This window comes from Viscerimonas tarda, from assembly GCF_054601255.1.
The window spans coordinates 1-57671 of sequence record NZ_BAAHWV010000011.1 but is presented as its reverse complement, the minus strand read 5'-3'; the positions used below and the strand labels follow the sequence as shown (position 1 = coordinate 57671).

At 44.6% G+C, this 57671-nt stretch carries 49 protein-coding genes, 1 tRNA gene and 1 other RNA gene; 31 read left to right on the top strand and 20 right to left on the bottom strand.

Annotated features, from left to right (window positions below; all coding sequences use genetic code 11):
• The first annotated feature begins 442 nt into the window (after window positions 1-442).
• The 5 genes from ACYPWY_RS06605 to ACYPWY_RS06585 all read left to right on the top strand — a co-directional run bounded on the left by ACYPWY_RS06605 (window position 443) and on the right by ACYPWY_RS06585 (window position 6301).
• Window positions 443-2023, top strand: coding sequence for a peptide chain release factor 3 (locus ACYPWY_RS06605; protein ID WP_459684646.1), 1581 nt, complete (start codon window positions 443-445; stop codon window positions 2021-2023).
• 34 nt (window positions 2024-2057) lie between these two features.
• Window positions 2058-3122, top strand: coding sequence for a glycosyltransferase family 10 domain-containing protein (locus ACYPWY_RS06600; protein ID WP_459684645.1), 1065 nt, complete (start codon window positions 2058-2060; stop codon window positions 3120-3122).
• Window positions 3119-3952: a lipopolysaccharide kinase InaA family protein gene (locus ACYPWY_RS06595; protein ID WP_459684644.1), complete on the top strand. Its 834-nt coding sequence runs from the start codon at window positions 3119-3121 to the stop codon at window positions 3950-3952. The genes ACYPWY_RS06600 and ACYPWY_RS06595 overlap by 4 nt, the downstream gene beginning before the upstream one ends.
• Before the next feature lie 24 nt (window positions 3953-3976).
• Window positions 3977-5041 (top strand): glycosyltransferase family 9 protein, encoded by a 1065-nt coding sequence (locus tag ACYPWY_RS06590; RefSeq protein ID WP_459684643.1) that lies wholly within the window; start codon window positions 3977-3979, stop codon window positions 5039-5041.
• Window positions 5042-5122: 81 nt separating this feature from the next.
• On the top strand, window positions 5123-6301 hold the full coding sequence (locus ACYPWY_RS06585) for an MFS transporter (protein WP_459684642.1): 1179 nt from the start codon (window positions 5123-5125) through the stop codon (window positions 6299-6301).
• Between the two features lie 153 nt (window positions 6302-6454).
• On the opposite strand, the gene ACYPWY_RS06580 is transcribed toward ACYPWY_RS06585, so the two are convergent.
• Entirely contained in the window at window positions 6455-7135 is a 681-nt protein-coding gene (locus ACYPWY_RS06580; protein ID WP_459684641.1) for a hypothetical protein, read from the bottom strand.
• A gap of 93 nt (window positions 7136-7228) precedes the next feature.
• On the opposite strand from ACYPWY_RS06580, the gene ACYPWY_RS06575 reads away from it, so the two are divergent.
• From ACYPWY_RS06575 to ACYPWY_RS06540, 8 genes are all read left to right on the top strand, one after another.
• Window positions 7229-7450, top strand: a complete 222-nt coding sequence (locus ACYPWY_RS06575; RefSeq protein ID WP_459684640.1) for a hypothetical protein — start codon at window positions 7229-7231, stop codon at window positions 7448-7450.
• 127 nt (window positions 7451-7577) lie between these two features.
• On the top strand, window positions 7578-7799 hold the full coding sequence (locus ACYPWY_RS06570) for a hypothetical protein (RefSeq protein WP_459684639.1): 222 nt from the start codon (window positions 7578-7580) through the stop codon (window positions 7797-7799).
• On the top strand, window positions 7792-8052 hold the full coding sequence (locus ACYPWY_RS06565; protein ID WP_459684638.1) for a type II toxin-antitoxin system RelE family toxin: 261 nt from the start codon (window positions 7792-7794) through the stop codon (window positions 8050-8052). Before ACYPWY_RS06570 ends, ACYPWY_RS06565 begins: the two co-directional genes overlap by 8 nt.
• A gap of 104 nt (window positions 8053-8156) precedes the next feature.
• Complete coding sequence (locus ACYPWY_RS06560) at window positions 8157-8396, top strand: hypothetical protein (RefSeq protein WP_459684637.1); 240 nt, start codon at window positions 8157-8159, stop codon at window positions 8394-8396.
• Between the two features lie 124 nt (window positions 8397-8520).
• A complete protein-coding gene (locus tag ACYPWY_RS06555; RefSeq protein WP_459684636.1) occupies window positions 8521-8697 on the top strand; it encodes a hypothetical protein in 177 nt (58 codons plus the stop codon).
• Window positions 8698-8857: 160 nt separating this feature from the next.
• Window positions 8858-9097: a hypothetical protein gene (locus ACYPWY_RS06550; protein ID WP_459684635.1), complete on the top strand. Its 240-nt coding sequence runs from the start codon at window positions 8858-8860 to the stop codon at window positions 9095-9097.
• A 36-nt stretch (window positions 9098-9133) separates the two neighbouring features.
• The gene (locus tag ACYPWY_RS06545) at window positions 9134-9340 is read left to right on the top strand and encodes a hypothetical protein (protein WP_459684634.1); all 207 of its coding nucleotides are present in this window, start codon (window positions 9134-9136) and stop codon (window positions 9338-9340) included.
• Complete coding sequence (locus tag ACYPWY_RS06540) at window positions 9337-9618, top strand: type II toxin-antitoxin system RelE family toxin (protein ID WP_459684633.1); 282 nt, start codon at window positions 9337-9339, stop codon at window positions 9616-9618. Before ACYPWY_RS06545 ends, ACYPWY_RS06540 begins: the two co-directional genes overlap by 4 nt.
• A 132-nt stretch (window positions 9619-9750) precedes the next feature.
• On the opposite strand, the gene ACYPWY_RS06535 is transcribed toward ACYPWY_RS06540, so the two are convergent.
• Window positions 9751-10524, bottom strand: a complete 774-nt coding sequence (locus ACYPWY_RS06535) for a hypothetical protein (protein ID WP_459684632.1) — start codon at window positions 10522-10524, stop codon at window positions 9751-9753.
• A gap of 96 nt (window positions 10525-10620) precedes the next feature.
• Window positions 10621-11018, bottom strand: a transfer-messenger RNA (tmRNA) gene (gene ssrA, locus ACYPWY_RS06530).
• Window positions 11019-11685: 667 nt separating this feature from the next.
• On the opposite strand from ssrA, the gene ACYPWY_RS06525 reads away from it, so the two are divergent.
• Window positions 11686-12057 carry a hypothetical protein gene (locus ACYPWY_RS06525; protein ID WP_459684631.1) on the top strand — a complete coding sequence of 124 codons (372 nt, stop codon included), beginning with the start codon at window positions 11686-11688 and terminating at the stop codon, window positions 12055-12057.
• 111 nt (window positions 12058-12168) lie between these two features.
• A complete protein-coding gene (locus ACYPWY_RS06520) occupies window positions 12169-13266 on the top strand; it encodes an ATP-binding protein (protein ID WP_459684630.1) in 1098 nt (365 codons plus the stop codon).
• 167 nt (window positions 13267-13433) lie between these two features.
• Here ACYPWY_RS06520 and ACYPWY_RS06515 read toward each other — a convergent pair whose 3' ends face one another.
• Both ACYPWY_RS06515 and ACYPWY_RS06510 read right to left on the bottom strand, forming a co-directional pair.
• Complete coding sequence (locus tag ACYPWY_RS06515) at window positions 13434-13775, bottom strand: RteC domain-containing protein (protein ID WP_459684695.1); 342 nt, start codon at window positions 13773-13775, stop codon at window positions 13434-13436.
• 208 nt (window positions 13776-13983) lie between these two features.
• Window positions 13984-17574 carry a beta strand repeat-containing protein gene (locus ACYPWY_RS06510; protein ID WP_459684629.1) on the bottom strand — a complete coding sequence of 1197 codons (3591 nt, stop codon included), beginning with the start codon at window positions 17572-17574 and terminating at the stop codon, window positions 13984-13986.
• 500 nt (window positions 17575-18074) lie between these two features.
• On the opposite strand from ACYPWY_RS06510, the gene ACYPWY_RS06505 reads away from it, so the two are divergent.
• The 5 genes from ACYPWY_RS06505 to uxuA all read left to right on the top strand — a co-directional run bounded on the left by ACYPWY_RS06505 (window position 18075) and on the right by uxuA (window position 22367).
• The gene (locus ACYPWY_RS06505; RefSeq protein ID WP_459684628.1) at window positions 18075-19202 is read left to right on the top strand and encodes a PDDEXK nuclease domain-containing protein; all 1128 of its coding nucleotides are present in this window, start codon (window positions 18075-18077) and stop codon (window positions 19200-19202) included.
• Window positions 19203-19221: 19 nt separating this feature from the next.
• The gene (locus tag ACYPWY_RS06500; protein ID WP_459684627.1) at window positions 19222-20076 is read left to right on the top strand and encodes a hypothetical protein; all 855 of its coding nucleotides are present in this window, start codon (window positions 19222-19224) and stop codon (window positions 20074-20076) included.
• 135 nt (window positions 20077-20211) lie between these two features.
• Window positions 20212-20285: transfer RNA gene (locus ACYPWY_RS06495), tRNA-Arg, on the top strand.
• A 100-nt stretch (window positions 20286-20385) separates the two neighbouring features.
• Window positions 20386-21201, top strand: a complete 816-nt coding sequence (locus ACYPWY_RS06490; RefSeq protein WP_459684626.1) for an SDR family oxidoreductase — start codon at window positions 20386-20388, stop codon at window positions 21199-21201.
• A 2-nt stretch (window positions 21202-21203) separates the two neighbouring features.
• Window positions 21204-22367, top strand: a complete 1164-nt coding sequence (gene uxuA / locus ACYPWY_RS06485) for a mannonate dehydratase (RefSeq protein WP_459684625.1) — start codon at window positions 21204-21206, stop codon at window positions 22365-22367.
• A gap of 52 nt (window positions 22368-22419) precedes the next feature.
• Here the strand turns inward: uxuA and ACYPWY_RS06480 are convergent, their stop codons facing one another.
• The 4 genes from ACYPWY_RS06480 to ACYPWY_RS06465 form a co-directional block, all read right to left on the bottom strand.
• Window positions 22420-23208: a DUF4249 domain-containing protein gene (locus ACYPWY_RS06480; RefSeq protein WP_459684624.1), complete on the bottom strand. Its 789-nt coding sequence runs from the start codon at window positions 23206-23208 to the stop codon at window positions 22420-22422.
• Between the two features lie 33 nt (window positions 23209-23241).
• Window positions 23242-25590, bottom strand: coding sequence for a TonB-dependent receptor (locus ACYPWY_RS06475; RefSeq protein WP_459684623.1), 2349 nt, complete (start codon window positions 25588-25590; stop codon window positions 23242-23244).
• Between the two features lie 437 nt (window positions 25591-26027).
• Window positions 26028-26942, bottom strand: coding sequence for a cation diffusion facilitator family transporter (locus tag ACYPWY_RS06470; RefSeq protein WP_459684694.1), 915 nt, complete (start codon window positions 26940-26942; stop codon window positions 26028-26030).
• 209 nt (window positions 26943-27151) lie between these two features.
• On the bottom strand, window positions 27152-29707 hold the full coding sequence (locus ACYPWY_RS06465) for a T9SS type A sorting domain-containing protein (protein WP_459684622.1): 2556 nt from the start codon (window positions 29705-29707) through the stop codon (window positions 27152-27154).
• Between the two features lie 103 nt (window positions 29708-29810).
• On the opposite strand from ACYPWY_RS06465, the gene ACYPWY_RS06460 reads away from it, so the two are divergent.
• The gene (locus ACYPWY_RS06460) at window positions 29811-30596 is read left to right on the top strand and encodes a tetratricopeptide repeat protein (protein ID WP_459684621.1); all 786 of its coding nucleotides are present in this window, start codon (window positions 29811-29813) and stop codon (window positions 30594-30596) included.
• A gap of 11 nt (window positions 30597-30607) precedes the next feature.
• Here the strand turns inward: ACYPWY_RS06460 and ACYPWY_RS06455 are convergent, their stop codons facing one another.
• The 5 genes from ACYPWY_RS06455 to ACYPWY_RS06435 all read right to left on the bottom strand — a co-directional run bounded on the left by ACYPWY_RS06455 (window position 30608) and on the right by ACYPWY_RS06435 (window position 34321).
• A complete protein-coding gene (locus tag ACYPWY_RS06455) occupies window positions 30608-31003 on the bottom strand; it encodes a hypothetical protein (protein WP_459684620.1) in 396 nt (131 codons plus the stop codon).
• Window positions 31000-31428: a structural protein P5 gene (locus ACYPWY_RS06450; RefSeq protein ID WP_459684619.1), complete on the bottom strand. Its 429-nt coding sequence runs from the start codon at window positions 31426-31428 to the stop codon at window positions 31000-31002. Before ACYPWY_RS06450 ends, ACYPWY_RS06455 begins: the two co-directional genes overlap by 4 nt.
• Window positions 31412-31687: a hypothetical protein gene (locus ACYPWY_RS06445; RefSeq protein WP_459684618.1), complete on the bottom strand. Its 276-nt coding sequence runs from the start codon at window positions 31685-31687 to the stop codon at window positions 31412-31414. The genes ACYPWY_RS06450 and ACYPWY_RS06445 overlap by 17 nt, the downstream gene beginning before the upstream one ends.
• A gap of 98 nt (window positions 31688-31785) precedes the next feature.
• Window positions 31786-32901: a hypothetical protein gene (locus ACYPWY_RS06440; protein WP_459684617.1), complete on the bottom strand. Its 1116-nt coding sequence runs from the start codon at window positions 32899-32901 to the stop codon at window positions 31786-31788.
• A 280-nt stretch (window positions 32902-33181) separates the two neighbouring features.
• Complete coding sequence (locus ACYPWY_RS06435) at window positions 33182-34321, bottom strand: ATP-binding protein (RefSeq protein ID WP_459684616.1); 1140 nt, start codon at window positions 34319-34321, stop codon at window positions 33182-33184.
• 163 nt (window positions 34322-34484) lie between these two features.
• On the opposite strand from ACYPWY_RS06435, the gene ACYPWY_RS06430 reads away from it, so the two are divergent.
• The 3 genes from ACYPWY_RS06430 (at window position 34485) to lon (ending at window position 41833) form a co-directional block, all read left to right on the top strand.
• Complete coding sequence (locus ACYPWY_RS06430) at window positions 34485-36098, top strand: hypothetical protein (protein ID WP_459684615.1); 1614 nt, start codon at window positions 34485-34487, stop codon at window positions 36096-36098.
• A gap of 42 nt (window positions 36099-36140) precedes the next feature.
• A complete protein-coding gene (locus ACYPWY_RS06425; RefSeq protein WP_459684614.1) occupies window positions 36141-38999 on the top strand; it encodes a hypothetical protein in 2859 nt (952 codons plus the stop codon).
• A gap of 392 nt (window positions 39000-39391) precedes the next feature.
• Window positions 39392-41833, top strand: a complete 2442-nt coding sequence (gene lon / locus ACYPWY_RS06420) for an endopeptidase La (protein ID WP_459684613.1) — start codon at window positions 39392-39394, stop codon at window positions 41831-41833.
• Window positions 41834-42109: 276 nt separating this feature from the next.
• Here the strand turns inward: lon and ACYPWY_RS06415 are convergent, their stop codons facing one another.
• The 5 genes from ACYPWY_RS06415 to ACYPWY_RS06395 all read right to left on the bottom strand — a co-directional run bounded on the left by ACYPWY_RS06415 (window position 42110) and on the right by ACYPWY_RS06395 (window position 46740).
• Window positions 42110-43555 (bottom strand): ammonium transporter, encoded by a 1446-nt coding sequence (locus ACYPWY_RS06415; RefSeq protein WP_459684612.1) that lies wholly within the window; start codon window positions 43553-43555, stop codon window positions 42110-42112.
• 54 nt (window positions 43556-43609) lie between these two features.
• Window positions 43610-43969, bottom strand: coding sequence for a P-II family nitrogen regulator (locus tag ACYPWY_RS06410; RefSeq protein ID WP_459684611.1), 360 nt, complete (start codon window positions 43967-43969; stop codon window positions 43610-43612).
• 192 nt (window positions 43970-44161) lie between these two features.
• Window positions 44162-45616 carry an ammonium transporter gene (locus ACYPWY_RS06405; RefSeq protein ID WP_459684610.1) on the bottom strand — a complete coding sequence of 485 codons (1455 nt, stop codon included), beginning with the start codon at window positions 45614-45616 and terminating at the stop codon, window positions 44162-44164.
• A 29-nt stretch (window positions 45617-45645) separates the two neighbouring features.
• A complete protein-coding gene (locus ACYPWY_RS06400) occupies window positions 45646-45999 on the bottom strand; it encodes a P-II family nitrogen regulator (protein ID WP_459684609.1) in 354 nt (117 codons plus the stop codon).
• Window positions 46000-46017: 18 nt separating this feature from the next.
• Window positions 46018-46740, bottom strand: coding sequence for a TorF family putative porin (locus ACYPWY_RS06395; RefSeq protein WP_459684608.1), 723 nt, complete (start codon window positions 46738-46740; stop codon window positions 46018-46020).
• Between the two features lie 466 nt (window positions 46741-47206).
• Here ACYPWY_RS06395 and spt point away from each other — a divergent pair, with 466 nt between their 5' ends.
• From spt to hemH, 7 genes are all read left to right on the top strand, one after another.
• Window positions 47207-48406, top strand: coding sequence for a serine palmitoyltransferase (spt, locus tag ACYPWY_RS06390; protein ID WP_459684607.1), 1200 nt, complete (start codon window positions 47207-47209; stop codon window positions 48404-48406).
• A gap of 272 nt (window positions 48407-48678) precedes the next feature.
• Complete coding sequence (locus tag ACYPWY_RS06385; RefSeq protein WP_459684606.1) at window positions 48679-49998, top strand: T9SS type B sorting domain-containing protein; 1320 nt, start codon at window positions 48679-48681, stop codon at window positions 49996-49998.
• Between the two features lie 70 nt (window positions 49999-50068).
• On the top strand, window positions 50069-52066 hold the full coding sequence (gene ligA, locus ACYPWY_RS06380; protein WP_459684605.1) for an NAD-dependent DNA ligase LigA: 1998 nt from the start codon (window positions 50069-50071) through the stop codon (window positions 52064-52066).
• Window positions 52067-52084: 18 nt separating this feature from the next.
• Window positions 52085-52168 (top strand): AccI family restriction endonuclease, encoded by an 84-nt coding sequence (locus tag ACYPWY_RS06375; RefSeq protein WP_459684693.1) that lies wholly within the window; start codon window positions 52085-52087, stop codon window positions 52166-52168.
• The gene (locus tag ACYPWY_RS06370) at window positions 52168-53769 is read left to right on the top strand and encodes an HsdM family class I SAM-dependent methyltransferase (protein WP_459684604.1); all 1602 of its coding nucleotides are present in this window, start codon (window positions 52168-52170) and stop codon (window positions 53767-53769) included. Before ACYPWY_RS06375 ends, ACYPWY_RS06370 begins: the two co-directional genes overlap by 1 nt.
• A gap of 150 nt (window positions 53770-53919) precedes the next feature.
• Window positions 53920-54894 carry a type I phosphomannose isomerase catalytic subunit gene (locus ACYPWY_RS06365; protein ID WP_459684603.1) on the top strand — a complete coding sequence of 325 codons (975 nt, stop codon included), beginning with the start codon at window positions 53920-53922 and terminating at the stop codon, window positions 54892-54894.
• A 17-nt stretch (window positions 54895-54911) separates the two neighbouring features.
• Window positions 54912-55880, top strand: a complete 969-nt coding sequence (gene hemH / locus ACYPWY_RS06360; protein ID WP_459684602.1) for a ferrochelatase — start codon at window positions 54912-54914, stop codon at window positions 55878-55880.
• A gap of 164 nt (window positions 55881-56044) precedes the next feature.
• On the opposite strand, the gene ACYPWY_RS06355 is transcribed toward hemH, so the two are convergent.
• Window positions 56045-57430 (bottom strand): hypothetical protein, encoded by a 1386-nt coding sequence (locus ACYPWY_RS06355; protein ID WP_459684601.1) that lies wholly within the window; start codon window positions 57428-57430, stop codon window positions 56045-56047.
• Window positions 57431-57671 lie beyond the last annotated feature (241 nt).

Here is a 57671-nt window from a genome sequence, read left to right as displayed (position 1 = left end):
TTTTTATAGGGCAAACCTTGAAAAATTTTACTGCTTATGCCTTTCGGTAAAGTTGCTGATATGAGCAGGAGATTCCTCCCTTTGGTCGGAATGACTGTCTCCTTTTGAGGAGAGGGGATGAGGAAGTGGCGGCTTCGCCGCCACTTCCTCATCCCTTAAACCACCAATAGCGAGTCATTCCGACCAAAGGGAGGAATCTCATCCGTAATAGCGCTTCTAAATTTTTTCAGGTTTGCCCTGATATGTTGCCCCTTACAGGGCGCAAAATTGTATTTGTATTTTTTTCCCAACGCACTGCGTTGGGCTGGGATATTAAAGGCTTTCAGCCTTAACCTATTCGGATTTTTTTCGTACCTTTGTCCTGCTACTTTTCAACTTAAAACTTTCAACTTTTAGTTTTTCATTTTATAATGTAGTATCTTTGCAGCTCAAAATTTCAGAGATGAGCGAATTGGATAAGGAAATACAGAAGAGACGTACATTTGCTATTATAAGCCATCCCGATGCGGGAAAAACAACCCTCACCGAAAAGCTGCTTCTTTTTGGGGGCGCTATTCACGTGGCGGGCGCGGTGAAATCGAACAAAATAAAGAAAACCGCCACATCCGACTGGATGGAGATTGAAAAGCAGCGGGGTATCTCGGTGGCTACTTCGGTGATGGGTTTCGAGTACAATAACTACAAGATAAATATCCTCGATACGCCCGGCCATCAGGATTTTGCAGAAGATACTTTCCGCACGCTGACCGCAGTCGATAGCGTTATCATCGTTATCGACTCGGCAAAAGGGGTGGAAACACAGACTCGTAAACTGATGGAAGTCTGCCGTATGCGCAAAACGCCGGTGATGGTGTTTGTCAATAAAATGGACAGGGATGGGCGCGACCCATTCGATTTGCTGGACGAACTGGAGGAGGAACTGAAAATAGGCGTGCGCCCCTTGAGCTGGCCGATTGATAGCGGTTACAGTTTCAAAGGCGTTTACAATATTTATGAAGAAAAGCTCGATTTATATACCCCAAGCAAGCAAACCGTAACCGAATCGGTCGGGTTTAAAGACATCAACAAGCCCGAATTGGAGAACTACATCGGCGACAAGCTGGCCTCCAAATTGCGGGAAGACATTGGCCTTATCAATGGCGTATATTCAGAACTGGATACCAATTTGTACCTCAAGGGCGAAATAGCGCCGGTATTTTTTGGTTCGGCATTGAATAATTTTGGCGTGAAGGAATTGCTCGACTGTTTTGTGAAAATAGCTCCTTCACCCCGTCCGGTTCAGGCAGAGGAACGAATCGTGAATCCGCAGGAAGAAACATTTTCGGGCTTTATTTTTAAGATACACGCCAATATGGATCCGAATCACCGTTCGTGTATCGCTTTTGTGAAGATATGTTCGGGAAAATTTGAACGAAATATCAATTATAAGCATGTCCGCCTCAGCCGGATGATGAAGTTCTCGGCTCCAACCGCATTCATGGCGCAGAAAAAAGAGACCGTGGACGAGGCTTTCGCCGGCGATATAGTTGGCTTGCCCGATACCGGTAATTTCAAAATCGGCGATACGCTTACATCGGGCGAAGACCTGCACTTCAAAGGCCTGCCTAGCTTCTCGCCGGAGATGTTCAAATACATCGAAAACTCCGACCCGATGAAAACCAAGCAGTTGCAGAAAGGCATCGACCAATTGATGGACGAAGGAGTGGCACAGCTATTCACCAACCAGTTCAACGGGCGAAAGATAATCGGCACCGTTGGGCAATTGCAGTTCGAGGTTATACAGTACCGTTTGCTGCACGAGTACGGCGCCCAGTGTAAATGGGAGCCTGTCAGCTTGTACAAGGCCTGCTGGATAGAAAGCGATAACCTGCAAGAACTCGAGAATTTCAAGAAGCGGAAAGCGCAATACATGGCGCGCGACAAAGACGGAAGGGATGTTTTTCTGGCCGATTCCAATTATGTATTGATGATGGCTCAGAAAGACTTTAAAGATATAAAATTTCATTTCACATCCGAATTTTAAATCAAGGAAAAACCGGAATCTATTTTAAACGCTTATGGCAAAGGAACCTTACAAAGTAAAATTTACGCCCTATCGCAAGAATCTGGGCGAAATTATGTTACGCCAAACCCCTGGCGGCAAGGGTTTCTCGTCTGACGGGCGGTATCGCTTTTATACAGGCGAAGAAATAGACGAACCCGACTTCTGGGTGATACACGGAAAAGGACTGAGACAGGCCGAAAGCTGTAAAGTAGCGCCGCAAAACACCTTGATGCTCACCACCGAACCGCGTTCGGTACTGAACTATCCGCAAAAATATGTTCGTCAGTTTGGTTTGGTTTGTTCGTGTCAGCAGCAACTAAAGCACCCCAATGTGGTTCTTGCCCCTCCCGTATTGCCCTGGTTTGTCGGTTTTTCGGAGGCAGCAGACGGTACTTGCAGTTACTCGCTCGATTACGACAACTTGCATCAATCGCCTGCACCACAAAAAACCAAGCTTATATCCGTTATCACCAGCAATAAAGCCTTTACGCAAGGGCATCTCGACCGTATTCGGTTTGTTGAAAAACTGAAGATGCACTACGGTGATAAAATAGATGTGTTTGGACGGGGTTACCGCAATTTCGACGACAAATGGGATGTGCTTGCCCCTTACAAATACCACATAGCGATAGAAAATTCATCACAGCCCTATTATTGGACGGAAAAAATTTCGGATTGCTTTCTCGCCGAAACTTTTCCTTTTTATTATGGCTGCACCAATTTATCCGATTACTTTCCGGCAGAAGCCTGTCAGGAAATTGATATTTTTAACTTCGAGCATACGGTAGAAATTATCGACCGCCTGCTTGCCACCAATGCGTATGATAACAGGAAAGCCATTTTGAGCGATTGTAAACAGTTGACGCTTGGCGAATACAACATGTTTGATTATATAGCAACTTTGTGCGACAGGCTGGATGCCTCGCTGCCCAAAGAAAATGTAACGCTGCATCCCTGTCGCACCATGCAGGACTGGCATAATTTTTACAACTATACCTTTGCCCGCAACCTGTTTAAATGGAAACAGAAAATAAAAACGGCATTCGGCAGTCCCTCTCCATTAACCCGGCAGGTATGAAAACGGTAAAAACAACTATCAGCCCCGAATATGCAAGCAATGTGGCCGTGGTGGATTTTGTAAAAAATCTGTCCAAGGCATTTGCCGGTAGAGGAACTGTGCTTTATGCCAAACGAAATGTGATTAAACGCTTTGTTGTGGATGAAACGGATGAAGTATTGAGGGGCGTGGTGGTAAAACGCTTTAAATATCCGAATTTTATTCAGCGTGTTGCCTATAGTTTTTTTCGTAGCAACAAGGCAAAGCGCGCTTTCGGTAATGCCATGGAATTACGCAACAGAGGAATAGATACTCCCCGCGAGATTGCCTGCATTGAGCAGTGGGTGAACGGGCTTTTCGGCTTCGGTTATTACTTGTCGGCAAGTGATGATGCACCGCCTATCCGCGAAAAACTGATTGAACCGGAAGAGTTTGACCGGACAATGGCGGAAGACTTCGCCGCTTTTGCCGCCCAATTGCACGAAAAAGGCATCCTGCATCACGACCTGAATTCAACTAATGTGCTATATCACTTCGATGGCGAGCATTACCGCTTTTTGGTGATTGACATCAACCGGATGGATTTTTTTCCGGCCGGTGTGCAGCCCTCGCCACACGAATGCTTTGACAACCTGACCCGCTTTACGGGACGAATGGACCTGTTTGAGTACGTGTTGCGCTGCTATGCGGCAAAACGGGGATGGGATATAGAAAAAACAACACAGGAAGCTATCGCCGTAAAAAATAAACACGACGAGCAATGGCGCCGCCGCAAGGCATTCCTGCGAAAACTGAAAGCCCCTCCAACCTCCCCGTGGGGGAGGCTTAAAAGTCCCCCTACGGGGGATTAGGGGGCTGTAATTCTTTAAAAGCTTATGAAAATCCAGAAAATTTTGGTTATACGATTCAGGCGTGTGGGAGATGCCGTTTTGTCGGTAACGATTTGCTCGTCGCTGCGCAAGACCTTTCCCGGCGCGCAGATACATTATGTGCTGAATGACAACATCGCTCCCTTGTTCGAGCATCATCCCGATATTGACAAGCTGATTACGTTCAGCGAACACGATATGAGCAGCGCCCTGCGCTATATAAACAAGGTGAGGCAGATTATGAAAGAAGGCCATTATGATGTGATTATTGATACACGTTCTACCGTAAAAACATTGGCGTTTTCGTTGTTCTCGCTCAAAACCAAGTACCGCATTGGACGGCAGAAGTCGTACAATGCACTGATACAGAATTACAGGGTGAACAATGTATATACAGGAAAAGGAGACAATGTACAACTGGCCTTATCGTTGCTCGACCCCTTGAAGAAAGATTTTCGGGTGCTGAAAGACCCCGTTTTCAAGCTCTATTGCAGGGAAGAAGAAAAAGCCGGTTTTCGCCGGTATATGACATCGAAAGGCATTGATTTCTCGAAGCCGGTAATTGTTCTGGCCGTATCGGCGCGTCTGGAGCATAAAACGTATGATATAGAAAAGATGAAAGAAGTAGTGGGTCGCATCCTCGAAAAATACGATGTGCAGCTAATCTTCAATCATGCAGGCGAACGCGAAAAGGCTCATGCCGAAAGAATATACCGGGAATTGAATGACAACGAACGTATTTTTGTGGATGTGGAGGCAAAAAGCTTGCGGGAGTTGCTGGCATTGCTGGCCAATTCCGATTTCTTTTTTGGAAACGAAGGCGGCCCACGCCACATTTCGCAGGCATTGAATGTACCTTCTTTTGCCATTTATTCTCCGTCCATCGCCATGGGGAACTGGCTGCCAAACAAATCGGACAGGTTCCGGGGTATCGAGCTGAAGGATATTAACCCCGGTTGGGCTGCCGACAAACAACTGTCGGCTGAAGAAAAGTATGCCCTGATTGACGTGGATTCGGTTTGGAAGGGCTTGGACGAAATGCTGAGCGAAGTTGTAGGTCATAAGTTATAGTAGTGCGACAAGATGAACTAAATACGGTTGTTGTTGTTCTATCTGTTTGAGTTTTTAAGGTTATAAAGGGTTATTAGCGTTATGGAACAAAATAAACAACGTCCCAGATTGTGGACAGCAGGCTATTTGAATGTATGTATAGCCAATTTTTTGATGGCATGTTCTTTTAATCTGTTGATGCCGTCTATCCCCTTGTATATTACCGAACAACTGGGTGTTGCCCAAACCAAAACGGGCATTGTGCTGGCCTCTTATGCCATAGCAATCATGTTTATCCGTCCTTTTTCGGGATACATGGTGGATTTGTATTCGCGCAAAAAGATATTGCTGGTTAGCTTTGTGTGCTATGTCGCTATTTTTTCGGGATACTTCTTTGCCGGTACGGTTATGCTTTTTGTTGTCGTCAGGTTCTTGCATGGCATCACCTGGGGATTGTCCACCGTATCGTCCAGCACCCTGGCTATCGACCTTGTGCCGTCCGAACGCCGTGCCGAGGGCATCGGTTATTACGGCACATTTACCAATGTGGCCATGGCGACAGGCCCTTTTATAGCTATCCATATCTACCAAACATCGGGCTTCCATACCCTGCTGTGGTATGCTGTGGGGATGGGAATACTGGGTATTATTGCCGTTATGCTGATAAAAGCTCCGGTACGCCCAAAAGTCGAGCGGCAGAAAATATCCCTCGACCGCTTTTTCCTGCTTCGCTCGTGGCCTATATTTCTGAACCAGCTGCTACCCTGTTTTGCCTGGGGAACAATCGGCCCCTTCGTTGCCCAGTATGGCAAACAACTCGACATACCGAATGCGGGAATTTTCTTCCTGTTTTGGGCGGGAGGAATTATTTTGTCGCGGATATTCGCCGGACGCATGGTGGATAAAGGCTACATTCATTGGGTGAATATTTCGGCAATGGTCGTTGTCGCCCTCTCGTTTTTTGCGTTCGCTTCCTACCACAATATCTACGCATTTTGCACAGCCGGTTTATTCATCGGCGTAGGATTCGGAATGATGTTCCCCGCCCTCCAAACGCTCTACATCAACATGGCCGAAAACAATCAGCGCGGAACAGCCAACTCAACCTACCTCGTCGGCTTCGACCTGGGACTGGCGCTGGGTATGCTCGTAGGCGGTTATATATCAGGTATCTACTCTTTCGAGGGACTGTTCTTCGTCGCCGCCTGCCTGTGTGTTTTGAGCGTTGTAGTCTATTGGTTGGTATCCAGGCCGCTGTTTGAGAAGAAACGGTTGAGGTGAGACTTTGAATTGAGAATTGAGAGTGGAGAATTGAGAATTTTTTCTCATTTTTTGACGTGATTGTAGAGACGCTATATTTTGCGTCTTTATGGGTGTAATACGGGTAAAGTTTACGCAAGTTCATACAAATAGTGCAAGTAAAGATAAAACAAATTAATACAAAAAACCAAACATCCATAATGGAATTTTGTTATCGAATCCATATTCTATATTATCAGAAACTATGAACGCATTTTTAGCCCCTTGTTTTTGTTTGCTTGATTTATTTTTTCCTCCGATTTCGAAGAGGTATTTTTTATCAACAAAAAAATCACCTTGATTAGGAAATTCCACTCTATGCCGGTATGAAATCTGATTCAGGAAAAACGTCTCACGCATATTTCCAATGTCCGTGTTGTTTTCGGCCAGTGCATAAGCAATGTTCGTATTCTCAAGATAGACCTTTTCGGGCTTTTGTAACTTGTTGATACCTGTAATGTCTTTGTGTAGGTGTCTCGTTATTTTTGTTTCCTGCAAGTAATTCAGATAGGAGATAAAAGTGGCGCGGTTGATTCCCATCCTTTCGCTTAGTTTACTGACATTCGGAATAAAAGGAACAGATTCGGACACAATTTGAAGCAGTTGTTTTACCTTAGGAACGTATGCCGGTTCCACGTTGCGAAGCAATGGCAGTTCTATTTCCAGAATCAGATTTATTACTTCTTCCAAACGGTAGAAATACGTGTCTTTCCCTTCCACGAAAAATGGATAATAACCTCTTTTCAAATATTCTTCGAAAAATTGCAAGGGTTTGATTTTTTTTAATACATCATCGGAAATTTCTTTCTGTTCCAATAAAATATCTGATAACGAAACAAGCTGAAAATCAGTCTTTTGCTAAGCGCGTTGCTCCAGGGATGCAAGGCTCCCCCCCCGCAATATATTCCGGTGGAGAAGTTTAGCAACGTCTATGCCAATACCCACACATCCGACTCCATCTATATACACGATTCCACCTACATCGCCAACAAGGGAGACACGGTATATCTGTACAAGTACCGGTATATGACGGCGATAAAAATACAGACAGATACTCTGATACGCACCGACACCATCCCCCGCCCCTACCCTGTGGTAAAGGAGGTGAACGGTAAAACAGGCCTCGACTAGTTCCAGATTTGGGCAGGACGAATAGCCTTGGTGATTTTAGCCGGTGGCATTATTTTAGCGCTGATTGGTTGGAGATGGATTAAATTTTAATATATTTGTGGTCTAAACCTATTAAAACTATATAGCGATGGGACGAATTGCAGGCATAACCTACGGGACCAATCCAGTTGGTAGAAAAGTATCTGTTACCATTAATTTGGACAGATTCAAGCCCGAGACGAGAGAGCTGGCCGAATTGCTGGATGATTTTTTAGACCTACTGGCAATTGAGGAGGGGAAAAATGAGGATGAATACGACTGGAAGGTCGTAGTCGAGAAAGAAAATAAAAGACGCGGCATTTATGTATAAGATCATAATCAAAAAGAAAGCGCTCAAAAATTTGAAGATCATTCCCGCCAATTATTACAAGCTAATAGTTAGTCATGTCGATGAATTAGCGAATAATCCGCGACCTTTTGGCGTCAAAAAATTGAAAGCCGAAGAGGAAAAATACCGCATACGCGTAGGCAACTATCGCATTGTTTATACAATCGAAGATAAAATTTTAACTGTTTATATCATCGATATAGACCACAGAGGGAAAATATACGCAAGAATGTAAGGAAAGTCATTAACCATGAGCGCCCGCAGTAAATTTTACTGCGGGCTTATTATTTTACACACTTTTACTATATTTGTTGCCGAAACCAATTTAAACAGAAAGCTATGAATAGTAATATAGTAACAGCCCGCATAGACGTATCGAAACCTGAAGGCCGTCAAATAGTCCGCGAACTCGAATCAAAAAAAAGCGTAGAACTGGATTACCCTATGCCGGATGAACTTGCCGAAGCAATAGCCGGGGAAAGAACCTATACAATGGAAGAGGCTTTCGGAGCCCTATTGGATAGACTTAGCATACATTATGGTGTTGATATGCATAAATTATCAAAACATGACATATAATATACTTCTATCGACAGAGGCAATAGAGGATATAAACGACTTGGATTTTGTTATACATGAAGTATATAAAACACCTCTTACTGCTATCAGATACATTGACTAACTATATGATGCCATCAGTACGTTGGAAAAGCATGCGCCTATATACGCCATACAACGGCAACAATCATTAAAGAAATACGGCCACAACGTCCGCCGCCTGAACTACAAGAAAATGGCTATTATCTACACCGTTCACAGCACAACAGTTTACATACATCGCATTGTTCCGGCAAATACCATTTCGGGACTTTCTCTATAAATATGACACAAGTAAAATCCAATAGTAAGGCGTTGAAGCTATGCCTGTGAAAGTCTATATCACCTATTTTCATCTTAAGATAATTTAGTGTGTATAGACTCAATGTCTCACCCATTTACCCCAATAGACTATTTTGAAATTAGTTGATTATAAATACATTATGCCAATTTTCGTGGAGCTGGTATATATGTACAAGTACCGCTATCGGACAGCGACAAAAATACAGACAGATACCTTGATACGCACCGACACCATCCCCCGCCCCTACCCTGTGGTAAAGGAGGTGAACGGAAAGACCGGATTCGACTGGTTCCAGATTTGGGCAGGACGAATAGCCTTGGTGATTTTAGCCGGCGGCATTATTTTAGCTCTGATTGGTTGGAGATGGATTAAATTTTAATATATTTGTGGTCTAAACCTATTAAAACAGAAAGCTATGGGACGAATTGCAGGAGTAAAATATGATACCGATGTTAGGGGTAAACGAAGAAAAGTAACTATTGATCTGAATAGATATGGCGACAACGAAGTTTTATCCGATTTTCTCGATGGATTAGACGCTATGGAAGAAATGGACAAAGAGGGGATTCCATGGAGTTTGGTGAAGGAACGGGAATGTAAAAAAAGAGGTATTACTATATGAAGTACATGGTTGAAATTACACCAAAGGCCGATAAGGAATTAAAAAAAATACCTAATCCGTCATTCAGGCTTATCGTGGATAAAATAGATGGTTTAGAAGAAAATCCGCGACCGAATGGCTATATAGAGTTAAAAGGATTTAAGGGTGTGTATCGTGTTCGTGCAGGAGATTACCGCATTATATATACGATTATGGATGCAATCGTTACGGTTAAGGTCGTAAAAATTGCCCATCGTAAAAAATATACGAAGATTTATAATTTAATAGCAAGGCTATGAAGCTATGTAGGACTTAAACGTGAAAGGCTTAAGAAGCAATATATAGTGGAGCCGACAGAGACCGGAGAGCCCGCAGTAAATTTTACTGCGGGCTTATTATTTTTAAAACTTTCATTATATTTGTTGCCAGAACTAAGAACTGATTTCTGTCCCCGGCCGAATGGCGCAATAAAACTGAATTTCGCAGGCCAGCCACAGCCAGATGTCATTTTTCATTATCACATCTTTCAAACGCCTTCGGTCATCCTCATGGAAAGGCTCGGGCGCCTGATCCACTACCCTGCCCATCCGTGGGATGTCGCACACAGGATTGGCGACTATCACCTTCTTGACTTTCCGCAGGTACTCGAAAAAATTGAACAACTGCTGGTTGTATTTCTTTACCGAGGCACGCGAAAACTCTGCCGAAATCGATTCGATAAACTGAATAATGATAGCGGTATCAATTTCAGCGACATCCAACTCCATATATTTCTTCGTCTCGAGGAATGCGCAGAACTGGCGCATCTTCGACTTGTACGACTGCATAGATTTGGGGTTGACGCCCAAAGACTTGAAAGACAGGTAATCGCTCATATAAGTTCGGATAGTGATTACCGTTTCTTTCTGCCGGCCATACAGCTTCGCCACATTGTCGTACTCAAGCATGTCCTCATACACCACCTTGCGGCCATCGCGCAAATGCTTGCCGGTTTTAAGTTCTGCCGTTTTTTTCCGAATAAATAAGCCAATAGCCTTCATCCGTGAAGCGGCATCGGTATATATATGCCAGCCATACTTGCGCTCCCTGTGCAATTTTGCCACCCCTGGAATGCGGTACGCCCATTCAACGTACCAATTTTGAGAGAGGTCGCCGCCACAAGAATTAACATGTGGCAACACCATAATTACTTTTCTATTAGCCATTTAAGATAATTTAGTGTGTATAGACTCAATGTCTCACCTATTTACCCCAATAGACTATTTTGAAATTAGTTGATTATCAATACATTATGCCATTTTTTGTGGAGCTGGAGGGATTCGAACCCTCGTCCAAACAAGGAATTAATCTGCTTTCTACATGCTTATCTTCGCTTCAATTGTCGGGAATGAGCAAGACCGAAGCCACCAACTCAAACCTTATCTTCTTTAGTTTCAACCCTCAGCCAAAGAATCCGGCGGTCTATCTCCGATTTATCTGCACCACCGTATCGGAACGCTTCGAAGCCACAGCTTCCGGGTGATGTCTCGTCCCCACACATGTGCGAGGATTAAGCTATATCTACTATACTTCGATTAAGCAGCAAGAGCGTAATTTTCGTTGCCAGTTAAATTTTTGACGTCTGAGATTATAGTGCCAGCCGACTATGCACTGCATGCTTACAAACCACTTCATCTCGCTGTCAAAACCGGTCAGCCCCATGAATTTCACTTTACTACAAAGAGTATATTGAAAGATTGGTATATACTTGTGTGCAAAGATAGGAAAATTTCTTTTATAACCGCCTAAAAAACACGAATTTGATAGAAAGAGAAAGTCGATTGGGTAACGCTATGGAAACGAGCGGACTGCCTTGTGCTGCTGCGTTTTACCACTAATTCAAATAACTCTACGGCGACAAAAGTAGTATATTATTTGCTGAAACGCAAAATTATTAAAGGCATTATTTCCAAAAACACAATTTTAAGCCAAAAACTCTATGCTTTGGACAACAGTATTTTTTTTATTTTAACGTGAGTTTGATATAAGGAATAAATGTAAATAAATATTATTCCGTTGATTATGTTATTTTGCGCGTCATTGCGAGGCGCCTTGGCGACGAAGCAATATAGAAAATCTCACTTGCTTCTACTAATTTGATGTCTGATTCCTTCCCGCTCGTACCTCGCGGATGACGGCTGAATATCAATCTTTTGTGTAATAGTTATATCGAACTCACGTTATTTTACTGTAAATTATTCTATTATGCGAAATTAGTGTTTTTAAATATAAACTCTAATGTCTATTTATTGCTTTAAGAGTTTAACTTTAAGCTGCTGCAAAGACAAACCCTTTCTGCTAATGGATCAGATAGATATATTTGGCGCTTGTCAATATGTCAAAACAGCATCCATGCAAATGACAGCATAGGCGTTTTGCTTCACCTTGAAACCATCGCCCTTGTAGTCCGACAAGCCGTTGCTGCCGCTGAACCCCAGCTGCACGTTCTTGATGCGGATGCCGAAACCGTAATCCCAATATGGAACAAACTGCTTGTTATAGAATCCGTATTCTTCGTTGCCGTAAGCGTCATGCAGGCGGAAATTGAACGCAACTACAACCAAATCAAAGCCGATGTCAAGCAGGTGGTAGCGGAAGAATTAACGCGCATTGCCGATGACCCTGATTTGCAGGAAAGAAGGATTTTTTTGTTTATCGGCATACAAAATCTTCATTTTCTCTACCGCCTTTTTATCTAAATCGTCAAATGTCAGCTCCTCGCAAATTGTAGCCGAAAAGTCAGGTACGCGTTCAGAAAGCAGAAAAATCCCGCATTTGAAACTTTGTCCGACACCCAGATTTTGAGTGATTTGGGGCTATCTGAAAACGGAAAATATAATTATGCCTCCTTGATTCTGCTCGGTACTCGAAAAGCCTTGCGCAAATACCTGCCCAATGCAGAGGTTATTATAGAATATCGCCTCAATCATTCAATGATACCCTATACGGCTCGCAAAGAATTTCAGGAATCGCTTTTTACGGTATTGGACAAAATCTGGGATTATGTCAATCAACCGGCAAGCAACCCTTTACTGCACGTTCAACACAAATTCAAAATATACGATATTCCGGCTTTCAACAGGGAAGTAATCAGGGAAGCGGTATTGAATGCCGTAGGACACCGGATTTGGAATGATTTGGGGAGCGTTGTTATTAAACAATATCCCGACAGCATGAACATTATCAATTCCGGTGGCTTTCCAAGCGGAGTTACAAAAGATAATATATTGACAGTCAGAAGCCAGCCCCGTAACAAGCGGGTAATGGAAGTATTGGAAAAGACAGGGGAAGTAGAGCGTTCCGGTCAGGGTGTTGATAAGATGTATTACATTTGCCTGATGGAAGGAAAACCGTTGCCTGATTACTCGCAAACAGATGATTATCAGGTGGATTTGTGTTTGCGGGCAAAAATTGTAGATGAAGCGTTTTATATTTTTGTCAATGAAATACAAGACCACAGGGCAGACAAGTTGAATGTGTTTGACTTGCTCACATTAGATAAAGTGAGGCAAGGTATTTCAACGGATTTGTCCGAATTATCGGTTGAAAAATTACAGCGCGAAAGGTTGATAAAATCACAAAGCGCGGCAGACAAAAAATATGTGCTGGGCGACTTGTATTACGAGATTGCACAGCAACCGGCATATATCAAAGAATACAGGTTGAGGGATTTGCAGATTGTGGCGGGTTGCTTTGAAAAGGCAGAAAAAGTGTCAATGAAGGATTTTGTTGATGCGTTTAATAGTCAATTAACCCGTGAACAAACTAAAAGACTGATATATAGAATGGAACATGATGAATTGGTTATTGCGGACAAACTTGGACGCTGGACAATTTATCAATTATCTAAAAAAATAGATAACAGCCGGAATATTCTAACTCAATTTCAATTGCACATAGAAGGCTGAAAAATGCACACAGACAGTATTTTTTAGGTTGTGTATTAATCGCAATCAACTGATTATCAATATGTATTTAATTGCACATAGAAACACTACAATTGCACATAGAACCAAAAAGGCGCGTATCCGGTCTTCTTTTGACATTTCGGAAAATGTCTTTTTCGGATAGATAATCACTTTGGTATAAAAATCGCCCTTGATAAACTTCGGAGGCTATCCATACGAATTAATTTATCCGATAACGCTTTTTTCAACGAGTTGAGGAAAAAAGTCCGTTCTTCAGCCGTGCGGTTTTTGACGTCCCAAAACAGGCGGTAATAATTTGTGATTTCACAGCCGAACATTTTACCAATGGAAGCAAACAATGCTTTCAGTGAAGTCCCGCTAAAACATTTTGCCTCATGCAGGGCATAAAAAAGTTCAATCAGTTCCATACGGCTGCCTGTCCATTGCGGAGCTTTCAGGTTTTGGGATTGACTGTTGAGCGGGCAATTCGCGGCGGACAGTTCCGCCAGCAGTCGTTTCTCTGTCCATTCAATCTGTTCGTTAACAAGTTGAATTGCTTTGGAAAGAAAAATTGCCGCATTTTTTTCCCGATACCCCTGTTAAAGACGCCAGTTCAACGCGGGTATGAACGAGTGTAGCCGGTATGGTTGCCTGCAATGGCTGCCGCACAGTTTTTATACCATGCGGCGGCTTGCCTTACAATTGTTTAGCTGCTTGCTATTTAATAAAGCCTTTATTGTTTATAACGCTGCCGTCATCATAAACCGTGCGCTTGATGACAAAGCCTTTTGCCGTTGCCGACACCGGTTTGCCGGTCAGGTCGTAATAGCTTTCGGAAACAATGGATTTTGCGCCGACAATGTTGTCTATACCGGTGATTATCCCCGCTGTTTCCACCGCTCCCGCCGCACCGTTCGGGAAGGTACGTGCGGCGCCGTTGAAGTCCGTCGCCGGGAAGTCCGCCACACCCGCCGGCACTATCAGGACGCTCGCCAGCGTGGGTGCAAAGGTGGTCGTGTTAAACGGCAGGGTGGTTTCCTGCATGTCGCCCATGGCAAATGTGAAGCCGCTGTCATTCGCGTAGTCCGAGCCGCTTGCCTTGTCGGATACGTTATAGCCACCGGAGGTTACCGTTCCGGAGCCGTTGGTGTACACCACATTGCCGCGGTTAGCGGTATTGCCGTAGAAGATGTTGCCCGTTATCATCAGAGTACCGTTGTCGCTGTTGTATATCGCTCCGCCTCGGGAGAGTCCCGGGCCGGTTTTGTTATTGTAGAAGGTGCAGCCGCGTACATTCAGCGTAGCGTTGTTGTATATCGCCCCGGCGAAGGAAACGGAGGCGGTGGTCTGGTTGTCGCTGAAGACGCACGATTCGAGGTTGAGCGTGCCGTTATCGTTACGGATGGCTCCGCCGTAGTCGTCGGCTTTGCCGTTCCTGAAATGCAACCCGCTCAAGGTAACGATTTTACCGGAGGCGCTGACACGGAGTATTTGCGAATTTGTGCCTGCGGCGATGCCGCTGCCGTCCAGCGTAACACCGTTGCCGGCGATGGTTACGCTTTTGGCGATTTCCAGCCTTGCGGTCGTCAGTGCGATGGTTTGCCCTGCCATACCGGGGGCAAAGGAGATAATTCCGCCGTCGGCGATGTCGGCGATTGCCTGCCGCAGACTGCCTGTGCCGCTGTCGTCGGCGTTAGCTACGGTAATCGGCACTCCCGTTACGGTACAGGTCGCGTTGACCGCGCCAGCGAGGGCGCTAACCGTAATCGCGTCTGTTGTCTGCGCGCTTGTTCCCGCGCCGCTCCAAGCGTAGGTATAGATGCTCGCGCCCGCGCCGCTTGCCGTAATCACAAGAGCTTTGCCGCCAAGAACCACCGCTCCGCTGCTTATTGACGCGCCGTTATAGATCGCGCTGATTGTTGAGCCGCTCGCCAACCCCGCGGTCGATACCCAGAAATAAACGGTATAGTAATTCAGCGTCGCGCTTGCCGTCGCGCCGTTAATCGTGATAGTCGCGCCCGTGTCGGTCGTACCTTCATAGACTTTCCACGTCCCGTTCGGAACGCTTGCAGTGCCGGAGGATATATCGGCGGTGGTCGTTTCCTCGCCTGTCAGTTTCAAGGTCAACGTCTTGCCGTGGTCGCTCCACGCTTCGCCGTCTTTGTTGACGTTCAGCGTGACGGTGTAAAGGGGTACCGGAATGTCTATTTTCAGCGATGCGCTGACGTTACCCGCCGCGTCCTTGACGACGACATAAATATCCCATGCGCCCGCCGTGAGCGCGGGCGAAAGGGTCACTTCGCTCGTGCCGCAAGCAGTACCCTCGCCGGAGGTGTCAATATTCGGGTCGCCCGCGTTGTCGGCTACAACCTGATAGTAATACTGCCCCGCTTTGTTGCTTGTGAATTTCACCGTCACATTCGTATCGCTTGTGCGGCTGACAGTTCCCGCTGTGAGTACAATCCCGTTGTGTTCCACCGCTCCCGCCGCGCCGCCGGGGAAGGTACGGGCGTTTCCGTAGAAATCCGTCGCCGGGAAGTCCGCCACACCCGCCGGCACTATCAGGACGCTCGCCAGCGTGGGCGCAAAGGTGGTCGTGTTAAACGGCAGGGTGGTTTCCTGCATGTCGCCCATGGCAAATGTGAAGCCGCTGTCATTCGCGTAGTCCGAGCCGCTTGCCTTGTCGGATACGTTATAGCCACCGGAGGTTACCGTTCCGGAGCCGTTGGTGTACACCACATTGCCGCGGTTAGCGGTATTGCCGTAGAAGATGTTGCCCGTTATCATCAGAGTACCGTTGTCGCTGTTGTATATCGCTCCGCCTCGGGAGAGTCCCGGGCCGGTTTTGTTATTGTAGAAGGTGCAGCCGCGTACATTCAGCGTAGCGTAGTTCTCTATCGCCCCACCGTCGCTGGTGTCTCGGTTGCCGCTGAAAACGCACGATTCGAGGTTGAGCGTCCCCCGGTAATGGCTAATGGCGTCATTGGCGTTCTTAAAATGAAACCCGCTCAGAGTGAATGTTTGACTGGTGGATATGCCGCTTATTTCGAGTATATTCTTCGAGTTGCTGGTGATGCCGCTGCCGTCCAGCGTAACACCGGGGGCGGCGATGGTTACGCTTCTTCTGATTGGTCCCATGCTTGAAGTCAGGTTAATGGTCTGCCCTGCCATACCGGGGGCAAAGAAGATAGTGACGCCTTCCAGCGGCGTATCGAGTTCGAGGGTTTCGAGCGCCTGCCGCAGACTGCCCGCGCCGTTGTTGTTGGCGTTGGTAACGACTCTGAGGCTCGTTTTCATCACAGCCCCCGCCGCGCCGTTCGGAAATATGCGTGTGTCGCCGTTGAAATCCGTCGCGGGGAAGTTCTCCAAGCCTGACGGCACGATAAGAACGCTTGTCAGCGCGGAAACGAAGGTGGTCGTGTTAAACGGCAGGGTGGTTTCCTGCATGTCGCCCGTGGTGAAGGTGAAGCCGCTGCCGAGCGTGTTGTCCGTACCGGTGGCTTTGTCGGATACGTTGTAGCCGCCGGAGGAGCATGTCGATTGGGAGTAGTTGTGTACCACATTGCCGCGGTTTGAGGCGGCGCCGGTGTTGCCGAAGAAGATATTGCCCGTGAGCGTCACAGTGCCGCTGTAACTGCATATTGCTCCGCCGGCGCTTGCGCTGTTGTTGTAGAAGGTGCAGCCGCGCACATTCAGTGTAGTCGTACTGCCGGTGCTGTATATCGCTCCGCCGTCGGACGTGGTGGCGGTAGTTTGATTGCCGCTGAAGACGCACGATTCGAGGTTGAGCGTACCGCCATTGTTACGGATGGCTCCGCCGCCGCTTTCGGCTGTGCCGTTCCTGAAATGCAGCCCACTCAAGGTAATGGTTTTACCGGAGGCGCTGACAAGGAGTATTTGCGAATTTGCGCCCGGGGTGATGCCGCTGCCGTCGAGCGTAACGCCGTTGCCTACGATGGTTACGCTTTTGCTGATTTCCAGCCCTGCGGTCAGGTCAATGGTTTTCCCCGCCATATTGGAGGAGAAGGAGATAGTGCCGCCGTCGTCCACATTGGCGATGGCCTGCCGCAAACTGCCCGTGCCGTCGCTGTTGTTGGTGACGGTCGCCGTCGCCGCCGCATACGCCGTAAAGGGTATGAAGCAGCATAGCGTCGCGAAGGCGAGTATTACCGCGAAAGAGCGGGATTTGTTTGAAATGCCCAACGACGCGGGATTGAAGCGCGCGATAATCGTATGGGCTGTTTCGTGAAACTCTACATGTGCTTCGTCGCGCGGACTTTCGCGGTCTAATCGAATAAATTCTTTCATAATCATTGATTTTTTAAATAATATATTTGTTCTCTTCTTTTCCCAATAAAAAGCCGCACCGGAACTGAATCCGGTACGGCCATAACTGTGTCTTTTATGTTTTTGTCTGCTTGTAACTCGTTGAATATGAGCGATTTACCCCCCCTAATAAGGCTGTAAACACCTATAAATAAGGCGTTTGACTGTGTCGGGGAGGCAGTCGTAATGGTTTGTCTGTCGCTTTTCTGTAAAATCATTACCAACTTTTTCTATTTTGCAGCAAAGGTAATATGCAAAAAAATAATCGAGTGGACAATTCGTATATTTCTTCATGTCAAATCGTATTTTGGGGTGTTTTTTTGGTGACAATTCGTATATTTTTTTCATCTTAGATTACGATTTGACAGGAAAATAGAGTTTTTATTCACTGGTTTTCAAATGATTAATTCTATTCATGTGATTAAAATAGGAGAAATTGGAGAATTTTATGTACATTTGCAGCCGGATAAAATAGAAAAAATATGTTGCTTACAGAGAAAAATAATTTTGAGGAGCTGGTAAATAATGTTTATCAAACACATTGCATATTGCAAAATAATGCAACGAAAGCCATTAATTTAAACTTAACCGTGAGGAATTGGCTTGTCGGCTGTCATATTGTTGAGTATGAGCAAAATGGGGAAGACCATGCGCAGTATGGAGCTAACTTGTTGGAGGAAATAGCCAAACGGCTGAAATCAAAAGGATTAAAAGGCTTGAATCGAAGGGCATTAAATGCATGCAGACTGTTCTATACGACTTATCCGCAAATTTGGCTGACAGTGTCAGCCAAATTGAAAAATGACAAACAATTATCTGATTTACAGATATTTACTAATGATACCAACATTCGGCTGACAGTGTCAGCCGAATTGGACAAAGAAATGATTTTACCGCCGGAATTGTTGCTGACCAGACTGACATTTTCACATTTTATCGAATTAATCCGTGTGGATGATGACTTGCAACGGCTTTTTTATGAAGTGGAAGCCATTAAAAATAACTGGAATATCAGGGAGTTGAGACGCGCTATTGATACTTCGCTTGCTTTCCGTACAGTCATGTCCACGAACAAGGAAGCCATTATTGCGAAAATTAAAAACCTTAAACCGGAAACCAATTCGGAAATTATCAGGAATCCGTACATTTTGGAATTTCTTGATTTGAACGAAAAACCGGAATACAATGAAACTGACATGGAAAAGCAAATATTGACCCATTTACAGGAATTTTTATTGGAACTTGGAACCGGATTTTGCTTTGAGGCACGCCAAAAACGTATCACTTTCAACAATAAGCATTATCGAATTGACTTGGTATTCTATCATAAAATATTGAAATGCAATGTTTTAATTGATTTAAAGATAAGAGAGTACGACTATTCCGATGCCGGACAAATGAATTTGTACCTTAACTATTATAAAGAAAACGAAATGGCAGAAGGCGATAATCTGCCAATCGGTATTATTCTTTGTGATGAAAAAGATGATGATGTGGTGAGGTATTCAACTTCCGGAATGGATGACCAATTGTTTGTTTCCAAATATTTGCTCAAACTTCCCGACAAAAAACTGCTTGAATCTTTTATGAAAAGGGAACTCAATCAATAAGGCAAAATCGTACACGACAATGGATTTTCAGCTATACCTCGCCATGCTTGCCATGCTTATCCCCGTCTTCACAGCCGGGACGTGCATGATACTGACGGCTTTCGCGCGCATGAACTGCCTGACGCGGCAGGAAAAGACGTTGAAAACCATTCTTGTCCTGTATCTGTCAATGACATTCCTTACATGGTTTACCATTTTCTGTTATTATATCTTTCCCTGTGCGTTTGTTGTCCTGAACATTCCCTGTCTGGCAGGCTTCATTTTAGCTCCGCTATTCTTTTACCGCGTAATCCGTTTCCTGACACGGCTGGAACAGGCGGAACAGTTTTCGCCGTGGCATTATCCGGTTCCTGCACTGATTGGAGCGGCATTCCTGTTATGGTCGCTGTTTGTCCCGTTTGAAGCGCAGGTGGAAATTGTGGCGAGCAGGAAATTAGTCGTAGCCGGGGAATATGAGGCTTATTCGCGGTTTTTTACAACAAAACCGCTACTGCGGATGCTTTTTGTATTTGTTTACTATGGCTTTATCGCCCGTCTGCTTGTCCGCTACTATCGCCGGACAAATGATGCGGACATTCCGGTGCGCAAGCCTGCACGCTGGATGGTGTACCTGATTGTCCTTTCGCTGGTTTCCGTGTTTTCCTCCGTCATATCCGCGCTCCTGCCGAGAAACGAGCAGGAAGTCGAAAAAGATGCATTATTTTTCACAGGGCAAACGCATGAAAAAAGTCCGAATAGGCTAAGGTTAAAAGCCTTTAATATCCCAGCCCAACGCAGCGCGTTGGGAAAAATAGCCAATACAATTTTGCGCCCTGAAAGGGGTAACATATCACTATGCTGGGCTTACAGCCCGACCACAGATGTCCGCCCTTAACCCAACGCGCTGCGTTGGGCTGGGTTATTAAAGGCTTTCAGCCTTAAAGATTTTCATGCGTTTGCCCTAATTATTTTCATTTTTCATTTTTCATTTTTCATTTATTTGTATATCTTTGCACTCGCAAAAAGGGACGGTCTCGTAGCTCAGCTGGATAGAGCAACAGCCTTCTAAGCTGTGGGTCTTGAGTTCGAATCTCAACGAGATCACTTTCTTATAATCAGGCGATTACGGTTAAACGTGGTCGCTTTTTTCTCATTTGCTTTTTAGTTTGCCATCTTATTTACAAACCATAAAAAATAGCATATTATGAACGAAATGTTTAGCATTGCCGGAAAAGTAGCCGTAATATCGGGCGCCGGTGGCGTATTAGGAGGCAGCATTGCCAAAAGTTTTGTACAGGCCGGAGCAAAAGTCGTAGCCATCGACATCCGTCAGGAAAACCTGGACAGCCGGGTGAAAGAACTCAGCGATATGGGAGGAGAAGTACTGGGCATAGTAGGTAATGTGCTTGATATAGAAAGCCTTGAGAATGTGGCGAAGAAAATAGTAGCCGAATGGGGACGCATCGACATTCTGCTGAACATAGCAGGCGGAAACCTGCCCGGAGCAACATTGGCGCCCGACCAGGAGTTTTTCGACATGAAAATAAGCGATTGGGAAAAAGTTACCAACCTCAACCTGAACGGAACGGTATATCCCAGCATGGTTTTCGGCAAAGTGATGTCGAAGCAGAAAAGCGGATGTATTATTAATGTGTCGTCCATGGCGGCTTATTCGGCTATCACCCGCGTGCCGGGCTATTCGGTGGCAAAAACCGGAATCAGCAATTTCACACAGTGGCTGGCTACCGAAATGGCCTTGAAATATGGCGACGGTATTCGCGTAAATGCCATTGCCCCCGGATTTTTTATCGGCGACCAAAACCGCGCTGTCCTTATTAACCCCGATGGTTCGCTGACCGAAAGAAGCGTAAAAGTACTGGCCAAAACACCCATGAAACGCTTTGGCGATATTTCGGAACTAAACGGAGCAGTACAATTTTTGTGCAGTGAGGCTGCCGGATTTATTACGGGCGTAGTGTTGCCTGTGGATGGCGGTTTCAGCGCATTTAGCGGCGTATAACTATGGAAAAAACATGGAGATGGTTTGGCAGGAAGGACAAAATAACCCTGCCGATGCTACGACAAATTGGCGTAGAAGGCATTGTTACGGCCCTGCACGATATACCCAATGGCGAAGTGTGGCCCTTGGAAGCCATTCTGGACTTGAAAAAATACATCGAAGAGGCGGGTTTACGCTGGTCGGTGGTGGAGAGCCTGCCGGTGAGCGAAGCTATAAAATACGGCGGCGAAAACCGCGAACAATTGATTGCCAACTACATCGAGAGTTTGGCGAATTTGGGAAAGGCCGACATAAGAACCGTGTGCTATAATTTTATGCCCGTTATCGACTGGATACGCACCGACCTCGATTTTAAATGGGATGACGGTACCTCCTCCCTTTTCTTCGACAGGCTGAAATTTATCTATTTCGATTGTTTTATTCTGAAACGGAAAGACGCCGAAAAAGATTACACCGCCGAAGAACTGAAAAAGGTGTATGAACTGGATAAAACCATTACCAAAGAGGAAAAGGATGCGCTGGTTGACACCATTATTGTAAAGACGCAAGGATTTATAAACGGAAATATTAAAGACGGCGATAAAAATCCGGTGGCCATTTTCAACAAGCTGCTGGCGTTGTACGACGGCATCGACCGCGATACATTGCGCGAAAACCTCCGGTATTTCCTCAGTCGCATTATGCCTGTCTGCGAGCAATATGGGCTGAGTATGTGTATTCATCCCGACGACCCGCCCTACCAGATGCTGGGATTGCCGCGTATTGTTACCAGCGCTGAAGACATAGAATGGATTCTGAAAGCGGTTGATAACCAACATAATGGCCTGACATTCTGCGCCGGATCGCTCAGCTCGGGCATACAGAACGATGTACCCGGGTTGGCACGAAAATTCGCCAGGCGCACCCACTTTGTTCACCTGCGCAGTACCACCATTCTACCGGACGGCAATTTTATCGAAGCCCCCCACCTCGAAGGTCGCGGGCATTTGGTTGAACTGGTGCGCATATTTGAAAAGATCAACCCGCAACTACCCATGCGCGTAGATCACGGACGCTTGATGCTGGACGACGCCGAAAAAGGATACAACCCCGGCTATTCGTTCTACGGACGCATGTATGCTTTGGCACAGATTGACGGGGTGATGGCTGCGGTAAAAGCCCCCTGAATCCCCCGTGGGGGGACTTCTAAAGCCTCCCCTACGGGAAGGTTGGAGGGGCTTACCACTCCGCCATTACCGAGGTTTGATAAAACGAGTAGGCGCTGAAGTAGCCTAATGCGCCGCCTTCGATGTTGCTTATGGGGTTTGCCTGGCTCATTCCCATCCGGGCTAATGAGCGGAAGAATTTGTGCGCCCCTTCATCTATAAACTGCACTTCTATAAAGATTTTATCGCCCTGTTCTATCTTCTTTTTGTCGTTGTACTCTTCGTCGTAGGGCAATATGCGGCTAATCATTTTCCCGTCCCTGTCCTCATCCGACGAGACATCTACTCCCGGCATCTTCTTCCCGTTTATATGAAAAATATACCGGTAATAGTTGTCAATTCCCTTGGGGTCGATGAAATGAACGGTTGGAAAAGCTTCCCCAAAGGCAGGTACATAAAACATGCTTACAGAGTCGATTGGCACCGCGTAGGGCATGGTGGATGTTGCCGTGTATGCTTTGCCGTCCAGTTCTACCCGCAGGTGATAAGTACGCCCCTCCACGCCGGTAATTACCTCCGATTCGTACAATCCCGAGGGCTTTAAACTCAATATATCGGTGTTACCGGCATCGTCCGATAGGGTAACTATTGCACCCGTTACCGGCGAATAGCTGTTATCGCTAAAAAAGTCCTTGGTTTTGGTCAGACTTACCTTTGCCAGCGAATCGAAAGGAATCGTTCCTTCAATTGTCAGATGGGATTCTACCGACCTTAAATCCAACTCAATTTCCTTTTTGCAGGAAGAGAACAGCATTAAAGCGGCGAATAAAATGAGCGTGTATATGGCTGAAAATGTTTTCATAAGTTCTATATATATTAATGTATTTATCTCTGATTACCTGAATTTGAAGTTCCACGATATGGACGGCACAAAGCGAAATAGCGAATACTGATAGGCCGTTATTTGCGAAGGATTGTCCTTCTTCGAATCGAAATTGATGGCGTATGGATTCTCTCGTCCGTAGGCATTGTAGAGGCTGAACGACAGTTCCGAATAATAGTTCTTCCGTTTTTTCAGTATGCAGGTCGCGCCCAGATCGAGGCGGTGATAGTCCGGCGCACGGTAACCGTTTCGCTCTTTGTAGTACGGGTATTCCTGACCGGCGTAAACGACTTTTCCACTGGGATAGGTGATGGCATTCCCCGTATAATAGACCCACGAGGCCGATAATGTCCACTTGGGGCTTAGTTCGTAAATCCCGACAATCGAAATGTCGTGCGTGCGGTCTTGCACAGCCGGATACCAGTCGTTATTGTTTATGCCGTTGATTTTCTTTTCCGAGCGGGCAAGCGTATAGCCTATCCAGCCGGTGAGTTTGCCTGTTTTTTTCTTCAGCAGAAATTCCAGACCGTAAGCGCGTCCGTTTCCGAACAGCAATTCGGTTTCTATGCCCTCATTCCGGGCTATATCGGCATGGTCTTTAAAATCAATCTGGTTCCGCATATCCTTGTAGTACCCTTCGACGCTGAATTCGTATTCGTTATCGGAAAAGTTCCGGAAATAGCCCAAGGTTATCTGGTCGGCTATTTGCGGCTTTATATTGTTGTTGCTGGATGTCCACCTGTCCATAGGCCCCATCATAAACGAATTGGAAATCAGGTGCATATTTTGTGTCGTCCGTCCGTAAGCCGCTTTCAGGGAGGATACTTCATTCAGTTTGTACATCACCGAGAGGCGAGGTTCTACATTGAAGTAGGTCTTTACAAATTCGCCCGAATTGTAGGAAAGCGTATCCGTTATTTCGTGTTCGTTGTTGAGGGTATAGAAATCGCCTTTGCCCAGCGCCGAGAAAGCCGAGAGCCGAACGCCATAGATAAGTTCCAGTTTATCAGATAATTTCAGCGTATTGGAGGCATATATCCCGTTTTCCCACGAAAAGCGGTGTTGCAACGATTTGAGATTCCACTTGGCCGTATCGGAGTCATTCTTTCCGGGCGATATATCGTGGTAAGTCGTGCTGTATCCGAAACGCCAGGTATTGTTGGAACTGTGGAAATACTGAAATTCCTGCTTCCACACATAATCGTCAATTTCCGCCGAAAGCTTGATATTCATACCCATATCCACATCCACATCATACGAATATTGGTTGTAGATGAGCGAAGAGTTCATAAACATCTTGGGGTTAAGGATTCGGTTCCAGCGCAAGGCCAGGGCGGTATTTCCCCAATCGGTAGCAAGCGCCTTGTTCACCGCCATTTTATCCCGTCCCAGATAACCCGAAAAGAACAATTTATCTTTTTCCGACACAACCCAGTTCAGTTTCAGATTCAGGTCGTAGAAATAGAGTGTGGCGTTCTGAGCGTCATCAGCTCCCGACAAACGCGCAATCATGTCGGCATAAGTCCGTCTTCCGGTTAGCAGAAAGGAGGATTTATTTTTCGCAATCGGCCCTTCGATACCTAAATTCGATGAGATAAGACCTATCCCTCCGCCAAACTGATAGTTTTGGTTATCGCCATCCCGCATCTGCACATCCAACACCGAAGCCAGGCGGTCGCCATACTGCGCGGGCATAGCGCCCTTATATAAAGTGGCATCTTTAACGGCATCCGAGTTGAATGTCGAGAAAAAGCCCATCAGGTGCGAGGCGTTGTACAGCGGTGCATTGTCCAGCAATATGGCATTCTGATCGGCGCTCCCTCCACGTACAAACATGCCGCTACTGCCATCGCCGGTCGATTTCACCCCGGGCAACAACTGGAAGGCCTTGATGACATCACGCTCCCCCATCAATACGGGCAACTTATTTATTTCCTGAATGCTTATCTTTTCGACGCCGGTTTGCACGCTCGAAACATTTTCGTCCGATTTCCGGCTCACGACCACCACTTCTTCCAAGCCAACAGACATGGGCTTCAATAAGATTGTTTGTGTGAGGTTTTTGTCCAAACTTATTTTCAGCTCCTTGTATTCATAGCCCAGATACGACACCGACAATGTGTATTCTCCTTTGGGAAGCGAGATGGAATAAAATCCGTGCTCGTTACTGGCTATTCCTTTCCCCGAAAAGCCTTTTACGCCGACGGGCACTCCTATTAAAGTTTCGTTTGTCTCGGCATCCTTCACTATTCCGCCAATCGTGAATTGCTGGACGCGTTGCGCCGAAAGCGTAAACACGGATAGAAAGCCCAGAAAAATCAGGGCAAATGTTATTCTTAATACCATACTATTAATGTACATAAATTTAGTCGTTTTTATTTGATTAGTCAGATACCGTATCTAAGGTCTAAGACGGATGAAAAGAGATATTATTTCAATAAACTGTTTTTATTTTGATAACCTTAACAAAGGTATCCCGCTATTTTGCGTTATACAACAAATATTCGTTCAAAAATAAATTTATTCCCGAAAAAAGGCTTGTTTTTGACGATGCAAGCTAAGACCCTGTGTTTAGTCCCGCATGGGACAGCGCTTGGTACAGCATCCAAGTGTCGCCGTGTGGGTTGTCTTTTCCGTAAGCTAAAGCACAATGTCATTAAGTTAAGAAAATGAGGTAATGAGGTAAGAATCTGTTGTTGTCTCTATTTGCAACTGAGGTTGTTTAACACAAGGGCAATTTTTTTCATAATACAGCTGGTTAAATTCGTGGTATTGACAGGGCTAAATATTACAAAATCTTATATCATATCTTTATCCAATCCAAATCGTTCGACGGTATGGCATTTTCCTTTAGGTTCGACATGCACCACTATATCGTACACATTTTCTACCGATTTCTTGATGCTTTCTTCTACCTTGTCTGCAATATCGTGCGCTTGATTCAGCGTCATCTCGCCATCTACTTCTATATCAAGGGCTATCATGTGCATACTGCCTATTTGGCGCGAACGCACCCGATGCGGATTGCATGCTTCGGGAATGAGGTCGATGGCATCGAATATCTTTTTGTAAACGGAGGTGTCTGCCACGCCATCCATCAGTTCAACGTTCGAGTCCATGAAGATGCCGATGGAGGACCTGATGATAAACAAGCTTATAAACAAACCGGCAAAGGAGTCCAAAATAGGAAGCCCCAACCCGAAGGTGAAAGCCAATCCGACCAGTACGCCCGCAGAGATAATTACATCGTTGCGCATGTTTTTAGCATTGGCTACCAGCATCGAACTGTTCACTCGCCTGCCCTGCCTGTATTGGTACAAAGCCAGCGCCAGTTTCACGACTATCGAAATGATGGTAACGTATATGGCCAGGTGTCCGGGCATGGACTTTTTTTCGTCCGAAAAAATGCTCTCGATAGAGGATGTGAACATTTGTATGCCGGCGTAGAAGATAACGAACGACAACATTTTGGTAGCAATGCTTTCGGCTTTTTTGTATCCAAAAACATATTTTTGGTCGGGTGGACGGCTCATTATCCGTGCCGTATAAAGCATGACCAGCGAAATGATAACATCCGTTGCCGAATCTATCCCATCGCCTATAACAGCCAAACTACCGGCCAGCAGTCCGGCCACAATTTTAGTTACCGACAGCAATGCGTTACCAACGATACTTATCCACGAGGTATAGAGTAAGGTCTTTTTTCTCGAAATATCTTCGTCTGTCAACTGTTCTTTCATAATCTTATTTGCGCGAAAGTAATAACTTTTCTTAAACTATTTCTCTTGAAGAGTGTTAATTTGCGATTTGTTCCCGTTATTTTTCATTCTTCTCTTTTCCGAATAGCCCTAAAAGACAAAGAGCATCCGTTTTTCGGGGAATGCTCTTTGCTATGTATATGCCTGAAAATAAAGCAATATTACTATTTCACAAGAATCTTGTACGAATCAGTTTTTCCGTTGTACTGAACTTTGACAATGTAGATACCAGCCGGTAAATCCACGTTCATTTCATCCGATACATAGTTGTATCTTCTCAGGCCTTGTCCCATTATGTTATAGATAGAAACAACGGCATTGGATGGGTATCCGTTAACAATCAGCTGACCGTTAGCCACATACACCTTGCCTGCGTTTTCAACCGAGCTACTGCTTATAGCATCAATAATGGTAGTGCCATCGTCTATAAGGAAATCATCGAAGTAGGCTGCCAATGCGCCTGCTCCTGCTTTTTCGTAGCCAATAACAATGTTGGTGATGGTGTCGCCCAATAAAACGCCCTCTCCAAATTCACACACAAAATGTTCCCATCCTGCGCCAGCGGTTCCGTGTCCTGCACCGGGCTGCATACTTTCGCCTGCGGTAGTTGTGTATCCGTTATCGCGCAGGTTTTTACCGGTTTTGGTCTTAATATCAACAAACGCATAACGACCGTTTTCGTCCACCGTATTTTTCCAGAACGAAAGTCGCATATTGGGTATAATGGGTATTTTTGTTTCCGATATTCTGTAATAATATTTGGTTGTTTTGTCTGCGGTGATGGTGGTTGTACCCGATATTCGGGCCAGATAGGCGCCACTTCGCGCCTCGGTATTTTGTTGTATTGAGGGCGCTGTTATACCGGCGCTATTCACATTCGATTCAATTCCCGCACTCTTAAAGCATGGATCCACTTTAAAGGTCCCTGTGTTTTGAGCCACTTTGGGGTCTCCGGTATAGTTATAGGGGGTGGTCATACTCTCGAAACTGTTGCGGTAATAAACAGGGCCTTCGGAATGAGGAACGGGCACGCCGGGTGTTACGGGGCGTATTCCTTTCAGCATGTCGATAGCGGCTCCTGCCGTACGCAAGATGAAATCGGACGATAGCCAGTAGCCATCGGCGCTGGTGGTCATAAAATACTGGTCGGTAGGAATCATGCTCCAGTCGGTGGCAGCTTTCATAATAGCTGTGCCTTCGTCATATTCATCAAACATGGCAAAATACATGCTTTCTACGCCAAGCGCCTTGATGTTTTTTGCCTGATTCCACAAAAACTCTCCTGCATTTCGCGGTGCATCGTTCGGATTACCCGGGTTCCATTGCGACCAGGCAAATCCCGGGAAAATCACCGGCATGTAATCAACACCCTGGGCATCGCAAAGTGTTTTGTCGGGCTTCATATTATTGTTGAAGCGGCTATTTGCTCCCGCGTTGTCTTTAAAACGGCCTACCAACCAAGGCGATAGCATGTCGAATTTCAGGTAAGCTTCCGCATAACCCGGCTTGGAGTCCCCTGTCAGGGTTCTCCAATCGGTAGGAACTCCACCTATCACGTAGCAGCCTCTGGCTTGTAGAAAGTTGACCAGTTCGATGGTTTGTTCGGCATTACCCGGGCGTCCGGTGAATCCGGGTCCCCACAATTGTACCACCGGTTTGTTGCCTACTTTGGCATAAGCCGGCGATTGTATAAGGTCGTTATTGCGTTCTACATTATATACCCAGTCGAACTTCACTACTTCGGCCCAAGTATCTTCTTTTCCGCCCGAAATGTCGTAGCAAATATAAAATATGCGGTTGTTAGCTTCGGCAGCTCGTTTTATCCGGTTAGAAGGAGATTGGTTGGAATTAACGATTGATGTGCTTATCGAACTCAAAAACCGTTGAACGGCCACACCATCAATACCGGTTTCTCTCATCCATTTGAAATGAGTATTGATAACGCCTTCGTTTGCCGAGTTGAACAATTTGGCCGGTTGACCATTCCCCAAATTGGCAAATGCTGTTTGGGCCAGGTCGGCATCATCGTATTCCGTTACATCGGGATATATTTCAAAGTTTACTTTTTTCGATTTCGGAGGTGTTCCCGGCGACCAATGTACCCAACCCGAAGTGGCGTTTCCTGTTGCAAACCACACTTGGTATCCGGCAACCGATTTACCTTTAAATTCGGAAAAGGCGCTCGCCGTAACCGGAATGGCAGGCTCGCTATTGGGGTCTAAAGTTCCTTTGGTTATTGTTATTTCGCGTATGTAGCAAGTTGCGCTGACACGGAAATCGGCGCCATTATTCTGCGCATTTCGGAAAGAGGCATCGGTTAGAGCCATGGTAGCTGTAACCCAGGTGTTTGTTCCTGTCTTCTTCACCGTTTGGTCTTTGTAGTTGACACTAGCCGTAGCATTGTATTGAAGTTTCAGATTGTCGGAACCTTCGTCAAAGTAAGTGATGTTTATAAGCAGGTTGTTGTCGGTTGACAAAACAGCCGCGTCAGCAACCTTGATATAGGCATATTTGCCACTCGGAACCAAGATGCAACTTTGTCCGCCTTTGGTTGTTTTTTCGGTATAATTCTCGTTGTAAGTACTGCTTGAAGTCGAAAGCTCCATATTGGTGGCAACAGTAGGGTCGGTAAAGACGATGGTAGCAACAGGCTCAGCCGCCTTCAAGGTTGCCATGCTGCAAAACAGCAAGGATAAAAAAATTGAAGTAATTGTTTTCATGATGAATTTAGTTTTGTTTATTTAGCTCCACAAAGATAATCATTTTTTCTTATTTCAGTTATTTATCTTATTTTTGACGAATATGTATATGAAAATAATTTGTATGAGCTTTTTTACTTTACTATTTACCTCGTGTAGCGCTTTAAAGGATTCCTTGAGCATGTTTAGCCTTGTAATAATCTTTGGATTGCTTATTTTTTTGTCGTCGGCCATGTTTTTTTATGTGGCGAGAAAAAAGAAGAAAGCGAACAATAACCTGGCTTCTTTTTCGGCAGACGTACACAATTTGCTGGCCCGCATCAAAAGTCCGTCCGATAAAATAGCCGCATTGAAGCAACTGATTGAACGGATTGAGAATGACGAGGCCTACAATAAAACTCCCGCATGGAAAGAGAAGGTACTGTCGAAAGTGTATGAACACCTGTCGGCTGTGTATTACGGCATTGGCGAGGAAAGTGGTGTAATAGAGGCTTGTACACAGGTTATTGCCCTTGATTCGGGCAACGGAATGGCTTACTACAATCGCGGTTCGATGTACAACAACCAAGCGGCATACGAAAAAGCCTTGGCCGATTTCAACGAAGCGGCAGAATTGATGCCCGATAATGCCGGTGTTTACAACAACAGAGGGGTGGCTCAGGATAATTTGGGGATGTACGACGAGGCCCTGTCCGACTTCGATTATGCAATTAGCTTGGAAGCCTCGGCCATCACTTATTATAACAGGGCCAACCTGCATTATGAGCAGAAAAGATTCGCGGAAGCAAAACAAGATTACACGAGCTACCTCGAACTTGATCCCAGCGATTCGCTCGGTTTTAAAAGAGATGTGGAGATTGCTTTGCAGCTTATAGAAAAAAAGTTACAAGCCGAAAAACCAGAGCTGTAACTCTCACTAATCTAATGAATTATTTTTGCCTTGAATAACTTATAGCCAATAGTTCCGGCAAAAAGCAGGCAGGCAATTCCTCCGCACCACATCAAAAAATTTTGCCAGCCGGTTGGCTTATTAACCTCTCTCAGCACTTCGACCGGGTACGGCGCTTGTATCGAATCGCGTATAAATACCGAATCGCGCAATAATCTGTCTCTGTAAACGGTTTTGTACTTCTCGAAATAAACCGTATCGTTCTTCATTTTTATCAGCGCCGAATCGTGCAGATAAACCGAGTCTCGCCGGTAGTTATTCGTGTATTCCGTTCTTTGCGATTCGATGGGGATGTAGTGGATTGGAGGTTTGCAGGAAGCCAGCAAGATTGTGGCGCAAATGGTACAGATTCTTTTTTCATGCTTCATTGCTTTCTGATTTTTGATTGCAATCTAAACCCATCCTCAATATCTATCATCATTGCCGGAAGACCGTTTTCGACTTGGGACATGGCGGCAACTATTTTAATGTAATCATCCCCGGCGCAATCGGTCAAAACCTTGTCTTTTGGCAATCCCGAATAGTTGACAATGGCGTTGATATAGGCTTGAGTGTTGTTTTCGACTGGGGGCGCCCAAGCGCTTATTATTTTTTCAATGGTGTCCAGCCCTCTTTTCCGGTAGGTATCGAGGCTCACGAACATGGCACGGTATCCGTAGGCGATATTGGTGAATTGCTTGAATGCCGCATCCTGAGATGGACTGATTTCGCCCTGAAATCGGTCCTTGTTTATCCGTATATTGCCCGGATTGTTGTTTCGTAATCCGCGGGACAGGTTATTTTGCTTTCTCATCTTCTTTGTACTTTTTGGTTATGGTTTTAACGTTTTCGAGTTTTCGATTCAATTCCTCCACCTCGTAACGCAACTGGGCATTTTCGTTGCGGAGTTTAACAATTTCTTCCATCAACAACTTATTCTTTTCGGCTAACAAGTCGATAGACGATTGGAGATCATCCAAGAAGTCGTTTTTTTGTTTTTTACGTCCATATAGCCAACCGGTTATAGCCGTCAGCAAGGGGACGATGTAGTTTATGACGCTTTCGATATTCATAGTTTTTTTAGTTAAGCCACCTCCCCCCAATCCCCTCCTACTGAGGGGGCTATCAGAGCCTCCCCAGTAGGGGGAGGTTGGAGGGGGTGGTTATTTGATTATTCCCAATTTTCCGAAATCAGCCAGATGCCGTTTTCATTCCATTCACCATCTTTCAGTACCCATTCCACATTTTCTTGGTTGACAATGTTGATGGTCGCAGTTTCGTGTGTTACCAGGTTTTGAAATACAAAATTGGCAATGCCCTGTTCGTCGGTTTTGCTGAAAACGACCTGATTCCTTCCGGCCTTACCGCTGGATGGAGAACAAACGGCAATATTGGTTGATTGTGTGAGCTGCCACTCGTGAAGGCTGGTAAGCGTAACGGCCAAATTATCTTCTACCGAAAAAACCAGCTGAGAGTTGTCGATGTATATCGAATTGGGGAAATGGGGCGCGCATTGTGCCGGATTGTAGGTGATAATGGAGATTCCCTTCAGGTTTTTGGCATCGTAGCCGTACTCACCTTCTATTTCATAGCTGTCGGAATCGGGATTTTGCGTGCCTTCGAGCAGGTGTATCGCTTGTCGGCGTCCCGATTCGATGCATAATTTTCCATCTGTATCTATACCTTGTCCGTCTTTTGTTTCCTTCAGTACAAAACCAGCCAGTTGGTATCCGGTTTGATTTCCGTTCTGCAACTGGCAGCAAACAGCATCGGTGAACACAGGCCTGTAAACATAAGGCATTACTCGTTTCCGAATGTCCTGAATTTCAAACAAAGGATAGATGGAGTTTTTAACAATGGAAACAGCATAGCCCGAAGCTTCGCCCATCTGCCCCGTTTGTTGGGTAAACGATATGGATGCTCCCCCATCGGAACCGAAAGCAAAGAACCGGCCTTGTGGCGTACGGAATGCAACGAGGTATTTGTTGTTACCGGCTATCAACAACTTATTCAGGCTGTTTGCTTTGAGAGGATAGACAAAGCTGTTTAGTTTTTGCCGGAATACATTGTCGGAATAATCTTCCGTAAAAGCAGATTCGTTGACAGTTTCCAACTCCATAAACGGCGATGAGGCAACAATACTTTCAACAATGCCCTGTTCGGACGAATTGCTGTTGGCAAATTTGTAGGCGCTAAAGTTGCTTATATCCAGCAACCAAATATGGGTAATGCCTCCCACATTGTATCCGGCTGCCGATTTAATATTGTTCGCAAGTGTGTAATTCATTTCTCTTTTTCGGATAGATAAAAAAGGGCTCGCCAACCTCTCCACAGCATAGTCGGCTAAGGCTATACTCTCCACAGGGGGCAGGTTATTCAATGCTTAGAGCTTAACAATTAATGCAATACTAGAGAAAAGTTGCGTTTTATTTGCCAATTTGATAATTCCCCCCATTTTATCTATCAAATAAATTCTTTTTTAATAAAAATATGATGGAATATTATTTGAAAAACAACATTGCCGATGTAATCGTTCCGCAACAGCTTACATTGGCCGGAAATCCTGCTCATATAATTTCTCCGTTCCACAATTTCTTCAAAAAAAACTCGATGGGCATCACTTCTATGCTACTGCTTAAACGAGGCACAGGGTCTAATGAGACTATGATAAGCCGCGCTTGCGGATGTTCTTCGGCAAACGTCTTTAAGCCTTTCAGGCGCCGGGACTGCACTTCGCCGATCGATTTTATTTCGATAGCGACACGGGCATCGCCCAGAATAGCATCCACCTCAACACCTCCGCTTGTTCGCCAATAAGACAAACTGTCCTCGCTGTCGGAATAACCGATGTAAGCAATCAATTCTTGTATGACAAAATGTTCAAAGGCGTGTCCGAAATCAGCAGAGCCGGGTAACAAGCTTTTCCTGTTCAGTAAATAGTTCACAACACCCACATCAAAGTAATAAAAACGGGGAGCTTGTATCAAGCGGCGTTTGACCGTTTTTCTGAATGCCGGAATCATATAGCCAATCATCGTGTCTTCGAGAATGGAAAAATATTCTTTAATCGTGATAGCGCTTACCCCACAATCGGTTGCAATATTTTGATAATTAACCATTTCACCATTTGTCAATGCTGCTGCTTGTAAAAAGCGATTAAACGAGCCTAAATTGCGCACCAGGGCTTCGGCTTTAATTTCTTCCTGTAAGTATATTCCAACATAAGCCTGTAACCGTTTCCATGCATTCTCGATGAGATAATGTCGGGGCAACATACCATTATTTATCGCGCGAATCAAATTAAAATTGGGGACTTCAGCGCTGACTAAGGGATAAAAAACATTTCGTAGAGCCCGCCCGCCAAGCGTATTTGCTCCTGTACGTTTCAATTTCCGAGCGCTTGAACCACTCAATACAAATCGCAGGTTTTTGTTTACCATCAGCCACTGTACTTCATCCAACAATTGGGGTATTTTCTGAATTTCATCAATGATAATCATTTCATTTTCTACACAACCCATCAATTCCTCGCGTAAAAGTTCCGGATGACGATTTAGCCGTTCAAATACATCTGCTTTCAGTAAATCGTAATAACGAAGGTTTGGGAAAAGTTGATTTAAAAATGTAGTTTTTCCTGTTTGACGTGCCCCGAATAAGAAAATACTTTCATTTTCAGCATCTTTCATTCTAAAATATCGAATAATCATATAGCTATACTTTGGATTATCTTGTAAATCTAAATATTAACTTTGTAAAAGTAGTGGATTTTTTTGGATATACAAATTATTTTCACCCTATTCATGTTGCTTGGATGGATCATTTTAAATTCCCCCCATTTTATCTATCAAATAAATTCTTTTTAATAAAAACATGATGGAATATTATTTGAAAAACAACATTGCCGATGTAATCGTTCCGCAACAGCTTACATTGGCCGGAAATCCTGCCTTTGCAGAGTTTCGCAACAAAGCTGGTGCAGTCGGGCAGCCTGTCGAATTTACGCTTATTGTGCGCAAGTATAGCGAGGGAGACGACATGCCCGTGTTCAAGATTACCGAGATAAGGACAAAGCAAAGCTATCGCTTGGAGGGTACGGCTAACAAACAGGATGTCAACAAATTTCTGTTTTATGTGGATACGGAAAATCCCGATCCGGTGATTTTGGCCGAGAATATCCGCGATTGCCTGATGAAACGCCCGTTTTTCAGAAATAATTTTGAATTGCTTATCCCTTTTGTGAGTCCGGTAAATGATGAAAGCCGCATCGAATTTCGCTCGAAAGGATGTGGGGCGCGATTCACATTTAGTTTCGAGTTGCAATCGGATAGTCCGGTGATTGACTTTGAGGGCGACCCTGCCGATTCGGAAAATCCCGATACGATAGCCGGAGATGCCGGTAATTGCCTGATTGAACTCGACATTTATACCGATACGGGCATCTTCTTGGGAGAGAATGATTTACCAGCTGACCCGAATAGAGGAAAATACCTCGCATCGCTTACCAAATCTTACTTTGATAAACGTATCTGGTTCAATCTGAATGCCTTGCTAAGCCACAGGATGGCTTATTCTGCCGCTTTTCTCCACACAACGGACTGGTGCGATACGGGCACTATTTGCGACTACCGCTTTATCGCCAAACGCAAAAACGAGCTCAATAGCGAACGGTTTTATTGCTCGCCGGTAATGTACATCGTTAATGGCTACGACTATACGCTGAATGATGCTGGAATGAATGATTTTGTTTTCGATGTAATGAATCCCCATACCATAAAACCCCTGACCAATCGTCCTGCAACAACTCACACAAAGGGGCAGAAACAGTATTTCAACTTTATATTGAAGGATGGCTTGCACAGCCTTGATATAACAATGACCGAATCAAACATCGGATTATTGTACAAATTCTACACGCAATCGGGAGAATATACCGGCGAAAAAGTGGCTCACGAGAAAAACCAACGCGGTTTTAACGTGGTGAATACTATCGGGATGGCTTTGGATGAGTTGGTTGCAGAGCAGGAAGATGGAAGCGAAAAGAAAGTGGGAAGGGTGGAAGTATTTCTGTGTTGCAAGGGCATTGAGGTGTCCGAAGCCATCGTATTTAACCTGTTACCCGGCTATTTGCATACGGTGAATGATTTTGCCTTTCTTAATCGTCTCGGTGGTTGGGACAGCTTCAATTTTGGCGGAACAGCTTCCTTTGAATTTAAAACGGTTGCCGATACTATCCATCAAACCCTCCTGCCCGGATTCAGCGTTTCCGACCGGATTGAAAGCGTGGAGCAACGTTTTGTTGAAGAGCAAAAAGTGGCGAGAACATGGCCCGTTAATCGCCAGACAATTGAGTGGTTACGCGAACTAAGCGCATCGAAGGCAGTCTATGAATTGAAAACGAAGCGCTATGTAATTGTTGATGAATTTACGCTGAAATACAATTCAAAAGACGAGCTTTTTCAGGCCGAAATGAAGTACCGGTATTAGTTATGAATTGAGAATTAAACCTGAAACTTTAAACTTAAAAAAATGACAACTATTGAACTTTATATAGATGGGCGCCTTTGCGACATTAAGGAGCCAGAAAAACTGGGAATCAGGCTCAATCGCGTGCTGATAAACCCTGCGGAATTGAATACCAAGGATGCTCAATACAGTTATTCGGTATCGCTGCCGTCCACGCCTTTGAATGACATTTTATTCGGATACAGCAATGTGGAGGAGGTGAAGGACAAATTCAACACCGATTATCCGGCTACGCTGATTGTCAATAGCGTGCCGATTTTTGACGGGCGTTTTCGCCTGAGCGAAATTACATCCGGCGCCTACAAAGGAAACCTGATTGTTCCGGCGCAGAAAACGATTAAGGAGATATTCGGCGATAAAAAGATGACCGAAACAGGAAACGGAGAGGAATGGAACATCAATTTCATCGACATGGTTTCGGGGATTAATCAAATGAACACCGATGCAGGTGTGCCCGATTGCATTTTTCCGTTTGTACTGTACGGATTATTGCCAAAGCTTCCCGAAAACGAGGAGGGCGATAATTACACTTATACAGCGAAGAATAGCTGGGACGAATATGTCCGCTTGGGCATAGAAAATTTTCCGCCATCCATCAACTGTTTGCAGACAATAAGGCAGTTGTTCGGGAAAAACGGCTACCAGATAAAAGGCAATGCTTTTGAAGATGAACGCCTCATCAATTTATACATGTCGTACCAGAATCCCTCCGATTACCGGCAGGAATGGAATTGGGGACACTTGGGGAAAATAGCCCTGAGCGGTAAGTGGGACAACCGGAAGCCGAAAACGAACGGAAGTCAGAATTACGATTACGAAAAATTCGGCTATGTGAACGATGATGCAGGCCTGTGGCGGCAATATGGCGTCAACTTGTTCGGTTGCTCCATGTTGCAAGACCTCCAAATTGACGATAAGGGAACAAATGTTCTTTACAACAACACCACCGAAAACCTGAAGCAAGAAGGAGAAACAGCCGATCGCAAGCATGTTCACATCACCGTTCCTTATTCGGGATTGTATAAAATAGAGCTGAGCGCCAGCCTCGAATTGCAAATGGATGCGCCCGGTCATCCTATTTTGCCGAAAACAGCAAGCGATGCCGATACCGGACTGGTTTTTATCAGCGGCGAAAACAGCAGTTATTTTGGCAGTCCCATAAAAGCCAACAACTTTAGCAACTCGCGCTACGAACTGAAGCTGCTGCGCGATTTTGGCGATGGCGATTTCGGCTTGACCGAGCTGAAAGCCGATGGCGATTTGTATGAGAAAAATCTGCCCCAGAACAGGAAAAGTTCCACCGTCTTCTATTTTCCCTTTCCCGATACCGAATGTGTGCAAATGATAGACCCTGTGCAGAACGAAAAACTGGTTTGCGGTTTCCGTTGGGGTGATTTGGGCGATACACAGGACGGCGTTTTTTACAATAGCGACCGGAGCGCCCGCAATCCCCTGGAATATTTTTCTCCCTCGGACGAGTATGCTTTCAGCCGCATCATGGCTATAAAAAACGGTTGGAGCTGGGATAAATCGTATGCGCAGAAAAACAAAGTGTTTTCGGCCATACACAATCCGCAGGGTTATGCCAAACTCCGAAAAATAGAAGAAGACGTTGAGGCAGAGGAGTATGAAATAGATTTCAATGGTTATTTGCTCTCAACTACCGGCAAATTCAGAATGGTTGTGGACGAAGGAAGCTCGAGTTATAAGGAGAACGAAATAAGCAATACCCTCAATGCTGCCGGCATAAAGGACGCAAAAGGAAGCGGACATTTGTCGCAGGTTGTTTGGCTCGAAAAGGGCGAACACCTGACCTTGGTTGCCGTGAGTGATGCCGCTTATGCAAACGGGAAAAAAGGGTGGATGGATCAGCACATTGAGTTCGATTTGCAGATAGAACCCTTCAAGAAATCGACCGATTGGATCAAGGCCGATAGCGATGGCAACGGCACAGCGGCCATGGATTGGAACAGCCCCTCGGATTTTAAGACAGAAACAATAGACCTGTTCAAATTCCTGCCATCGGAGGTAAAAACGGACGAATGGCTCAATAGTTTTTGCAAAGCTTTCAATCTGAAACTGACACAACCTTCCGGCAATTTATTCGAGCTGAATATTGTACAAACCATGCAGCGCGCCGTCAATTCGGTGTTGGATATTTCCGGCAAGGCCAGTGTATTGCATCGCAGCAATCTGCCGCTGGAACTGCCTTCCGCCTTTGAATTGGGTTTTAAGATAAACAAGGATGAACAGGGATATATATCTGACAATGAGGACGGAGGCGGACGTTTTGAAACAGCTGCGATAGCAGGAAAGCCACTGAGCCAATCGTCGGGATTTTCGTACAATTGGTATGCCAGCCTGTTGAAAGACGGAACAGCTCACCGGTTTCCCATCATTACAAATAAGGAAATATGGGACACCGAAAAGAACGACTATGCCGAGATGATGAAAAAGAGCTATACAAACTATTCGCAACGCTTTTGGTACCGCACCGGCAACCAAAGCTGCATCGGGGCGTTGTGGGACAATCTGGGCGATGCCTGCGTTACGGAGGACAGGAAAAATGCATTGTATCTGCCCATATTGGCGAATACATTTGATGACGGACACGAAAAACTGCAGCTGAGTTATAAAAATCAACCGGATACCTTGTTGCAATCGTTTTTTAACATCATTGCAACAAACGACAGCAACTACACCGAGGTGGAATGCTACCTGTTGCCGGAAGAATATGAACGAATGGACGGCAGTACATTGATACGCTTCAACGACGACCTGTATTATGTGGCATCCGTGGACGGTTACGACCCGCTCAACCGAAACAAGGCCAAGTTGAGGTTGATCAGGAAAGTGGAATGATAGAGGAAATACATAAGAAATAAAAGCCTCATTATCATGATTATAAAACTAAAAAGAGCTACTTTTGCGAGTAGCTCTTTTAGTTTTATTATAGTAGCTTTTCTTCTTTTGGATTAGAGCCATATTCGCTGGTTCCCTGATAGGGCAAATGAAAAAAGTTCACCGATAACACCCCGTATCTAGTCCCATGCGGGACTAGATCAGGTTTACCCTGTATGAAATTTGCAGGGCAAAAACAGCTTATTTAAGCCAAAATGACAACATAGAAGCAAATGGCATAGATTTTGTAATCTTAATATCAATAATAAAGTACGCCAAGCGCTGAGGGCATAAAAAAATGCTTAAATTTGCAGGCTTTTTGAAAGCCGACAAAAAAACCGAGGAATAAGAATATGTTTTACAATAATAAGAGAAGAGATTTTCAGGAGATTATGAACGACGACTCGCAGCCGGTTATATCCATTATAACAGGCGATATTGACGATCAGGATTGTTCTGTTGACGAACAAGAGTTGTACGACGAAATCCCTATTTTGGCATTGCGCAATACGGTCATATTTCCGGGCACAAGTTTACCCATAGCTGTTGCCCGCAAAAAATCGCTGAATGCCATCAAATCGTTGAAAAACAGGAAGTCGTTGATTGGCTTGGTTTGCCAGAAAGACGCCAACACAGAAGACCCCGGTCTGAAAGAACTGTACGAAGTTGGCGTTATCGGCGAAGTACTGCGCGTAATTGAGCTTTCGGATGATGAAAATGTTACGGTAATTTTTCAGGGGAAGAAGCGTTTCCGCCTGAATCAGATAACAAAGTCAAGACCCTACTTGAAAGGGACTTACACTATTATCGAGGAGAAAAAAGCCTTGCTTGATGACAAGGAATACATGGCCTTGCTCGATTCTATCCGCGATATGACCATCCAGATGATGCGCATGTTTGGCGAACCTCCACGCGAGCTGTTGATGAAACTCAACTCGAAGGAGAACCTGTCGATGCTTGTCAATTTTTGCTGCACCAACTTGCCGGTACAAATCAGCGAAAAGCAGGATTTACTCAACCTCGACGACGAAAAAGACCGCGCCTACCGCCTGTTGATGATACTCAACCGCGAAACCCAAGTGATGGAAATGAAAATGAACATCCAGATGAAAACCCGCGAAGAGCTGAATCAACAACAAAAAGAATATTTCCTTCAACAACAGATTAAGGCCATTCAGGACGAACTGGGAGGTAATCCGCAGGAAGCTGATGTTGAAGAGTTTAAGATACGCGCCAGCAAGAAAAAGTGGAGCGCCGAAGTGGCAGAGGCAGTAGATAAGGAAATCAGGAAACTGGAACGCTTGCATCCGCAGTCGCCCGATTATTCTACCCAGTTCAGCTACCTGCAAACCATACTTGATTTGCCATGGAACGAATATACAAAAGACAACTTCAACCTGAAACATGCCCGGAAAGTACTCGACCGCGACCATTTCGGCTTGGAAAAAGTAAAGGAACGCATCATCGAACACTTGGCGGTACTGAAGTTGAAAGGTGATTTAAAATCGCCGATTATTTGCCTCTACGGCCCTCCCGGCGTTGGTAAAACTTCGCTGGGTAAATCAATTGCCGAGGCCTTGAACCGCAAATATGTACGCGTTTCGCTGGGCGGATTGCACGACGAATCGGAAATACGCGGGCATCGCCGTACCTACATTGGCGCCATGCCGGGGCGTATTATCCAGAATATGCTGAAAGCAGGTTCATCGAATCCGGTGTTTGTGCTGGACGAAATAGATAAAACAGGGAACGATTTTCACGGCGATCCGGCTTCGGCATTGCTCGAAGTGCTCGACCCTGAACAAAACGGAGCATTCCACGATAATTACCTGAATATTGATTACGATTTGTCGAAAGTGATGTTTATCGCCACGGCCAATAACATCTCGACCATATCGCAGCCTTTGCTCGACCGAATGGAAATGATTGACATCGGCGGTTATATCATGGAAGAAAAAATAGAAATCGCCCGTCATCACCTTGTCCCCAAGCAATTGGACGTTCATGGATTGACAAAAAACGATCTTGAACTTCCGAAGAAGACGCTCGAAAAAATAATAGAAAATTATACCCGCGAATCGGGAGTGCGGTCGCTGGATAAGGAAATAGCCAAAATTATGCGCAAAATAGCCTTGAAAGTGGCTACAAAAGAGGATTATCCGAAGACGCTTGAAGTGGAACATCTGCCGGATTACCTGGGCGAAGCGCGATTCAGCCGGGACGAATACCAAGGCAACGAATATGCCGGCGTAGTTACAGGTTTGGCCTGGACATCAGTCGGCGGCGAGATACTGTTCGTGGAATCGTCGTTGAGCAAAGGCAAAGGCGGGAAACTCACCCTGACCGGAAACCTTGGCGATGTGATGAAAGAATCGGCTATGCTGGCGCTGGAATATATCCGTTCGCATAACAACCTGCTGGGCATTGCCGACGATGTATTCGACACATGGAATGTGCATCTGCACGTTCCCGAGGGAGCAATCCCGAAAGACGGCCCATCGGCGGGTATAACCATGGCTACCTCATTGGCATCGGCGTTCACACAACGCAAGGTGCGCGCCAATCTGGCCATGACCGGCGAAATTACCCTTCGCGGCAAAGTGCTGCCGGTAGGTGGTATTCGCGAAAAGATTCTGGCCGCCAAACGCGCCGGAATAAAAGACATTATCCTCTGCAAAGACAACCGGAAAGATATTCGCGAAATAAAAGAAGAATACCTGAAAGGACTGACATTTCACTACGTTTCGGATATTAGCGAAGTATGGGATATTGCTTTGCTGAACGAGAAAGTTTAAGGTTTAAATTGATACAACATAGGGGCGAAATATCTTTCGCCCTTATTTTTTTAACCCAATTCGCACCAATGAGGCTGTCTTATAAGCCTTATTTCCGAACTTGTCATTGCGGGCTCCGACCCGCAATCTCCTGACAATCATTGCACGTTTACTCAGGAGATCCGTGTCAAGCACGGGATGACAGACTTTTGAGACAACGCCCCTACGTTAAAACAGAAAAGCGAGTTGTATCACACAACCCGCTTTCCCAAAATTTAAGATCAGAAATATTGACGATTACTCATCTTCACCATAAGCAATTTCGCCATGCTGTGATATGTCAAGTCCGATGGACTCTTCTTCTTTCGTTACTCTCATACCGACAATCTTATCCACAATTTTGAACAGGATAAATGTCAGTACGCCACTATATACTACTGCTGCAAGGTTTACAAAAACTTGTATGCCCAATTGGCTCCAGTCTCCGTAAAGAGCTCCCTGCTGACCGTCGGCGCCGGTTACAAACTGAGTGGCAAAAACCCCTGTTAATACAGCTCCGATAAATCCGCCTATACCATGAACCCCGAAAGCATCAAGCGAATCATCGTATTTGAGTTTTGGTTTTACATAAGCTACCATGATGAAACAGATACATCCCGAAGCCAGCCCGATAAAGAATGCGCCCATCGCATCAACTGTTCCTGCTGCCGGCGTAATAGCTACAAGACCGGCTACGGCGCCTGTACAAATACCCACAACGGTTGGTTTTTTGTTGATGATCCATTCCAAAGCCGTCCATGTTACGGCGGCAACTACTGTTGCAAAGTGCGTTACAAGGAATGCGTTAGCTGCAAGTCCGTCAGCGGCCAATCCGCTACCGGCATTGAATCCGAACCAACCTAACCAAAGTAATGCAGTACCGATAACAACAAACGGTATGTTGTGCGGAGTGATAGGATGCCCTGTTGTAAGATAACCTTTACGACGGCCTAACAATATAGCCATCACTAAAGCCGATACCCCTGCATTGATGTGCACAACCGTACCTCCGGCAAAATCAATAGCGCCCATATCTGCCATCCAGCCGCCGCCCCAAACCCAATGCGCCATTGGATTGTAAACGAGAAGCGCCCAAAGAACAGAGAAAATAAGGAAGCCCGAGAATTTGATACGTTCGGCAAATGCACCGATAATCAAGGCGGGAGTAATAACGGCAAACATACATTGGAACAATACGAAGATAAGTTCGGGTATGTCTCCTGCGGTAAGCGAATCAAGTGTTATTCCGTGAAGGAAAATCTTGTCGAATCCACCGATGAACTCTCCCAGGATGCTACCTCCTGCTCCGGCTTCGTCAGGCATAAAGCCCGTTCCGAATACCCAACTGTATCCAACTGTAATCCATTCGATGCTGATGACTGCCGTCAGTATAAGACACTGCATCATAATGCTCAGGATATTTTTACGGCGAACCAAACCGCCATAGAAAAGAGCTAAACCGGGGATGGTCATCATCAACACCAATATGGTAGCGACAATAATCCATGCTGTATTTCCCGAGTTCAATGTTGCTTCTGCTACCACTTCTTCTTCGGCTGCTGCGGTGCATTCCGTAGCTGCTGCGGTACATTCCGCTACAACCTCGGTTGCTGCTGCCAGTGTATCTGCATCTTGTGCAAATGTAAACGCCGGACTGAATAACAATCCCAATACGACTATATATTTAATTAAAGTTGTTTTCATTTTTATTATAAATAGCTTGTTATTTGATAGTGTTGATTAATAATCTGTACAATTTTATTTACTTTCTTCGTCTTTGTTATAGAGCGATTCATCTCCATGATCACCTGTCCGGATACGAACCGACTGCTCAATGCTCGAAATGAATATCCGTCCATCGCCACTTTCGCCGGTATATGCCGATTTAAGAATGGCGTCGATTGATTTCTGTACATTTATTTCCCTTACTACAAATGTGATGTACATACGGTCAATGGCATTAACATCGTATGCGATACCCCTGAATATCAGGCCTTGTTTGGCATCTCCCTGTCCTTTTACATCCCACCACGACAAAAAATCAATGTCTGCTTCGTGTAATGCTTTGCGAACCTCCTGAAATTTAGCTTTGCGAACAATTGCTTCTACTTTTTTCATATTTACTGAATCTTAATAGTTTATAATAGGTTTTTAATTACTTTCCGTCTAATTGTGAAGAAGTTGAACTAATTAATTTTGTTGTATTTTTTAAAAGAAGCTGTCTTGAATTTTTTGTTTTTGAAAATTGTCAACAATCATTCAAAACAGCTTCGATATTATTATTTATTCTATGGAAAAATCACAGACTGATTAGCTATTGTAAGCTGTTTCACCATGCTCATAAATATCCAGACCTTCTTCTTCTACTCGTTTTTCGACACGGAGACCGAAGAATACATCCAATAATTTGAAGATGACATAGCCCATACCCAATGCCCAAGCGCCAACTACTACGGCTCCGGTTAATTGAGCAAGCAACAAGCTTGCACTACCGCCATAAAGCACACCGCCATCGGTTGCAAAAAATCCTACAAGGACAGTTCCCAAGAATCCGCAAACACCGTGTACGGAAGATGCGCCAACCGGGTCATCAATTTTAAGTACTTGGTCGATAAATTCAACCGAGAATACCATAACAATACCTGCAATAGCTCCGATAATAGTAGCTCCGACAGGCGATACAGCATCGCAACCGGCAGTAATACCTACCAAACCAGCCAATACACCATTCAATGTAAGCGATAAAGACGGTTTTTTGTATTTAGCCCAAGCTACTATCAGCGCCAGAAGACCTCCGGCGCAAGCTGCCAAGTTAGTTGTGAGGAACACATGCGAGATAGCCGTTCTGTTTTCTTCGCCCGATGCAGCCAATTGAGACCCAGGGTTGAATCCGAACCATCCGAACCAAAGGATGAATACACCTAAAGCCGCAATAGTGAGGTTATGGCCGGGTATCGCTTTCGATTTGCCGTCTTTTGTATATTTACCGATACGCGGGCCTAGAATCCAAGCGCCAACCAATGCAATCCAACCACCCACCGAGTGAACGATAGTAGAGCCTGCAAAGTCGTGGAATGTAGCGCCAACGGTAGTCATCATAAAGCCGTCTTCCGCGTCGTTCATCAACCAGCCACCGCCCCAAGTCCAATGTCCTGAGATAGGATAGATGATTACACTGATAAGGATAGTGTAAACGAGGTACATGTGGAATTTGGTACGTTCGGCCATAGCTCCCGAAACAATAGTGGCCGCAGTAGCGCAGAACACTGTTTGGAAAACAAGGAAGCCTTCGATTGGAAGATCAACTACTCCCTCAGCAAAACTGATGTCGAAGAAGTTGGGCATTCCTAAGAAACCTTCGCCACCACATCCAAACATGATGCCAAAACCTACAAAGAAGAACAATAACGAACCCATCATAAAGTCGAGGCAGTTCTTCATCAAAATGTTGGCTGTGTTTTTGGTGCGGGTAAAACCTGCTTCCACCAAGGCAAAACCGGGTTGCATAAAAAACACCAACATGGCAGCCAACAACATCCATACTGTGTCAAGGGAGAGAGCCAGGTCTGTAATAGAATCAAATCCGGCTGTTTCAACGGCTACTTCTTCCACACCGGCATCTGTCGGCACACTGGTTGCAACCGCCTCTACTATTTGGGCAGTATCTTCCTGGGCTTGAATACGCGATACGGAAGAAATAATCATTACCGCAAATACCAGAAAGAGGGCCAATCTCGAATATCTTGTTTTAAAATACTTTTTCATACTCGCTCTAATTTAATGATTCATTCAAATTATTCTTTATCGGAGATATACAATGTAGAATCCCCTCTTTTGCCTGACCGGATGCTGATAGCATCTTCTGCCGGGAATACGAAGATACGGCCATCGCCAACTTCACCTGTTCGTGCCGATTTTTCGATAGCGCTAACGGCTTTTTCCACATTCTGGTCGCGAACAACAATACTGAGGGCGATACGTTCGATAGAACTTGTATCATAAACAACCCCTCTGTATATTCTTTCCTGACGGTCTTTGCCAACACCCCTTACTTCCGAATACGAGAACCACTCTATATCGGCATCGAGGAGAGCTTCTTTAACCTCATCGAATTTTACTTTTCGAATAATCGCTTCGATCTTTTTCATATCTCTACGTGTTTAAAGTTATTTAATAGTAATACCTACCACAAAGTTGATGTCTTCGGATGCTGGATTTACAATAATCTGAGCAAATGCCGGCACACTAAACGAATCGGTTATTTTGATTTCTTTGGATGCACCCAATGCTACATTGACTATTTTTGCATCCGCAACTCCATATACTGCGCTTTCCCAAGGAACTCCACCAACTGATGCCGTTAAATCTGCACCGCCCAACGAGAAAGGATAGGATGCTTCGATGTAGGTAGAAAACGAGTTTTTACCATCTGCTTTCTTGTTGCCTTTGCCCAACACAAATGTGTTCCATGACAAGCTAAGCGGAAAAGATTCGGGTAAGGTATAAGCAAGCGTTGCTTCCAACAAATGACCGCTACCTTCTTCGGGATTAGTGAAATACTTGCTGCCATCGCCGTCCCACCAGTAATCGGTAACTGTTAATCCCAATCCACCTACCGAATAAGAAGCATAAAAGTCAGCTTCTTTGTAACCGCCAAGACCGACAGCAGACAGGTCGGTGAAAGCTGTTGAACCCCATGCACCTAAAGTAAAGCCACCGGCAGAGGCAGACAACGCCGGCTGAATACTTGCACCCGAGCCTTTTGATCCACGCCAGACATAACTACTTACAAGATCGGCCGAAGCGCTAACTTCTACCTGTGCCACTGTTTTACTTGATAAACCTAAACCTAAAAACAATAATCCTAAAACAATCTTTCTACTTTTCATAATCTGTAAATTTAAAAATGTTAATACCTTTTATTTTCTGTCTTAATGTAAATATTACTCGTCTAAAAACGACATATTGTTATTATCTGCTGCAAAGATATGTCAAAATAATTTCATGAAAAAATATTTCATGTACTTTTTTTGTTAAAACTTAAATTTTTATTTCACAATAATCGTAATATCAAACTTTTTGTGTTAAAATGATACTTTTTAGATAAAATGATTTACATATTGATAGTTTGTTTGACTATAAATATAGCTTTTTATAAAAACGATTTAAGGCAAATGTATGCGTAAAAGGAAATCATGTATCGTTGAGCAGAAAATATCCGGTGCAAAAATGAATGAAATATAAATTTTTTAGCTACTTTTGCAACCTGCTTTGGCAAGAAAATATTGTTCAGAGATGAAAGCTATTATTCAATCGGCTGAAGCAGCTTATAGAAATTCAATATACAAAAGTAGTATGAACCTATTAAGAGAAAAGCTTTACCGTTACGATGCAGCCCGTAATGCCAGAGCAGCCGGAATTTATCCTTACTTCAGGGAAATTCAGAGCGATCAGGATACAGAGGTTGTTATTAATGGCCGGAAGGTTTTAATGTTTGGCTCTAATGCCTATCTGGGATTGACCAATCACCCTAAAGTGAAGGAAGCTGCAATAGAGGCAACCCGGAAATACGGCACAGGCATGGCCGGTTCGCGTTTCCTGAACGGCACACTCGACATTCACGTTCAGCTGGAAAGAAAACTGGCTGACTTCGTCGGCAAGGAAGATGCGCTGGTTTATTCCACCGGATTTAATGTAAATCAGGGTGTAGTTGGTTGTATCACAGGCCGCGAGGATTACATTCTGTGGGATGAACTCGATCACGCTTCCATTATCGAAGGCAATCGCGCCTCGCTTTCAAACAAGCTGAAATTCAGGCACAACGATATGGAGTCGCTCGAAAAACAACTGCAACGTTGCGAACCCGACAAGGTGAAACTGATTGTTGTTGACGGCGTTTTCAGCATGGAAGGCGATGTAATAAACCTGCCGGGAGTTGTAGAGCTAGCCAAAAAATACAATGCTAACGTAATGGTGGACGAAGCCCACAGTCTTGGCGTTTTGGGAAGAGACTATAGCGGAAAAGGCGTTTGCGACCAGTTTGGGCTGACAAACGATGTCGATCTTATCATGGCTACATTCAGCAAGTCGCTTGCTTCTATCGGCGGATTTATTGCCGGTGAAGAAGTGATGATAGACTATCTCCGCCACAATTCGAGGCCCTATATCTTCAGCGCCAGCATAACCCCGGGCGCAACAGCAGCAGCCAATGCCGCCTTAGACATATTAATAAGTGAGCCCGAACGTGTTGAGGCTTTGTGGAATATAACCCACTACGCCCTGGATGGATTCCGTGCGATGGGTTGCGAAATAGGACATACTGCCACACCTATTATACCACTATTTATAAGAGACAACGAAAAAACATTCCTGATAACAAAAGCGTTGTTTGAAGACGGAATATTTGTCAATCCGGTTGTTTCGCCTGCCGTAGCGCCCAACGATACGCTGATTCGGTTCTCGCTGATGGCAACACATACAAAAGCTCAGGTGGATTATGCGCTGGACAAAATCGACAGCATATTCCGAAAAATGGGTGTTTTGCCGGAAAAATAAGCCGGTCAAAATACATCAAAATAGTAAAAAAGGGAAGAAAATGACACATTTTCTTCCTTTTTTCTTTCATAACTGCTCAATTTATTATCATTCTTCTTATCTTTGGTTGATAAAAGTTCAAGGCGTCATTATGGGGCTGTCTCATAAGTGTTTTTGAACGCAAATTACGCAGATTACACGAATTATCGCAATTTATTTATTGTTGAAATTCAATTAGATAATGAAAATATATAGCGTAGTTTCCCGTTTAACTAGATAATGAATTAAAGAATATGGGCTGTACAAAGATAAGTAAATACATTTTGTTGCTTTTGGGCTTCTTTTCTGCCATTTTGCCGGTTTCTGCTCAGTTTTCGGTAACAGGAGGCAACGGGAATCCTTATGCTTATGAAAATAGCTATGCATCAACGCATGTTTATTTGTTAAACACATTATCGGGAGCAGCCATCGAATATACGGCCGGTTCGGGATCGGTCAGGTTTTTTAAATACTCGTTGCCCGGTAATGAGGTCGAGATACTGCCTTCATCTGTCAGCGGCAATGTTTACCGGCTAACCGGTATCGAAGACGGTTGGGGTTATATTGCACAAGACAACGACATCCGCTATGCGGTTTGGATTGTAGATTACAGCCGTTATGTGCCGATCTTCAATTCGATTGAGTTTGAAGAAAACAGAGAAGATGACGGTTGCAGCATGAAATTGATTGTGGGAAAAGAAGATACGCCGATGCGGTTTTACGACCTTGCCGGTAGAGCTCATACCGTTGAACGGAAGTACAAAGTGATTTACGAAAACCTGGAATGGGACGAAAGCAATGGAAAGTTTAACCTGAAAAAAGAAGGTGATGCCCCTTATTCCTTTGAAACAGATTATCCCATCGACCCGGCGCCGTTGATGGATAGCGAATTCACCATCCGGGGCGACCAGTTTGCCGAATATTTTGGCATAGCACAAGAAATATCGAAAGCTTACAAAGCCATTGCTGTTGACCCACACTTCCTGGTCAGGCAAATAACCGATGAGGGTGAAATTGAATTGGAAAATGACGAAAACGGTCATATTCCGGCTCCGGCAACCCTCAAATTCTACGGCCTGTTCAATGAGCCGACCACCTCTTTCTACACTTGGTATATTTATTATAAAAACGACAACTACAACGACCCCAATGGCTTTGAGTATAGCTATCCCGACAAGGATTTTACGCATACATTCACACAAGCCGGAAAATACAACATTGTGGTAGAAGTAGCCAGCGAAGGATCGGCTTGTTCTGCCCGGAAACTAATGTATGAATTTAGTATTGCCGAGTCGTATTTAGATGCGCCCAATTTCTTTTCACCCGGCGATTCGCCAGACGTAAACGACGAGTTTAAGGTGAAACATAAATCGTTAATAAAATTCAAATGTTCCATCTTCAATCGTTGGGGCAACAAGATTTATGAGTTTAACGACCCCGACAAAGGCTGGGACGGGAAGTATAACGGAAAATTGGTGAATCCGGGCGTCTATTTCTACGTGATAGATGCACTCGGATCGGATGGTATCAAGTATAAAAAAGGCGGCGACATAAATATTGTACGAAGCCGCTGAATACTGAATACTAGGTACCAGAGCCCGATTTCTTTTTTTTAAACCAGCCTGATTTTAAAATTGAATGCATATGGACTCTCCTAAGATTAGATTAGAAGAATTAAGGAAAGAACTGGACAGGCATAATTACAATTATTATGTATTGTCGAATCCGGTAATCCCGGATTTTGAGTTCGACCGGCTGATGGCGGAATTGTCAGGATTAGAGGCTGAATATCCTGAATATGCCGACCCCAACTCGCCCACTCAACGTGTGGGAAGTGATGTGAACAAAAATTTTAAGCAAGTGGAGCATCGCTATCCGATGTTGTCGCTTTCCAATACCTATTCGGAAGGCGAAGTAAATGATTTCTACAATCGGGTAAAAAAAGACCTGAACGATGATTTTGAGATTGTTTGCGAACTGAAATACGATGGCGCCTCCATTTCGCTGACCTACGTGGATGGAAAACTGACACAGGCCATTACCCGCGGCGATGGAGTTAAAGGGGACGATGTAACGGCGAATATCCGTACCATTCGCAGTGTGCCATTGAGCTTGCAGGGGGACGATTATCCGGCGGAGTTTGAAATCAGGGGCGAAATTGTGTTGCCCTGGAAAGTTTTTGAAGAACTGAACCGCGAACGTGCCGAACAAGAAGAACAGCTTTTTGCCAATCCACGCAATGCCGGTTCCGGAACCCTAAAGCAACTCGACCCCAAAATAGTGGCATCGCGCAAACTCGATTCGTACCTCTATTACCTGCTGGGCGAAGACTTGCCTGCCGACAAGCATTACGAAAACCTGATGAAAGCCCGTGAATGGGGCTTCAAAATATCGGATGCCATGTGCAAATGCAAAACGGTGGAGGAAGTATTCGCTTTTATAAAATATTGGGGCGCCGAGCGAAAGAATCTGCCTGTTGCAACCGATGGAATTGTGTTGAAGGTGAATTCATTGGCTCAACAACGTAACTTGGGTTATACCTCCAAGTTTCCCCGTTGGGCGATTGCCTACAAGTTTCCGGCCGAAAAACAGCTCACCCGTTTGCTTTCGGTGTCGTATCAGGTTGGACGCACCGGCGCCGTCACTCCTGTTGCCAATCTGGAACCTGTGCAATTGTCGGGAACTACGGTAAAACGGGCATCACTCTACAATGCCGACGCCATCGAAGCGCTCGATTTGCATATCGGCGACATGGTTTATGTGGAAAAAGGCGGCGAAATTATTCCTAAAATTACGAGCGTAGATGCTTCTTTCCGCGATATGTTCAGCGAAAAAGTGGTCTTCATCGAAAAATGTCCCGAATGTGGAACAAGCCTTATCCGGGACGGAGGCGAAGCGATTTATTATTGCCCCAATGATATGGGATGCCCTCCGCAGATAAAAGGGCGGATTGAGCATTTTATCACCCGCAAAGCAATGGATATAAATGCGGGGGAAGAAACGGTTGATGCATTTTTCAAAGCCGGATTGATACACAATGTGGGCGATTTATATGAACTCGACATTCATCAGATTTTGACTTTGGAACGTTGGGCAGAGAAAAGTGCACGCAACTTGCTCGAAAGCATACGCGAATCGAAGAAAATACCGTTTGAGCGAGTGTTGTATGCTTTGGGAATACGCTACGTTGGCGAAACCGGCGCCAAGAAACTGGCTGCCGCTTTTCCGAATATAGATTTGCTGATGGCTGCCAATGCCGGACAACTGATTCAGGTGGACGAAATAGGCGAGCGTATTGCAGCAAGTGTAGTTTCGTTCTTTCAAAACGACGAAAACAAGCAACTCGTTGAAAAGTTACGCAATTTCGGCCTGCAATTTGAACTGAGTCGCCAAGTATTGGCGCAACGCACAAACAAACTCGAAGGAAAAACAATTGTGATAAGCGGAACGTTTGATAAACACTCCCGCGACGAATACAAGGATATGATAGAGATGAACGGTGGGAAAAACAGCGGGTCGATTTCGGCAAAAACCGATTTTGTACTCGCCGGAGAGAATATGGGACCGGCAAAATTAGAAAAAGCAGAAAAATCAGGCATCCCGATTTTGAATGAAGATGATTTTTTGAAAATGCTGGAATAGCAGCTATGCAGGAGATTATTGTTTTATGTAACATTCAAAGGAGGAACAGCTTATCTTGATATTGAGAATTTAAAAGCTATTTTAGGTGCGAGTGAGTTTTAATGAAAGCAAAAGAAAAACATATTGACAACACAATAGAAAGCGATTATTCAAAATCAATTTCGTTGGAACACCGTAAAAAGTTTGCACAATTTTTCACGCCATTGCCTGTTGCCGAATTAATGGCAAAATGGCTTCTTGGCAACGAAAATCTGAAAACGGTGTTGGAACCGGCATTCGGATTAGGTATATTTTCAAGAGTGTTGCTATCGCAAAAAAGCGACATTCAAATTAAAGGTTTTGAGATAGATAGCACCATTCTTGCTCAATCAAAAGCTCAGTTTGCCGATGCCAGAAACATCAATCTGCTGCTGCAAGATTATATGTACAACGATTGGCAAAACAAATACGATGGAATAATATGTAATCCACCCTATTTCAAGTTCCACGATTACGATAACAAAAACATACTGAAAGAGATAGAGAACCATTTGGCATGTAAATTAAACGGTTTCACTAATCTTTACACCTTGTTTCTGCTGAAATCCATACATCAACTAAAGCCTAACGGACGTTGCGCCTATATCATTCCTTCGGAATTTCTCAACTCCGATTACGGAAAGCTGGTCAAACGTTATCTTATCCAAACAGGCTCGCTCAGGCATATTATTGTTATTGATTTTGAGGAAAATGTGTTTGACGATGCACTTACTACCGCTTCTATTATTCTTTGCGCCAACGATAACTTGACGGACAAAGTACAATTCAGTAATATACAATCGCTAAACGACTTAAATAAGATAGAAGAATTAATTTCCGAATATCCGAACTTGCAAAATGCAGTAAACACTTTCCGGTTTTCCGAATTAGATCCTGATATTAAATGGAAAGCCTATTATCAAACTCAGAATGGACATAAATTTAGAAATCTTGTTCCATTTTCGACTTACGCTAAGGTAGTTCGAGGTATTGCAACAGGTGCAAATGACTACTTCACATTCAGTTTGTCAAAAGCAAAAGAATATGCCATTGACGAATGTTTTTTATTGCCCTGTATTTGTCGGGCAATTGATGTAAAGGACTCTCTTTTTACCCAATCCGATTTTGAAGAATTAAAGAATAACGACAAAAATATTTTCCTTCTGAATGCAGTAAAAGCGAACGACGAAAGCGTAGTGAAATACATAAAGAAAGGTGAAGTAGAAAAAATTGATAAAAAATACTTAACAGGAAATCGAAAGCCCTGGTATTCATTGGAAAATCGTCCACCTGCCCCAATATGGGTATCTGTCTTCAACCGCACGGGTTTACGTTTTATCCGCAACGAAGCCAAGGTTGCCAATCTAACAACTTTTCATTGTATCTATCCAAATGCAACCAATTTATTTTCAGATAGAAACATTGATTTTCTGTTTGCCTATCTTTTAACAGACACAGCAAGACAACTATTTGAGGACAACAGCCGTGAATATGGCAATGGCCTTCAAAAGTTTGAACCAAACGACATAAACAAAGGGAAAATGCTCGACCTGGCCTTATTGCCCGAAAAGAGTAAGGATAAAATTATTGATTTGTATTACCAGTTTAAAGGCATGAAATGTGATAGCAAAAGTCGGTCAATAATTAGTGAGATTGATAATATACTTGTTGAGAAATTTGCATGAGATAAGCTCATGTCTTATTTCTAAGGCCAATCTATATACTATTAGAACTTGAAAATGCTGGAATAGCAGCTATGCAAAGGTTTTTATTGCTATCTTTGTATGGCGGTACGTGTGTTTTGTAAATTAAAGTGAATCTAAAATTAGAAAGTAATGAGTTTATATCCGTTAAAATTTAAGCCAATCCTTAAAACAATTATTTGGGGAGGTTCGGAAATTTGCAAATTTAAAGGTGTTGAACCACAGCTGGATGGCGTGGGCGAGAGTTGGGAAATATCGAGTGTTGAAAACAATATTTCGGTAGTTGATAACGGCGCATTGGAAGGCCACAATCTCGAAGACCTGATTGTTGAATACAAAGAAAAACTGGTCGGCAAGAAGAATTACGACCGTTTTGGAAAAACATTTCCACTCCTCATCAAGTTTATTGATGCCAAAGATAACCTGTCGATACAGGTACACCCCGATGATGCATTGGCAAAAGTTCGCCACAACTCTTTCGGGAAAACCGAAATGTGGTATGTGATTGACGCCGCGAAAGATGCGTTCTTATACGCCGGATTTAAAAAGCAAATGACGCCGGATTCGTATGTGAAAAGTATTGAGGACAACACATTTATTGATTATCTGGCAAAACACGACGTGAAAAAGGGAGACGTATTTTTCCTTCCCGCCGGACGTGTTCACGCTATCGGCGCCGGAACATTTATTGCCGAAATACAACAAACCTCGAACATCACCTACCGCATTTACGACTACAACCGGAAAGATGCAAGCGGCAACTCGCGCGAACTGCATACCGAACTGGCAAAAGATGCCATTGATTACAAGCTCTACGACAGTTACAAGAGCGACTACAAAGCCGAAAAAAACAAGCCGGTAGAACTGGAATCCTGCCAATATTTTACGACCAATGTATTGGATAGCAACAAAAAACTGGAGCGCGATTATTCCAGCATCGACTCGTTCGTTATTTATATTTGCATGGGTGGTAGTTGTTCTGTTACCGACAATAACGGAAACAGCCTGAGCCTGAAACAGGGCGAAAGTGTTCTTATTCCGGCTGACACCAGTACAATAAGCATTGAACCGCAACAGGGAGTGTTGTTGTTGGAGACCTGCGTCTGAAAATTGAAAAGCGAAGAATGAGAGGTGTATTAATACTGAATGTCGGGAGCCCCGAAACAAAGGACAAGGAAAAGGTGAAACAATTTATCGGGGAAATGCTTTCCGATCCGCTTGTTCTGACCGTTTCCTGCAAATTCAGGGATATTCTGGCCAAAAAGATAATTGCGCCTTGTCGCGCCTCGCGTTCTGCCGCCAAGTATTCACTTATTTGGGACAATGAGCACAACACGCCTCCGCTCGTCTATCATTCGCAGATGCTGGCGAACAAAATAAAAGAAGAAACAGGATTGTGCGTAGAAATAGCCATGCGTTATGGGAACCCTCAAATTCCGGACGCATTGCAAAGGTTGGAAGCATGTTGTCCGGCATTGCACGAAGTGGTTGTTGTGCCGATGTTTCCGCAGTACGCCGAATCGTCGTATCAGACAGCAATAGATGCCGTGGGGCAGTATTTTTTTAAACAGCCCTACCCTTTCAAGCTGAAAATACTGGAACCTTTTTACAACGACATGGCTTATATACAAGCCTTGTCTGCCAGTCTGAAACCTTTTGTAACAAAACCTTACGACCGGTTGATTTTCAGTTTTCACAGCCTGCCGCTCAGCCACGAGCAAAGAGCGCGGAAGAAAGGAAAGCAGTTCGATTATGTTTACCAGATAAAAGAATCTATCCGGCTGGTAAGCAAAGAATTGGGAATCGACCCCAAGAAAAACAGGGTCGTTTACTCATCGGCAATGGGCAAAAAATGGCTCGAGCCGGGGCTGAATAGCGCCATGAAAACAATGCCCGGCGAAGGCGTAAAAAAAGTAATAGTAGTCTGCCCCGGATTCCCCGCCGACAACCTCGAAACCCTGTACGATGTGAATATCAAGGCAAAAGAAATCTTCCTCGAAAACGGCGGCGAAGAATTTAGCTTCGTACCCTGTCTGGATAGCGAAAGTTATTGGGTAAATGCTGTTATTAAGATGGTTACACGGAAGATTTAGGGAGTAATGATTAAAGCATAGAACCATTCCAATTCGTTACAAACGATTGGAAACATGTCAGGACTAATCTCATTATCAGGGGCAGACACACAGGTCTGCCCTACGAAACCATTCGTAACCAATCGGGCAACCGTAAGGGGTTGTCCCTGCAAACTCCGGTTACATCAGATGTCCTTCAGTAACTGTATATAAACATTTGTCAACATTACCTGTGCGCGTCCCGAACCATCGCTATGCGGATGGAATCCATCGGGAAACCAGCATTGAACGAGTGTCAGGTCGCCGGTATTTGGGTCGGGGTCGTATTTGTAAACTTCGGGGTACAGGTTGGATGTGCCCGGTACCCAAACTTTCGACAAGCCTGTTAATTTGTACGAAGGCAAAACGATAACACCTAATTTTTCGCCCAAATCTTCTTGTGCGTCCACAATTTCGGCTGCCCCAAAAATCTCCATCGTATTGTCATAGTGCGTTGCAATGGCAATTTTAGTGCGGAAATCTTCCCTCCTGATTTGGTCAATAAGGTAGGCCATAGCCCCGTAGAACGTATCTCTGTTAAGTGTTGCAATATCATCTGCTGTTCCTATAACATCGCCCCTGTCGTTAAATCCGTGGTCGATTACAACCAGGTCAACCTTGTTGTCGCCGGACAGGTAGGGCAGTAATTTTCGCTCGAAACTCGCATTCCGTGCTATTTCCAGTTGGTCTGCCGTGCAAATATCGCCCCAAGTGGCCTCTTTTTCGGCAATTGTTTGCGAAAGGCCGTGCAAGCGGTGAATATCCGACCAATCGCCGGCAATTGGATTTGTGGGGTTGCGTTCGCCAAAGCGGGCAAAGCTTGCACCTAATGCCTGATTGGTACAAGTTGCACCCAATGCCTCACAGCTTCGTGTGGGATATTGGCCACTCTCAGGGATGGAAGTTCCGAGCCACAATACTTTTTTGCCTTTCAACCAAACAGTTGGCGCCACAAATACAGTACTGCGTATATTTGCGGCGGAATCAACCAATGCTGCTTTTGTTGCTAAAGCGCTCAAATCTTGGTCGCCGGTGTTCGTCCCTGACAGATTGTTTAAATTAGTAATGTGCATGTCTGTGATATTCATGGCAGCAGAAACACTAAAAACAGGATCTGTTTCGGAAATTGTCCCAGTAATGTTTTCAGCCGTCTTCGCATGCAAGGCGTAAGGAACTGTTAACAACTGGCTCGTTCCGGATATTGCATAATTCGTGCCTCCGGCAGGATCCGTTTCTGTTTTTACAAAATAGATGCCGTCAGCCCAATTGATGTTTCTAAAATCTAATGAACCACCTATTTCTAAACTAATCAACCCATTCGAGTTTGTTGTGGATAAATAAGTTTGCTCATAAACAGCTATCCCTGTCTCAGTCCCCTTCAAAATACTTATTTTTACTCCGACCGGTTTGTTTTTGACCGATTCGTTATTTGCATCGCGAATCACTGCTTGATAGCTCATTTTATCAGGAGTTTGAGCAAGTATTGGCAACAGTAAAACAGCCGCAAATAATATGGATAATAATCTTTTCATGGTCGTCATTTTTTTATAATTCTGAATGTTTTAATCCCTAACTCCGCAAAAATTTAGGTAGTTTTAGCAAAAAAGTGGCATAAACATTTGGATATTCCACTTTTTTGTTGTAGCTTTGTGCTACCTAAATAGGTTGCATTATGTATTTACCGGAATGGATTCAACAGTTCAAGGAGCCTTTGACGGAAATCAGGCTCATCAACGGTACTTTTTACAAGTATCAAGTAAAGTATGTCTATGA

Coding starts and splice junctions, on each gene's coding strand:
- ACYPWY_RS06480 (WP_459684624.1), bottom strand. CDS start 23,208: ATGAAAACATTTTCAGCCATATACACGCTCATTTTATTCGCCGCTTTA.
- ACYPWY_RS06565 (WP_459684638.1), top strand. CDS start 7,792: ATGTATAAGATCATAATCAAAAAGAAAGCGCTCAAAAATTTGAAGATC.
- ACYPWY_RS06585 (WP_459684642.1), top strand. CDS start 5,123: ATGGAACAAAATAAACAACGTCCCAGATTGTGGACAGCAGGCTATTTG.
- ACYPWY_RS06550 (WP_459684635.1), top strand. CDS start 8,858: ATGCCAATTTTCGTGGAGCTGGTATATATGTACAAGTACCGCTATCGG.
- ACYPWY_RS06355 (WP_459684601.1), bottom strand. CDS start 57,430: ATGAAAAGATTATTATCCATATTATTTGCGGCTGTTTTACTGTTGCCA.
- ACYPWY_RS06425 (WP_459684614.1), top strand. CDS start 36,141: ATGACAACTATTGAACTTTATATAGATGGGCGCCTTTGCGACATTAAG.
- ACYPWY_RS06500 (WP_459684627.1), top strand. CDS start 19,222: ATGGATTTTCAGCTATACCTCGCCATGCTTGCCATGCTTATCCCCGTC.
- ACYPWY_RS06560 (WP_459684637.1), top strand. CDS start 8,157: ATGAATAGTAATATAGTAACAGCCCGCATAGACGTATCGAAACCTGAA.
- ACYPWY_RS06450 (WP_459684619.1), bottom strand. CDS start 31,428: ATGAGAAAGCAAAATAACCTGTCCCGCGGATTACGAAACAACAATCCG.
- ACYPWY_RS06440 (WP_459684617.1), bottom strand. CDS start 32,901: ATGAATTACACACTTGCGAACAATATTAAATCGGCAGCCGGATACAAT.
- ACYPWY_RS06590 (WP_459684643.1), top strand. CDS start 3,977: ATGAAAATCCAGAAAATTTTGGTTATACGATTCAGGCGTGTGGGAGAT.
- ACYPWY_RS06570 (WP_459684639.1), top strand. CDS start 7,578: ATGGGACGAATTGCAGGCATAACCTACGGGACCAATCCAGTTGGTAGA.
- lon (WP_459684613.1), top strand. CDS start 39,392: ATGTTTTACAATAATAAGAGAAGAGATTTTCAGGAGATTATGAACGAC.
- ACYPWY_RS06605 (WP_459684646.1), top strand. CDS start 443: ATGAGCGAATTGGATAAGGAAATACAGAAGAGACGTACATTTGCTATT.
- ACYPWY_RS06535 (WP_459684632.1), bottom strand. CDS start 10,524: ATGGCTAATAGAAAAGTAATTATGGTGTTGCCACATGTTAATTCTTGT.
- ACYPWY_RS06460 (WP_459684621.1), top strand. CDS start 29,811: ATGAGCTTTTTTACTTTACTATTTACCTCGTGTAGCGCTTTAAAGGAT.
- ACYPWY_RS06410 (WP_459684611.1), bottom strand. CDS start 43,969: ATGAAAAAAGTAGAAGCAATTGTTCGCAAAGCTAAATTTCAGGAGGTT.
- ACYPWY_RS06445 (WP_459684618.1), bottom strand. CDS start 31,687: ATGAATATCGAAAGCGTCATAAACTACATCGTCCCCTTGCTGACGGCT.
- spt (WP_459684607.1), top strand. CDS start 47,207: ATGAACCTATTAAGAGAAAAGCTTTACCGTTACGATGCAGCCCGTAAT.
- ACYPWY_RS06430 (WP_459684615.1), top strand. CDS start 34,485: ATGATGGAATATTATTTGAAAAACAACATTGCCGATGTAATCGTTCCG.
- hemH (WP_459684602.1), top strand. CDS start 54,912: ATGAGAGGTGTATTAATACTGAATGTCGGGAGCCCCGAAACAAAGGAC.
- ACYPWY_RS06405 (WP_459684610.1), bottom strand. CDS start 45,616: ATGAAAAAGTATTTTAAAACAAGATATTCGAGATTGGCCCTCTTTCTG.
- ACYPWY_RS06475 (WP_459684623.1), bottom strand. CDS start 25,590: ATGTACATTAATAGTATGGTATTAAGAATAACATTTGCCCTGATTTTT.
- ACYPWY_RS06455 (WP_459684620.1), bottom strand. CDS start 31,003: ATGAAGCATGAAAAAAGAATCTGTACCATTTGCGCCACAATCTTGCTG.
- ACYPWY_RS06465 (WP_459684622.1), bottom strand. CDS start 29,707: ATGAAAACAATTACTTCAATTTTTTTATCCTTGCTGTTTTGCAGCATG.
- ACYPWY_RS06600 (WP_459684645.1), top strand. CDS start 2,058: ATGGCAAAGGAACCTTACAAAGTAAAATTTACGCCCTATCGCAAGAAT.
- ACYPWY_RS06400 (WP_459684609.1), bottom strand. CDS start 45,999: ATGAAAAAGATCGAAGCGATTATTCGAAAAGTAAAATTCGATGAGGTT.
- ACYPWY_RS06540 (WP_459684633.1), top strand. CDS start 9,337: ATGAAGTACATGGTTGAAATTACACCAAAGGCCGATAAGGAATTAAAA.
- ACYPWY_RS06385 (WP_459684606.1), top strand. CDS start 48,679: ATGGGCTGTACAAAGATAAGTAAATACATTTTGTTGCTTTTGGGCTTC.
- ligA (WP_459684605.1), top strand. CDS start 50,069: ATGGACTCTCCTAAGATTAGATTAGAAGAATTAAGGAAAGAACTGGAC.
- ACYPWY_RS06490 (WP_459684626.1), top strand. CDS start 20,386: ATGAACGAAATGTTTAGCATTGCCGGAAAAGTAGCCGTAATATCGGGC.
- ACYPWY_RS06435 (WP_459684616.1), bottom strand. CDS start 34,321: ATGATTATTCGATATTTTAGAATGAAAGATGCTGAAAATGAAAGTATT.
- ACYPWY_RS06595 (WP_459684644.1), top strand. CDS start 3,119: ATGAAAACGGTAAAAACAACTATCAGCCCCGAATATGCAAGCAATGTG.
- ACYPWY_RS06370 (WP_459684604.1), top strand. CDS start 52,168: ATGAAAGCAAAAGAAAAACATATTGACAACACAATAGAAAGCGATTAT.
- ACYPWY_RS06365 (WP_459684603.1), top strand. CDS start 53,920: ATGAGTTTATATCCGTTAAAATTTAAGCCAATCCTTAAAACAATTATT.
- ACYPWY_RS06395 (WP_459684608.1), bottom strand. CDS start 46,740: ATGAAAAGTAGAAAGATTGTTTTAGGATTATTGTTTTTAGGTTTAGGT.
- ACYPWY_RS06505 (WP_459684628.1), top strand. CDS start 18,075: ATGTTGCTTACAGAGAAAAATAATTTTGAGGAGCTGGTAAATAATGTT.
- ACYPWY_RS06415 (WP_459684612.1), bottom strand. CDS start 43,555: ATGAAAACAACTTTAATTAAATATATAGTCGTATTGGGATTGTTATTC.
- uxuA (WP_459684625.1), top strand. CDS start 21,204: ATGGAAAAAACATGGAGATGGTTTGGCAGGAAGGACAAAATAACCCTG.
- ACYPWY_RS06545 (WP_459684634.1), top strand. CDS start 9,134: ATGGGACGAATTGCAGGAGTAAAATATGATACCGATGTTAGGGGTAAA.
- ACYPWY_RS06510 (WP_459684629.1), bottom strand. CDS start 17,574: ATGAAAGAATTTATTCGATTAGACCGCGAAAGTCCGCGCGACGAAGCA.